This window comes from Ferrimonas futtsuensis DSM 18154 (assembly GCF_000422645.1).
GTDB classification, from domain to species: domain Bacteria; phylum Pseudomonadota; class Gammaproteobacteria; order Enterobacterales; family Shewanellaceae; genus Ferrimonas; species Ferrimonas futtsuensis.
Genome location: NZ_AUGL01000027.1, coordinates 1 through 49,633 on the forward strand (window position 1 = coordinate 1; position 49,633 = coordinate 49,633).

General features: G+C 59.1%; 50 protein-coding genes, 7 tRNA genes and 2 rRNA genes. 36 read left to right on the forward strand and 23 right to left on the reverse strand.

Translation table 11 applies throughout. From position 1 onward, the window contains the following. A partial coding sequence (locus tag G505_RS22825) for an integrase core domain-containing protein (RefSeq protein ID WP_157509247.1) occupies positions 1 to 297 on the forward strand: 297 nt, incomplete at its 5' end. Here the strand turns inward: G505_RS22825 and G505_RS0115830 are convergent. Together G505_RS0115830 and G505_RS23505 are read right to left on the reverse strand one after the other, a co-directional pair. After that, on the reverse strand, positions 290 to 598 hold the full coding sequence (locus G505_RS0115830) for a hypothetical protein (protein ID WP_028110444.1): 309 nt from the start codon (positions 596 to 598) through the stop codon (positions 290 to 292). The two genes, G505_RS22825 and G505_RS0115830, sit on opposite strands and share 8 nt — an antisense overlap. A 101-nt stretch (positions 599 to 699) precedes the next feature. Next, positions 700 to 852, reverse strand: coding sequence for a helix-turn-helix domain-containing protein (locus G505_RS23505; protein ID WP_425402191.1), 153 nt, complete (start codon positions 850 to 852; stop codon positions 700 to 702). Between the two features lie 242 nt (positions 853 to 1,094). Here G505_RS23505 and G505_RS0115835 point away from each other — a divergent pair, with 242 nt between their 5' ends. Further along, complete coding sequence (locus G505_RS0115835) at positions 1,095 to 1,532, forward strand: DUF3192 domain-containing protein (RefSeq protein ID WP_035385489.1); 438 nt, start codon at positions 1,095 to 1,097, stop codon at positions 1,530 to 1,532. Positions 1,533 to 1,599: 67 nt separating this feature from the next. Here the strand turns inward: G505_RS0115835 and G505_RS0115840 are convergent, their stop codons facing one another. Beyond that, positions 1,600 to 4,335 carry a S9 family peptidase gene (locus G505_RS0115840; RefSeq protein WP_028110446.1) on the reverse strand — a complete coding sequence of 912 codons (2,736 nt, stop codon included), beginning with the start codon at positions 4,333 to 4,335 and terminating at the stop codon, positions 1,600 to 1,602. 162 nt (positions 4,336 to 4,497) lie between these two features. Between G505_RS0115840 and G505_RS0115845 the strand changes: the two genes are divergently transcribed. Next, a complete protein-coding gene (locus G505_RS0115845; RefSeq protein WP_028110447.1) occupies positions 4,498 to 5,505 on the forward strand; it encodes an isocitrate dehydrogenase in 1,008 nt (335 codons plus the stop codon). A 66-nt stretch (positions 5,506 to 5,571) separates the two neighbouring features. Here the strand turns inward: G505_RS0115845 and rlmM are convergent, their stop codons facing one another. From rlmM to G505_RS0115865, 4 genes are read right to left on the reverse strand one after another with little or no spacing between them, the layout of a single operon-like run. Then, positions 5,572 to 6,636 (reverse strand): 23S rRNA (cytidine(2498)-2'-O)-methyltransferase RlmM, encoded by a 1,065-nt coding sequence (gene rlmM / locus G505_RS0115850; RefSeq protein WP_028110448.1) that lies wholly within the window; start codon positions 6,634 to 6,636, stop codon positions 5,572 to 5,574. Then, positions 6,633 to 7,016 (reverse strand): DUF423 domain-containing protein, encoded by a 384-nt coding sequence (locus G505_RS0115855; RefSeq protein WP_245568392.1) that lies wholly within the window; start codon positions 7,014 to 7,016, stop codon positions 6,633 to 6,635. Before G505_RS0115855 ends, rlmM begins: the two co-directional genes overlap by 4 nt. Then, entirely contained in the window at positions 7,013 to 7,633 is a 621-nt protein-coding gene (locus G505_RS0115860) for an alpha/beta family hydrolase (protein WP_035385490.1), read from the reverse strand. The genes G505_RS0115855 and G505_RS0115860 overlap by 4 nt, the downstream gene beginning before the upstream one ends. Positions 7,634 to 7,642: 9 nt before the next feature. Continuing rightward, the gene (locus tag G505_RS0115865) at positions 7,643 to 8,569 is read right to left on the reverse strand and encodes a transcriptional regulator GcvA (RefSeq protein ID WP_028110451.1); all 927 of its coding nucleotides are present in this window, start codon (positions 8,567 to 8,569) and stop codon (positions 7,643 to 7,645) included. A gap of 143 nt (positions 8,570 to 8,712) precedes the next feature. Here G505_RS0115865 and G505_RS0115870 point away from each other — a divergent pair, with 143 nt between their 5' ends. Continuing rightward, a complete protein-coding gene (locus G505_RS0115870; protein WP_028110452.1) occupies positions 8,713 to 8,940 on the forward strand; it encodes a hypothetical protein in 228 nt (75 codons plus the stop codon). Between the two features lie 74 nt (positions 8,941 to 9,014). Here the strand turns inward: G505_RS0115870 and kdsA are convergent, their stop codons facing one another. The 6 genes from kdsA to hemA form a co-directional block, all read right to left on the reverse strand. After that, complete coding sequence (gene kdsA / locus G505_RS0115875) at positions 9,015 to 9,866, reverse strand: 3-deoxy-8-phosphooctulonate synthase (RefSeq protein WP_028110453.1); 852 nt, start codon at positions 9,864 to 9,866, stop codon at positions 9,015 to 9,017. Positions 9,867 to 9,893: 27 nt separating this feature from the next. Then, positions 9,894 to 11,141 (reverse strand): DUF819 family protein, encoded by a 1,248-nt coding sequence (locus G505_RS0115880; RefSeq protein ID WP_028110454.1) that lies wholly within the window; start codon positions 11,139 to 11,141, stop codon positions 9,894 to 9,896. 101 nt (positions 11,142 to 11,242) lie between these two features. Further along, positions 11,243 to 11,626, reverse strand: coding sequence for a SirB2 family protein (locus G505_RS0115885; protein ID WP_028110455.1), 384 nt, complete (start codon positions 11,624 to 11,626; stop codon positions 11,243 to 11,245). Continuing rightward, positions 11,626 to 12,471 (reverse strand): peptide chain release factor N(5)-glutamine methyltransferase, encoded by an 846-nt coding sequence (gene prmC, locus G505_RS0115890; protein WP_028110456.1) that lies wholly within the window; start codon positions 12,469 to 12,471, stop codon positions 11,626 to 11,628. The genes G505_RS0115885 and prmC overlap by 1 nt, the downstream gene beginning before the upstream one ends. Before the next feature lie 2 nt (positions 12,472 to 12,473). Then, positions 12,474 to 13,553: a peptide chain release factor 1 gene (prfA, locus tag G505_RS0115895; protein ID WP_028110457.1), complete on the reverse strand. Its 1,080-nt coding sequence runs from the start codon at positions 13,551 to 13,553 to the stop codon at positions 12,474 to 12,476. A gap of 29 nt (positions 13,554 to 13,582) precedes the next feature. After that, positions 13,583 to 14,833, reverse strand: coding sequence for a glutamyl-tRNA reductase (gene hemA, locus G505_RS0115900; protein WP_028110458.1), 1,251 nt, complete (start codon positions 14,831 to 14,833; stop codon positions 13,583 to 13,585). Positions 14,834 to 14,978: 145 nt separating this feature from the next. Between hemA and lolB the strand changes: the two genes are divergently transcribed. The 12 genes from lolB to G505_RS0115960 all read left to right on the forward strand — a co-directional run bounded on the left by lolB (position 14,979) and on the right by G505_RS0115960 (position 22,362). Then, positions 14,979 to 15,578, forward strand: a complete 600-nt coding sequence (lolB, locus tag G505_RS0115905; RefSeq protein WP_028110459.1) for a lipoprotein insertase outer membrane protein LolB — start codon at positions 14,979 to 14,981, stop codon at positions 15,576 to 15,578. Further along, positions 15,578 to 16,429: a 4-(cytidine 5'-diphospho)-2-C-methyl-D-erythritol kinase gene (gene ispE, locus G505_RS0115910; protein ID WP_028110460.1), complete on the forward strand. Its 852-nt coding sequence runs from the start codon at positions 15,578 to 15,580 to the stop codon at positions 16,427 to 16,429. The genes lolB and ispE overlap by 1 nt, the downstream gene beginning before the upstream one ends. Positions 16,430 to 16,488: 59 nt before the next feature. Further along, positions 16,489 to 17,436: a ribose-phosphate pyrophosphokinase gene (locus tag G505_RS0115915; protein WP_028110461.1), complete on the forward strand. Its 948-nt coding sequence runs from the start codon at positions 16,489 to 16,491 to the stop codon at positions 17,434 to 17,436. 298 nt (positions 17,437 to 17,734) lie between these two features. After that, positions 17,735 to 19,474: a bifunctional UDP-sugar hydrolase/5'-nucleotidase UshA gene (ushA, locus tag G505_RS21785; RefSeq protein WP_051216336.1), complete on the forward strand. Its 1,740-nt coding sequence runs from the start codon at positions 17,735 to 17,737 to the stop codon at positions 19,472 to 19,474. A 217-nt stretch (positions 19,475 to 19,691) separates the two neighbouring features. Then, positions 19,692 to 20,288: an aminoacyl-tRNA hydrolase gene (gene pth / locus G505_RS0115925; protein ID WP_028110462.1), complete on the forward strand. Its 597-nt coding sequence runs from the start codon at positions 19,692 to 19,694 to the stop codon at positions 20,286 to 20,288. Positions 20,289 to 20,312: 24 nt separating this feature from the next. Further along, complete coding sequence (ychF, locus tag G505_RS0115930; RefSeq protein ID WP_028110463.1) at positions 20,313 to 21,404, forward strand: redox-regulated ATPase YchF; 1,092 nt, start codon at positions 20,313 to 20,315, stop codon at positions 21,402 to 21,404. Between the two features lie 269 nt (positions 21,405 to 21,673). Then, positions 21,674 to 21,750 (forward strand) — tRNA-Met (locus G505_RS0115935). Positions 21,751 to 21,801: 51 nt separating this feature from the next. Next, positions 21,802 to 21,876: transfer RNA gene (locus tag G505_RS0115940), tRNA-Gln, on the forward strand. Between the two features lie 8 nt (positions 21,877 to 21,884). Beyond that, positions 21,885 to 21,961: transfer RNA gene (locus tag G505_RS0115945), tRNA-Met, on the forward strand. Between the two features lie 33 nt (positions 21,962 to 21,994). Continuing rightward, a tRNA-Leu gene (locus G505_RS0115950) sits at positions 21,995 to 22,079 on the forward strand. Between the two features lie 11 nt (positions 22,080 to 22,090). Continuing rightward, positions 22,091 to 22,165: transfer RNA gene (locus G505_RS0115955), tRNA-Gln, on the forward strand. Positions 22,166 to 22,287: 122 nt separating this feature from the next. Beyond that, positions 22,288 to 22,362: transfer RNA gene (locus G505_RS0115960), tRNA-Gln, on the forward strand. Positions 22,363 to 22,686: 324 nt separating this feature from the next. Here the strand turns inward: G505_RS0115960 and G505_RS0115965 are convergent. Together G505_RS0115965 and G505_RS0115970 are read right to left on the reverse strand one after the other, a co-directional pair. Beyond that, complete coding sequence (locus G505_RS0115965) at positions 22,687 to 24,747, reverse strand: FUSC family protein (protein WP_028110464.1); 2,061 nt, start codon at positions 24,745 to 24,747, stop codon at positions 22,687 to 22,689. 2 nt (positions 24,748 to 24,749) lie between these two features. Further along, complete coding sequence (locus G505_RS0115970) at positions 24,750 to 25,916, reverse strand: FAD-dependent oxidoreductase (RefSeq protein WP_028110465.1); 1,167 nt, start codon at positions 25,914 to 25,916, stop codon at positions 24,750 to 24,752. 180 nt (positions 25,917 to 26,096) lie between these two features. Here G505_RS0115970 and G505_RS0115975 point away from each other — a divergent pair, with 180 nt between their 5' ends. The 6 genes from G505_RS0115975 (at position 26,097) to lnt (ending at position 31,905) form a co-directional block, all read left to right on the forward strand. After that, on the forward strand, positions 26,097 to 26,387 hold the full coding sequence (locus tag G505_RS0115975) for a hypothetical protein (RefSeq protein WP_157509249.1): 291 nt from the start codon (positions 26,097 to 26,099) through the stop codon (positions 26,385 to 26,387). A 93-nt stretch (positions 26,388 to 26,480) separates the two neighbouring features. Beyond that, on the forward strand, positions 26,481 to 27,911 hold the full coding sequence (gene miaB / locus G505_RS0115980; protein WP_028110467.1) for a tRNA (N6-isopentenyl adenosine(37)-C2)-methylthiotransferase MiaB: 1,431 nt from the start codon (positions 26,481 to 26,483) through the stop codon (positions 27,909 to 27,911). 12 nt (positions 27,912 to 27,923) lie between these two features. Beyond that, positions 27,924 to 28,979 carry a PhoH family protein gene (locus tag G505_RS0115985; protein ID WP_028110468.1) on the forward strand — a complete coding sequence of 352 codons (1,056 nt, stop codon included), beginning with the start codon at positions 27,924 to 27,926 and terminating at the stop codon, positions 28,977 to 28,979. Then, on the forward strand, positions 28,963 to 29,418 hold the full coding sequence (ybeY, locus tag G505_RS0115990; RefSeq protein WP_028110469.1) for an rRNA maturation RNase YbeY: 456 nt from the start codon (positions 28,963 to 28,965) through the stop codon (positions 29,416 to 29,418). The genes G505_RS0115985 and ybeY overlap by 17 nt, the downstream gene beginning before the upstream one ends. A gap of 31 nt (positions 29,419 to 29,449) precedes the next feature. Beyond that, positions 29,450 to 30,340 (forward strand): CNNM family magnesium/cobalt transport protein CorC, encoded by an 891-nt coding sequence (gene corC / locus G505_RS0115995; protein WP_028110470.1) that lies wholly within the window; start codon positions 29,450 to 29,452, stop codon positions 30,338 to 30,340. After that, positions 30,340 to 31,905, forward strand: coding sequence for an apolipoprotein N-acyltransferase (lnt, locus tag G505_RS21790; RefSeq protein WP_084644033.1), 1,566 nt, complete (start codon positions 30,340 to 30,342; stop codon positions 31,903 to 31,905). Before corC ends, lnt begins: the two co-directional genes overlap by 1 nt. On the opposite strand, the gene G505_RS0116005 is transcribed toward lnt, so the two are convergent. Further along, complete coding sequence (locus G505_RS0116005) at positions 31,829 to 32,332, reverse strand: zinc ribbon-containing protein (protein ID WP_028110471.1); 504 nt, start codon at positions 32,330 to 32,332, stop codon at positions 31,829 to 31,831. The genes lnt and G505_RS0116005 overlap by 77 nt on opposite strands. A 301-nt stretch (positions 32,333 to 32,633) precedes the next feature. Between G505_RS0116005 and leuS the strand changes: the two genes are divergently transcribed. The 14 genes from leuS to lipA all read left to right on the forward strand — a co-directional run bounded on the left by leuS (position 32,634) and on the right by lipA (position 46,291). Next, a complete protein-coding gene (gene leuS / locus G505_RS0116010) occupies positions 32,634 to 35,213 on the forward strand; it encodes a leucine--tRNA ligase (protein WP_028110472.1) in 2,580 nt (859 codons plus the stop codon). Positions 35,214 to 35,223: 10 nt separating this feature from the next. Further along, entirely contained in the window at positions 35,224 to 35,712 is a 489-nt protein-coding gene (locus tag G505_RS0116015) for an LPS-assembly lipoprotein LptE (RefSeq protein ID WP_035385491.1), read from the forward strand. Further along, positions 35,713 to 36,732 carry a DNA polymerase III subunit delta gene (gene holA, locus G505_RS21795; protein ID WP_051216330.1) on the forward strand — a complete coding sequence of 340 codons (1,020 nt, stop codon included), beginning with the start codon at positions 35,713 to 35,715 and terminating at the stop codon, positions 36,730 to 36,732. It abuts the gene before it with no gap. After that, positions 36,723 to 37,376, forward strand: a complete 654-nt coding sequence (gene nadD / locus G505_RS0116025) for a nicotinate-nucleotide adenylyltransferase (protein WP_028110474.1) — start codon at positions 36,723 to 36,725, stop codon at positions 37,374 to 37,376. Before holA ends, nadD begins: the two co-directional genes overlap by 10 nt. Before the next feature lie 35 nt (positions 37,377 to 37,411). After that, positions 37,412 to 37,747 carry a ribosome silencing factor gene (gene rsfS, locus G505_RS0116030; protein WP_028110475.1) on the forward strand — a complete coding sequence of 112 codons (336 nt, stop codon included), beginning with the start codon at positions 37,412 to 37,414 and terminating at the stop codon, positions 37,745 to 37,747. A gap of 3 nt (positions 37,748 to 37,750) precedes the next feature. Beyond that, positions 37,751 to 38,218 carry a 23S rRNA (pseudouridine(1915)-N(3))-methyltransferase RlmH gene (rlmH, locus tag G505_RS0116035; RefSeq protein ID WP_028110476.1) on the forward strand — a complete coding sequence of 156 codons (468 nt, stop codon included), beginning with the start codon at positions 37,751 to 37,753 and terminating at the stop codon, positions 38,216 to 38,218. Beyond that, positions 38,219 to 40,096, forward strand: coding sequence for a penicillin-binding protein 2 (mrdA, locus tag G505_RS21800; RefSeq protein WP_051216332.1), 1,878 nt, complete (start codon positions 38,219 to 38,221; stop codon positions 40,094 to 40,096). Continuing rightward, positions 40,086 to 41,195, forward strand: coding sequence for a rod shape-determining protein RodA (gene rodA, locus G505_RS0116045; RefSeq protein WP_028110477.1), 1,110 nt, complete (start codon positions 40,086 to 40,088; stop codon positions 41,193 to 41,195). The genes mrdA and rodA overlap by 11 nt, the downstream gene beginning before the upstream one ends. Before the next feature lie 14 nt (positions 41,196 to 41,209). Continuing rightward, a complete protein-coding gene (mltB, locus tag G505_RS0116050) occupies positions 41,210 to 42,166 on the forward strand; it encodes a lytic murein transglycosylase B (RefSeq protein ID WP_035385492.1) in 957 nt (318 codons plus the stop codon). After that, positions 42,153 to 42,956 carry a septal ring lytic transglycosylase RlpA family protein gene (locus tag G505_RS0116055; RefSeq protein WP_245568393.1) on the forward strand — a complete coding sequence of 268 codons (804 nt, stop codon included), beginning with the start codon at positions 42,153 to 42,155 and terminating at the stop codon, positions 42,954 to 42,956. The genes mltB and G505_RS0116055 overlap by 14 nt, the downstream gene beginning before the upstream one ends. A gap of 82 nt (positions 42,957 to 43,038) precedes the next feature. Further along, a complete protein-coding gene (locus G505_RS0116060) occupies positions 43,039 to 44,205 on the forward strand; it encodes a serine hydrolase (protein ID WP_028110480.1) in 1,167 nt (388 codons plus the stop codon). A 130-nt stretch (positions 44,206 to 44,335) separates the two neighbouring features. After that, positions 44,336 to 44,602 (forward strand): DUF493 family protein YbeD, encoded by a 267-nt coding sequence (gene ybeD, locus G505_RS0116065; RefSeq protein ID WP_028110481.1) that lies wholly within the window; start codon positions 44,336 to 44,338, stop codon positions 44,600 to 44,602. A 74-nt stretch (positions 44,603 to 44,676) separates the two neighbouring features. Further along, positions 44,677 to 45,330, forward strand: coding sequence for a lipoyl(octanoyl) transferase LipB (gene lipB, locus G505_RS0116070; protein WP_028110482.1), 654 nt, complete (start codon positions 44,677 to 44,679; stop codon positions 45,328 to 45,330). After that, a complete protein-coding gene (gene lipA / locus G505_RS0116075; RefSeq protein ID WP_028110483.1) occupies positions 45,323 to 46,291 on the forward strand; it encodes a lipoyl synthase in 969 nt (322 codons plus the stop codon). Before lipB ends, lipA begins: the two co-directional genes overlap by 8 nt. 41 nt (positions 46,292 to 46,332) lie before the next feature. Here the strand turns inward: lipA and rimI are convergent, their stop codons facing one another. From rimI to G505_RS0116110, 7 genes are all read right to left on the reverse strand, one after another. Beyond that, complete coding sequence (gene rimI, locus G505_RS0116080) at positions 46,333 to 46,782, reverse strand: ribosomal protein S18-alanine N-acetyltransferase (RefSeq protein ID WP_157509252.1); 450 nt, start codon at positions 46,780 to 46,782, stop codon at positions 46,333 to 46,335. Beyond that, complete coding sequence (locus G505_RS0116085) at positions 46,779 to 47,132, reverse strand: hypothetical protein (protein WP_028110485.1); 354 nt, start codon at positions 47,130 to 47,132, stop codon at positions 46,779 to 46,781. The genes rimI and G505_RS0116085 overlap by 4 nt, the downstream gene beginning before the upstream one ends. Continuing rightward, positions 47,132 to 47,635, reverse strand: a complete 504-nt coding sequence (locus G505_RS0116090; protein WP_028110486.1) for a GNAT family N-acetyltransferase — start codon at positions 47,633 to 47,635, stop codon at positions 47,132 to 47,134. Before G505_RS0116090 ends, G505_RS0116085 begins: the two co-directional genes overlap by 1 nt. Positions 47,636 to 47,743: 108 nt before the next feature. Further along, positions 47,744 to 47,820: transfer RNA gene (locus tag G505_RS0116095), tRNA-Trp, on the reverse strand. A gap of 109 nt (positions 47,821 to 47,929) precedes the next feature. Beyond that, positions 47,930 to 48,103 (reverse strand): hypothetical protein, encoded by a 174-nt coding sequence (locus tag G505_RS23095; protein WP_157509253.1) that lies wholly within the window; start codon positions 48,101 to 48,103, stop codon positions 47,930 to 47,932. A gap of 1,214 nt (positions 48,104 to 49,317) precedes the next feature. Beyond that, a 5S ribosomal RNA gene (gene rrf, locus G505_RS0116105) occupies positions 49,318 to 49,432 on the reverse strand. A gap of 91 nt (positions 49,433 to 49,523) precedes the next feature. Further along, a 23S ribosomal RNA gene (locus G505_RS0116110) occupies positions 49,524 to 49,633 on the reverse strand; the annotation flags it as partial.

Genomic DNA, 49,633 nt, shown 5'->3' on the forward strand with positions numbered 1-49,633 from the left:
CAGGGATGCCAATACAGCAGCCGGGCCTTCCGACAACGACTGTGGCGCTATCGCATCACTCAGAGCATGAGCCGCCGGGGAAACTGTTGGGACAATGCGCCGATGGAGAGGTTGTTCCGCAGCCTGAAATCAGAATGGGTACCCGCGACGGGCTACCCATCAGTGGCCGAGGCCAGAAAAGACATCAGTGAATACCTGATGCACTACTACAACCGACAGCGGCCCCATCAACACAATGATGGCGTTACTCCTGTTCAAGCCGAGAATCGGTCTAACTTACTGTCCGGAATTAGTTGACCACTACAAACGTAAAAGCAGCCACCAAGCCATTGACTGCTATTAGGAGGGTTACAATCGTCTGATAGAAGCTACTTTCGAAACCCCACAGATCCCTAAGGCTTATCAGGGTTCCCTCTTGTACCATCTCCCCTATGACCCTGGCTTGATCTGATGAATCTAAGGTCTTGCCTTCGGTCAAAACAAAGGCATTTGCGATATCCATATATTCTGTAAAAGTCGAGGTAGTCGCGCTTGAGAAAAGGAAGAGTACCAAAAGGGCTACAACTGATGCAGCAAGACCACCTATCAGTAGACTCATGAGCCACAGCTGTCGTGAAGTCAGTTCAATTGACTGCTTTCCAGAAACCATATATCAATTAGACTAAAAATTTGGGTAACAGAAAAACTAAGATAACTGAATTAGCTAGCTTTTTGTACTTCTAAATAACCCGAACAACTGTAAGAATTCGACTTCTTTACTCGTTGAACAGTTGATACGCTCACTCCCGTAATTGCAGCCGTCCTGCGGATGCTAACCCCCTTTAGTAGCTCCTCAACCACCCTTGGGTGCATAGCTAAGTCCTTCTTGCGGTCTTGGTATTTCTCCTTCAACTGAACTTTAGAGAGTGCCTTGCGGCCTGCCTCAGCACTAGCCAATCGAGCCTGTCTGTACTTAGTGGACAGCGGCACCTTCTACAACTACGACGGCATCGAACTGCCCTGGTAAGACTCATTGTTAACAGAGTGTGTCCAAAGCTGGAAATCCTCCGGTCCCGGCATTAGAGTAATTGAGTCGTGTCAGTTAGGAAGAGAGAATGGAACCCCGTCGTCCCAAATCCAGCAACATCCCCAAGATTATCGGGCTGATCCTCGGTGGCTATGCCCTGTTTGCCGCCCTGGTGATCGCCTTCTACGACCCCGCCCCCGCCACAATCGCGGATATGGACTGGGATGATCGCCAGGTGTTCAACCAGAACACCATTGCCACCCTCTCTCTGGGAGACGGTAAAAAGCAGGTAATGGAAGCCCTGGGCGCCCCCAACTTCAATGACGCCCAGATCATCGACGGTGTGGAGATGCAACTGGTGCGCTACCGTACCCATCACGTCAAGAGCGACGGTGAAACCACCCCGGATGAGTGCACCCCATTGCTGTTTGTCTCCGGCAAGCTGGTGGGCATAGGTGACCATGCGGTGGACACCTACATGAGCAACGGCCTGCCCAAGCTTCAGCAGGTCAGCGCCTCCAACTGATTGCATCAACACAAATAAAAAAGCGCACCCTGGGGTGCGCTTTTTTGTGGTGGTTCACTCCAGCCGGTTACTCTTCGGCCTTGCTCTTGAGGTAGGGCACGCCCTCACTCCACCACTTGGGCGCCTCAGCCCCCTTGAGGTAGTGGTCGAAGAACTGCTTCATCTTGATGCTGTAATCCAGTTTGTTGGGGTACTTCTTCAGGTGATGGGGCTCCCCCTCATACTGCAGCATCACCACCGGCTTGGCGGCCCGGCGCATCGCCATGTACAGCTCAATACCCTGAGGATAGGGCACGGCGTCATCCTCGTCACCGAACATGATCACCAGCGGGGTATCGATGCGATCCACGTGGAAGATGGGGCTGTTCTCGATGTAGAGGTGGGGCGCCTCCATCAGGGTCTTGCCGATGCGGGACTGGCCGGACTCATACTGGAACTGACGGGTCAGGCCGGTGCCCAGACGGATGCCGCCGTAAGCACTGGTCATGTTGCTCACCGGCGCGCCGGAGACCGCCGCCGCAAACAGGTCGGTCTGGGTGATCAGGTAGGCGTCCTGATAACCGGCCCAGGAGTGGCCCTGGATGCCGATGGCATCCTGTTTGGCGATGCCCATGTCGATCACCTGCTGCACTCCGGGCAACATGGAGGCCAGGGAAGACTGGCCGGGATGGCCCACTTCGAAGCGGATGTCCGGCAGGAACACCGCGTAGCCGTCATTCACATACTGGGCGAAATTGGGCCTGTGGTTCAGGGCCATCTGCGGGAAGTTGTGCAGACGCTGACTCATGAAACGGTAGAAGTAGACCAGGGTCGGCAGGGGGTTGTCCCCCTTGTAGCCTGGCGGGGTGATCACCACCCCCGATAGGGGCTTGCCGTCGTTGGAGCGCCAGTGCACCAGCTGCGCCTGCCCCCACTCCAGCTCCTTGAGCTGGTCGCCGAGACGACTGACCGGCTTGAGGCTCTTCACCTGACTGCCGGTCACCAGCAGATCCGGATAGAGGTCATAACGCTGCTTCTTGAACAGCAGGGTATCGGCATCCTCCGCCTTGGCCACGAAGCTCAGCTTGTACTCCCCTTGCTGGGCGGGCTTAAGGCTGGCACCGGTCAGGTGATACACCCCTTCCCGCTTGTCGAAGTCATTGTAACCGTGCACCAGCAGAGGCGTGGCGGCGTCCACCAGATCGCTGCGCTCGTCGGTATCGATCACCCGGTACTGCCAGTTGTCCGCCCGCCCCTGAGTCAGGGCATTCAGCTTACCACTGCCGTCCAGGCGCCAGATATCAAACTTGTCGTACACCAGCACGCCGGAACCATCGCTCAGCCAGGGACCAAAGCCGTAGCCCGGCGCCGGCGAGGGGTAATCATGATCCTCGTTGGCAAACCCCGCCTTGGGACCGCCGGCCACCTGGGTGGTGCTGCCACTGGCGATGTCGTATTGATGGAGCTGGCCACGCACATACCAGGCCACCGCATCATCCAGTGGCGACAGGCTGGGCTGATCATTGCTGCCGGATTGAGTCACCAGCAGGCGCCGCTCGCCGCTGTCCATGTCCACCAGGTACCAATCCTTGTAGAAACCGGCCCAGGAGATCATCTTCAGATAGGGCTTGTCGCTGCTGGCCAGCAGATAACGGGCGTTGTCGCCCACTTCGACGTCCGGCACCCTGGCGTCCGCCAGCTGCACGAAACGCTTGTCCTCGAGGTGCCACACCCCGACGTAGTTGTGTTTACGGGCCTTGGAATACTGGTTGATCTCGTTGGTCTTGATCCGCGGGTCATCCCCATGCCAGACATTGAGCTCCACCCGGGACAGCAGCACCTCCATATCCTGGAGGTCGCCGTCGGTCTTGAGATCGCGGATCACCCCCTCTTTGGGCAGGGGCAGCTGCCGTCCGACAAACAGACGCTGGCCGTCACGACTGAAGTGCAGCTTGCTGTGTTCGGTAACCAGCATGCCATCCTCCGGCAGAGGCAGGGCATCGGCGGGCCTGGGTCCCTGGCTCAGCCACAGCTCATGAATCAGCTGATGCGCCTCACCGGGCTTCAGGTAGGCGGTGGTGAAGGCCACAGCGCCGCCGGATTCACTGATGGCCAGCGTGGCGGCCCCCCAATCCTGGCGCTGCCACAGCACGGTGTCCTGCCCCGTGTCCAGATACCTCAGGGTCACGCCATTGGCCACCCCATCCTGATGGCTGGTGGCATAGACCAGGACATTGGCATCCCGGGCCAGGGCAAACTGAGTCACAGACTCCAATGCCAGCTCGGTGCCACTGTTCAGATCCAGCAACAGGGCCCGGCTGCCCAACTTGTCGGCATCGATCGCCGCCTCATCCGCCTCCTCTCCCTTCTCCTTGTCGACCTCCTCGGCCTTGAAGCTCAGCATCAGGAAGCGGCCATCGGCAGAGAAGTCTGCCTTGGTCACCGCCTCAAATACCCGCTGTTCGCCGGTGGCGGTGTTCACCAGGATGCGATCCACATCCATCTTGGCCGCCTTCTTCTTGCCGGCGTTCTCCTGCTTCCACAGAGGCGCTTTGCGCTCGAACAGGGCATAGGCGCCGTTGGCACTGAGCTGAGGCTCTACGCCGCGTTCCACCTGCCACAGACCGCCGTCCAGTCCCCGGACCAGCCCCCGGGGTTCACCCCGATCCGGCTGAGCCACATAGGCCACCCACTGGCCATTGTCGGCAATGACCGGATCTTTAAGGGTTTCAAAATTCATGATCTGCTGCAGGGATAGGGGCGCCGCCGTAGCGGAGGCGCAGGCCAGCCCGACCAGGGCGGCAAGGGGATGCCAAATCCTCAAGAGTGACTCCTTAATAGTAATTATTCGCGCTTTCGACCTTTCTCTATCTGTAACCACAGCGTTAAAAAAGGTAAGATGGCGCCCGACTATGCTAACAAAGCCCCCGATAAGAGTCACAAAATAGAGGGGCAGGATCATTAAGACCTATGGAAGGATGTATCCATGTCTAAACGCAATATTACGGTAATTCCCGGCGACGGGATCGGTCCAGATATCGTCGAAGCCACCCTGAAGGTCCTGGACAAGGCCGGGTGTGATTTCAACTATGAATTCGCCGATGCGGGGCTGATGGCTCTGGAAAAGCATGGCGAGTTGCTCCCCCAGAAGACCCTCAACCTGATTGAAAAGAACCGGGTCACCCTGAAAGGTCCTCTCACCACCCCTATCGGTGAAGGCTTTACCTCCATCAACGTTACCCTGCGGAAGAAGTTCAACCTCTACGCCAACGTACGCCCCGTGTTGTCCCTCAAGGGCACCCAGGCGCGCTACGACAACGTTGATATCATCACCATCCGCGAGAACACCGAAGGGATGTACTCGGGGGCCGGCCAGCGGGTCAGCAACGACGGTGAAACCGCCGAGGCGATGAGCATCATCACCCGCGAAGGTGCCGAACGCATCTGTACCTTCGCCTATGAGCTGGCTCGTAAAGAGGGCCGCAAGAAGGTGACCGCGGTCCACAAGGCCAACATCATGAAATCCACCTCAGGCCTGTTCCTGAAAGTGGCCCGTGAAGTGGGCGAGCGCTACCCGGACATCCAGTCCGACGAGATGATCGTCGACGCCACTTGCATGAAGTTGGTGATGGATCCCAGCCAGTTCGACGTCATTGTCACCACCAACCTCTTCGGTGACATCCTGTCTGATCTGTGCGCCGGCCTGGTAGGCGGTCTGGGCATGGCCCCAGGCGCCAACATCGGTAAAGATGCCGCCATTTTCGAAGCGGTTCACGGCAGTGCCCCCGACATCGCCGGCCAGAACCTGGCCAACCCCACCGCCCTGTTGCTGGGTGCGGTGCAGATGCTGGAATACCTGGGCATGGCCGACAAGGCATCTCGCATCCGCGATGCGGTCCGTGACACCATCGCCGCCGGCGAGCATGTTACCCGTGACCTGGGCGGTGAAGCGGGCACCACCGAGTTCACCGACGCCATCCTGGCTCGCCTGTAATTCACAGCAGTTCCAGGCTAATGCCATAAAAAAGGGGCCAATAGGCCCCTTTTTATTGTCTGTCCCTCAGATGCGGTACAGATGGACGGTGATCTCTTCCCTGTCATGGTAGAGATGCTTGGCCTGCAGCCCATAGCGAACCCCCGCCTTGCGCAGCATGGCGGTCATCTCACCGAAGCACTCCGCCACCGCCTGATAGCGCTGTTTCATTGGCAGCTTCAGGTTGAAGATGGTCTCCTTGCACCAACCCTCGATGATCCAGGTGGCCATCCGCGCCGCCACCTTGTGGGGCTGATCCGCCATGTCGCACACCATCCAGTGGATGCGGGGATCCTCAGGCACGAACTTAAAGCCATCCTCGGCGAAATGGGTCACCTGACCGGTCTCCATCAGGCTCTCGGCCATGGAACCGTTATCCACCGAGGAGACAAACATGCCGCGGCGCACCAGCTGATAGGTCCAGCCTCCCGGACAGGCCCCCAGGTCCACCGCATACAGGCCGCCATGCAGCCGCGCCTCGGTTTCCTCTTCGTTGAGGAACACCAGGAAGGCTTCATCCAGCTTCAGGGTGGAGCGGCTTGGCGCGTCGCTGGGGAACTTGAGCCTGGGGATCCCCATAAAGAAGGGGGAGCCGTTATCGGAGCGGCTGTAACCCACGTAACCGTTCTGATTGTCGGTGAGAAACAGGTGGATGCGGGGCATCTTATCCCGCTCCTGGACAGTCAGGAGTCCCTGCTTACGCAGCCCCTGACGCAGTGGCACGGTCAGTTTCTTACAAAACGGCAGCACCTGACGGTAGGCATCGCCATCGGCGGACTCTACCCACAGCTTACCCGCCTTGGGCAGCGCCTTGGCATGAGCCAGCACCGCGCCGACACGATCCCCCAGGGGCATGTCGGTGAGCTGTCCCACCACACAGAACCAGCTACGGGCGAAGATAAGCCGGTGAAAGTCCAGCTCATGCATCAGCTTGTCGGCGTCACCGTTCTGGTAACACTCGAACAGTACAAAGCCCGAATCCTTCTCCAGACGTGGAAAGCCGAACACCTCCAGGGTGGCGGCACTGTCCTGGATCTCTGCGGCACACTCCTTCTCGAAACCGGGACGACAATGCAGCAACAGGGTATTCATGACACTCTCTCCCAGCGCCATACGGCGGCAAACATCAACATCCAACCCACCATCAGCAGAATGCCGCCCATGGGGGTAATCATCCCTATGCCCTTGGTGCCGAGCAGCACCAGCGCATAGATGCTGCCGGAAAAGCCCAATATCCCAAGCACCACCAGGCTACCGGCCCAGGCCAGCAGTCTGGAGCTGTTGGAGCGCATCCACAGGGCCACCGCCATCAGCAGCAAGCAGTGGAAAAACTGATACATCACCGCGGTATTAAAGCTCTCCACCAGGTGAGGCGGTGCCACCTTGGTGAGGCCGTGGGCACCGTAGGCTCCCAGGGCAGTGGCCATGGCACCACCAAAGGTGGCCAGGGCCATAAAGGCGCGTTTCATCATGGTTCTAATCCTAAAATAAAGGCCCGGCAGGCTGCGGCGGCGTGTTGGAGGTTCTGTTCCTCGGTCACGCCACTGGCCTTCCTGGGCTTCAAACTGTGGTCACCATCGGTGACGTACTGCAGACGCACATGGCCCGGCAGGGCGATACCTTCAAGTTCGCCCCGATTGCCAAAACTGTCCCGTTCCCCCTGAAGGACCAGAGTGGGTACCCGCCCTTCGGTCAGAGGCTCCAGTCGCCATTGGTCCGGTTTGCCCACCGGGTGAAAGGGGTAACCCAGGGCGATGAGCCCCGCGACCGGATTGTCCAGGGCCCAGGTGGCACTGACCCGGCCGCCCAGGGATTTGCCACCGAGCACCAGAATGCGGTCATCACGGCGATACTCCTCAACCAGGTCGCCAAGGGCGTCCAGCAGGCGCGGCATTCTATCAGGGGGGCGGCGCTTGTTGGTAGCCCGAATGGTCTGCATATAGGGAAATTCGTAGCGCACCACGCAGAGATCCTTTCCGGCGATGGCCCCGGCCATGGTTTCCATGAAGGGGTGATCCATGCCGGCACCGCTGCCGTGGGCCAGCAGCAGCCAATGGTGGGCATCCCGGTTGCCGTCGATTCTGACCATCACAACTCCTTAAATATCGTAAGCCGGCGCCGGGATCGGGTCCGACTCATTCTCCAGACGGAAGGTGTCGACCATCCACTCGCGAAACGCCGAGATCTTGCCGAGGTCCGCCTGACTCTCCTGGCACACCAGGTAGTAGGCGTTCTTGCTGGGCAGCACCTTGTCGATGGGGCAGATCAACCGGCCCGCTTCGATGTCCGGTCTGGCCAGCACCGAGTAACCCAGGGCCACACCATGACCGTGGATCGCCGCCTGCAACACCAGGGAGGAGTGGCTGAAGATCGGCCCCTGGCTGACATTGGGCAACTCCACCTCCGCCATCTTGGCCCAGGTCTTCCAGTCGCGGCGGGACATGTCGTGCAACAGGGTGTGGAGTCTCAGGTCCTCGGCACTTTTGAGAGGTTTGGGACCGGCGAGCAGCTGAGGAGAGCACACTGGCACCAGGGATTCCGCCCTGAGCATGTCCGCCCTGAGCCCTGGCCATTTACCCCGACCGTAATAGATGGCCACATCCACATCGTCGGACAAGGATCCCTCATCCATATCCACCGCCTTAATCCGAACATCCACGTCGGGATGAAGCTCGGAAAACTTGGCCAGACGGGGCACCAGCCACTGAATGGCGAAGCTGGGTGCCATGCTGACCGTCAGTGAGCCGCTGGCACTCCTGGCCAGCAACCGTTCGGTGGCGTCACTCAGCTGAGTGAAGAGGTCCTTGATGTCCAGAAAATAGCTTTGGCCCTCTTCGGTGAGCAGTAAGGAGCGGTTTCTGCGCCTGAAAAGTTTTAATCCCAAAAACTCTTCCAGTGCCTTTATCTGGTGACTGATTGCGGCCTGGGTCACAAATAATTCTTCTGCTGCCCGCGTGAAGCTGAGGTTGCGGGCGGCCGCTTCAAAGGCCTTAACGGCGTTGAGCGGGGGCAGGCGGCGGGACATAGGGTTACCTCAAGGTTACCGGATAAGATTTTCTAATACCGAATATTATATTAAATCGTTTGTTATCACTATCCCGTCCGGCTATTTTTCACCCCGTAGACGCACTGTTTTTAACCTTCTTCCTGAGATCGATGAGGCCCGACATGACCACTTTAAGCCTGCTTATCCCCACCGTAGTTGCCGTTGCCATGCACAACCCCCTGGCCCAGCCGGAGGCGGTGGAGTTTAACCTCAACGAGATTCATCAACAGATCGAACTACAGCTGGAGCAGCAAGTTCAGCGGATGCAGGCCGAGCAGGCCACCATGGAAGTGAGCGAGCCTATGGATGTTGCGACTCAACCCGCTCCGAAAGCCACCCTGTCTGACTAAGATTCGCAAGGAAGAAGCCCTGTCGCCAAGGTCGGGCGACAGGGGCGAAGTGTCAGGGCGTATTCACCCTCATCTCAGGAGATGGCCAAGTCAGGCTGAGACTTGATCAGGTCATCCAGGGCTTTCATCTGAGCCAGGAAGGGCTCCAGCACCGCCAGAGGCAGGGCGCTGGGACCATCGCAGCGGGCCTTGTCGGGGTCCGGATGCGCTTCCAGGAACAGACCCGCCAAACCGGTCGCCATACCCGCCTTCGCCAGCTCCACCGTCTGATGACGACGTCCGCCTGAAGCCGCACCCAGAGGATCACGACACTGCAGGGCGTGGGTCACATCGAAGATCACTGGCAAACCACCGCTGCACTCCTTCATGGTACGGAACCCCAGCATGTCCACCACCAGGTTGTCATAACCAAAGTTGCTGCCACGCTCACACAGGATCACCTTGTCGTTGCCACACTCGTTGAACTTGTCAACGATGTTCTTCATCTGTCCCGGGCTGAGGAACTGAGGCTTCTTGACGTTGATCACCGCACCTGTTTCGGCCATCGCCTGCACCAGATCGGTCTGACGAGCCAGGAAGGCGGGCAACTGAATCACATCCGCCACCTCGGCCACCGGCACACACTGATGAATCTCATGGACATCGGTGATCACAGGAACCTGAAACTGCTCCTTGATCTCCTGGAAGATCTTCAGCCCCTCTTCCATACCCGGTCCACGATAGGAGTGGATGGAACTGCGGTTGGCCTTATCGAAGGAGGCTTTAAAAACGTAGGGAATGCCCAGCTTGCTGGTCACCTCGACGTAGTGCTCCGCCACCTGCATCGCCAAGTCACGGGACTCCAGCACATTCATGCCGCCAAACAGCACGAACGGCTTGTCGTTGGCAACCTCCAGGTTACTCACTTCAATAGTGCGATTTTGCATAACAACTCTCTTCATTAATGGGGTGGTTTACCCACCCGCCAATACTTGCAATATCTGTCCGCTGAACCAGGCCATGTAGGTGCCCACCGCGTAACCCAGCACCGCCAGCAGCACGCCCACCGGCGCCAGGCTGGGGTGGAAGGCACTGGCCACCACCGGAGCACTGGCCGCGCCCCCTACGTTGGCCTGACTGCCTACGGCCATATAGAACAGCGGCGCCTTGATCATCTTGGCCATCCCCAGCATCAGGGAGGCGTGCACCAGCATCCAGATGCCGCCCAGCAGGAAGTACACCGGGGAGTCCAGAATGGCCTTGATGTCCATGTGCATGCCGATGGTCGCCACCAGCACATAGATAAAGGCAGACCCCACCTTGGAGGCGCCCGCCTCCTCAAGCTTAGCCACTCGGGTCAATGACAGAGCAATACCCACGGCAGTCGCAATCACGATCAGCCAGAAAAACTTGGAGTGCAGGCTGTAGCGTTTCAGCTCCGGGAAGTTATCAGCAAACCAGGGGCTGAGGACGTCTGCGCCCAGATGAGCCAGGCCGGTGACACCGAAGCCGATGGCCACGATGAAGATCAGGTCATTGAGATGAGCCATACGCGCATTGTTGGCCTCCCAGTGGGACATCTTGTCTTTCAACGCCTCGATGGCGGAGGCATCGGCCCCGTTGGCGGCGTCGATCTCTTTCGCTTTGCCCGCCATAAACAGCAGTACGGCCATCCAGATGTTGGCCACTATCACATCCACGGCGATCATGGCCGAGAAGATGTTATCGCCCACGCCGTAGATCTCCTTCATCGCAGTCTGGTTGGCACCGCCGCCGATCCAGCTTCCCGCCACCGTGGTCATGCCGCGCCATACTGCCTCAGGGCCGTGGCCACCGAGCAGTTCGGGGAAGATGGCCGAGGTGACCAGCAGGGCGATGGGTGCGCCGATGACGATCCCCAGGGTGCCGGTGAAAAACATGATGATCGCCTTGGGCCCCAGGCGGGCGATGGCGCGCAGATCCAGCTTCAGAGTCAGGAGCACCAGGGCGGTGGGCAGCAGGAAACGAGAGGCGACGTAGTACAGCGTCTTGTCGTCGCCATCGATCACCCCGAAGCTGTTGAGCAACGACGGGATGAAATAACACAGCAGCAGAGCGGGAACGAATCGGTAGAACCCCTGCCAGAAGGGGTGGCGGCTCTGGTGGGTGTAGAACACCGCCCCCAGTACCAGCATTAAAATACCCAGCACAGTGGCCGGGTTGGTGAACATTGCCTGTTGCATAACTTCCTCGAATTATTATTGTCACCGGTCTTAGCCGGCGTACTTTTTTATTCTCTGGCCCCGGGGACCAAGTAAAGATGGCGCCTCCGGCGCCATCAAAATCAACCCATCAGGATGGGAGTCTTGGTCATGGCCACCTTGGCGATCATGCCCAGCCATCCCAGGGCGCCAAAGAAGGCCAGAACTCTCAACAGCTTGCCCTTGCTCTTCATGGCAAAGACGCCGAGCAGTATGTAGGCCACCAGGCTCAGCAGCTTCTCGGTCAGCCAGGGGCTGGAGCCTGGGTACTGCGCAATCAGGAAGCAGAGGGCGGCCCCTGAGAGCAGCAGCAGGGTATCCACCACATGGGGGAACACCTTAACCCAGCGGCGGTTCATGAAACGGGAGCCGCTCATGCTCCAGATGAATCTCAGGGTCAACAGGGTCACGCTCATGCCGATCATCAGCATGTGGAAATGTTTGACTCCAGGGTAGAGTGCGTCCATTAAATCTCCTTGGTTGCCGCAATCAGACGGCCAAAACTGAATCTTTCCCTTCCGGCCAGATCCTTGCCGGATCCAACCTCGGTGTAACCGAAATGTTCAAACAGGGCTCGCACCTGAGCAGCCTGATTGTAACCGTGCTCTAACACCATGGTGCCGCCATCATTGAGGAATTGGCGGCCATTTTCAACAATATGGGTAATATCCACCAACCCATCCTCTCCGGAGGTGAGGGCGGACAACGGCTCGAAACGCACGTCACCCTGGCTCAGGTGGGGATCGGCCTCCTCGATATAGGGAGGGTTGGAGATCACCAGATCGAAGCGTCGCCCTTCGAGAGAGTCGAACCAACTGCTCTGCATAACCTCCACATCCAGTCCCAGGGCATCCCGATTCTCCCGGGCCAGCACCACCGCCTCCTCCTTGAGATCGACGGCGGTGATGCGCCAATCGGGGCGTTCACTGGCCAGTGCCAGGGCGATGGCTCCGGTACCGGTCCCCAGATCCACTACGCGGCTGCCCGGTTTCAGATCCCTCGCCAGGGCAAACTCCACCAACGCCTCGGTATCGGGCCTGGGGATTAACGTGCTGGGATTGACTTTCAGCGGCAGCGACCAGAACTCCCTGACCCCGGTGATGTGGGCCACGGGCTCTCCGGCGCCCCGGCGGCTCAGCAGAGCATCAAACTGAGCCTGCTGCTCCGACGTCAGCTCCCGCTCAGGCCAGGTGTAGAGATAGGTTTTGGGGCGTTCCAGCACAAAGCAGAGCAGTAACTGGGCATCCAGCCTTGCCGACTCCCCCCCCTGCAGGCGACTGGCGCCATGGGCCAGAGCCTGATCCAGGCGCACCCTTACTCCTCCGCCAGAGCGGCCAGCATGTCCGCCTGGTACTCCTGGAGGATGGGCTGTGCCAGGGCATCCAGGTCCCCTTCGATCACCTCGTTGAGGCGATACAGGGTCAGGTTGATGCGATGGTCGGTCACTCTGCCCTGAGGATAGTTGTAGGTGCGGATACGCTCGCTGCGATCACCGGACGCCATCAGGTTGCGACGGGAGCTCTGCTCCGCGTTGCGACGCTTCTCATCTTCTGCAGCCTGCAGGCGGGCAGCAAGGATGGACATGGCCCGGGCACGGTTCTTGTGCTGGGAGCGCTCATCCTGGCACTCCACCACCACCCCGGAGGGAAGGTGGGTAATGCGGATGGCGGAATCGGTTTTGTTGACGTGCTGACCACCGGCACCGGAGGCGCGGAAGGTGTCTACCTTCAAGTCAGCAGGATTGATCTCAATCTGCTCCGCTTCCGGCAGCTCCGGCATCACGATCACGGTACAGGCGGAGGTGTGGATGCGTCCCTGAGATTCGGTGGCCGGTACCCGTTGAACCCGATGGCCACCGCTTTCAAACTTCATCACCCCATAGGCGCCGTCACCGGACAGCTTGGCGATCACCTTGGAGAACCCGCCATGCTCACCCTCGGCGGCGGACATCAGTTCAATGCGCCACCCCTTGGTTTCGGCATAACGGCTGTACATGCGGAAGAGATCACCGGCAAAGATGGAGGCTTCATCGCCGCCAGCGCCGGCGCGAATCTCGATAAAGGCATTGGAGTCGTCCTTGGGATCCCTGGGCAGCAGCAGGATCTGCAGCTCATCTTCCAGTCTCTCGCGAACGGACTGGGCCTCTTTGAGCTCCTCTTCCGCCATCTCTTTCATGTCGGGATCGTCGAGCATCTCCTCGGCAGTCTCGATATCTTCGCCGGCCTGACGGTAGGCACTGAACGCCTTCACCACCTCTTCCAGCTGGGAGAACTCCTTGGAAAGAGCACGGAATCGATCTTGATCGGAGATCACATCGGGCTCGCCCAACAGCGCCTGAACCTCTTCATAACGCTCGAGCAAGCCCTCTAGTTTTGCAATAACGGAAGGCTTCATCTTTTCAACTTTAACAAATAACGCTGGCGCTAATTGTCGTTGATGCCAAGGGCCTTACGCAAGAGGTCTAGGGAATTCAGGTCGCCGGAACGTGCGGCCTGGGACAGGGCCTGGGTTGGAGAGTGGATCAATCTGTTGGTCAGTTTGTTGGCCAACTCACTCAACACCTGCTCCGCAGAGGCCCCGGATTTCAGCTTGGCCAGGGAGCGCTCAAGCACCTCATCCTTGGTGGCCAGACTCTGATCCCGGAACTGTTTCAGGGTATCGATGGAATCCAGGCTGCGCAGCCAGTCCATAAACTCTTCGGACTGCTGATCGGCGATCACCTCGGCCTGCTCGGCGGCCTCGAGGCGGGATTCCATGTTCTTCTGAACGATTCCCTGCAGGTCATCCACAGTGTACAGGTAGGCATTTTCCAGCTCTCCCACCTCGGCCTCGATGTCGCGAGGCACCGCGATGTCCACCAGCAGCATCGGCTGCTGACGGCGCTGCTTCAGGGCGTTTTCCACCATCCCCTTGCCCAGGATCGGCAGTGGTGACGCGGTGGAGGAGATGACGATGTCCGCCTGGGGCAGGCACTCGGGGATCTGAGGCAGGGTAACGACCCTGGCGCCAAACTCCTCCGCCATCCCTTCAGCACGGCTGACGGTGCGGTTGGCCACCGTCATGGTGGTCACACCCGCCTCTTTGAGGTGACGGGCCACCAATTCGATGGTCTCACCGGCCCCGACCAGCAGTACGTTGGACTTGGACAGGTCATCGAAGATGTGCTTGGCCAGGTTCACCGCGGCGAAGGCTACGGAGACCGCCGACGAGCCGATCTCGGTTTCGGTGCGGATCTTCTTGGCCACCTTGAAGGTGTGCTGGAACATGCGGTCCAAGGTGTGGGACACGGTACCGTGTTGCTGGGCGTTGCCAAACGCCTGCTTGATCTGTCCCAGAATCTGAGGTTCTCCCAACACCAGGGAGTCCAGCCCGGCAGAAACACGCAACAGGTGTTTGACCGCCGCCTGGTTTTCGTGAAGATAGAGGCTGGCTCGCACCTCATCTTCGGGCAGGTTGTGGTACTCCACCAGCCAGTCCACCAGGGCTTGGCTGTCTGCACGGTTGATGTAGAGTTCGGTGCGGTTGCAGGTAGACAGGATCACCGCTTCGCCAGTCGGCGTCAGCCTGGACACGCTCTTGAGGGCATCGCCCAGGATGTCCGGTCCAAATGCCAGTTTCTCCCGCAGAGAGACACTGGCGGTCTTGTGGTTGATCCCAATTGCTACTAACGTCATGGTTCTCCAGCTTAAACCCGAAATTTGAACATGGGTCGAGATTTGCGCAATTCTATGCGCAAAAGCGCAACCTTGAAAGACGGTTGTCGACTCTAAACAATGGTTATGTTGCTGATTGTGGTACAGTGCACAAAACAGGTAATTTATGCTTAAACGCCGATCTCACCCTTATTTCATACTCTTATTTTTAATGTGGTTGTCCGGCTGTGCCACCGCTCCCCCTGCATCCAGGGACTCCGCCTCACCATCAGATTTAACCCGTTGGCAACTCAAGGGAAAGCTGGCCATTATCCAACCGGAAGAGCGACTTTCCGTCAATCTTCACTGGCAGCATAACGGCAACCGCGACGATCTTAGACTGACCAACCTGTTTGGCTCAACCCTGATCACCCTACAGGCTTCGGAAAATGGGGCCAAGATCCGTTACCAGGACAAAACCTATTCAGGCAACAACGCTTCTGAGCTGTTAGGACGCCTAACTGGCTGGGCAGTTCCCCTGACTGATCTTTCTCGTTGGATTCTTGGGCAGGGATCACAAGATGAGGGGCAAACCCTGCTGGATGACAATGGCTGGCCGTCTCAGGTCACGCTGATATTGGATCCCAATCAACCGCCCTGGCAGATGAAATATCAAGGTTGGCAACAAATTGAGGGTTATCGCATCCCCAGAATGGTCAGCTTGCGCCAGGGGGACAACAGGTTAAAATTGGCGCTTTCTGACTGGCAACCGGAGCTTCCAAGGTAATGCCAAGCACAAGCCGTAACTGGCCCGCCCCCGCCAAACTCAACCTCTTCCTTCACATCAACGGTCGTCGGGACGATGGCTACCATGAGTTGCAGACCCTGTTCCAGATTCTGGATTTCGGCGACACCCTGCATTTCACCATCACCGAGACCCCGGAGGTCACTCTGACTCCGGCCATCGAAGGGGTGGCCGATGAAGACAACCTGATTGTTCGGGCAGCCCGTCTGCTGCAGAAACACACCGGCTGTACCCTGGGCGCCCGGATAACGCTGGAGAAGCGCCTGCCCATGGGCGGCGGACTGGGAGGAGGCTCCTCAGACGCGGCCACCACCCTGGTGGCATTGAACGCTCTGTGGGGGCTGAATCTTGATGAAGATACCCTGGCAAATCTGGGACTGGGACTGGGTGCCGATGTCCCGGTGTTTGTCCGAGGCCGCGCCGCCATTGCCGACGGCGTCGGCGAGAAGTTGCGCCCGGTTGAGGTTGAAGAGCCCTGGTACCTGGTGATCGCCCCCGGCGTGGAGATCTCCACCGCCGAGATTTTCGGCCACCCCAGCCTGACCCGGGACACCCCGAAATTGGCCCAGCCGGAGTGCCGTCCCAGCCAATGGCACAATGACTGCACCCCCGTGGTGTTGCAAAGCCATGGTCAAGTTGCAAACGCCTTGGGCTGGTTGATACAATACGCGCCGTCTCAAATGACCGGCACCGGCAGCTGTGTTTTTGGCACCTTTTCCACCCAGGAGGAGGCGCTGAACGCCTATGCCGATCTGCCCAATGAGTGGCAAGGGTTCGTTGCTCGTGGCTGCAACCGCTCCCCCTTGATGGGACGGTGCCAACAGCCCCTGTAAGAGCAGCAACCGGCGACTCCACACCCAAAACAAAATAAGCCTAGCCTGAGGTTAATACTGTGCCCGACATCAAGCTCTTTGCCGGCAACGCGACTCCTGAACTGGCCCAGCGTATTGCCAACCGTCTCTACTGCTCCCTGGGCGAGGCCGACGTAGGTCGTTTCTCCGATGGCGAAATCAGCGTCCAGATCAACGAGAACGTTCGTGGTGCTGATGTCTTCATTATTCAGTCCACCTGCGCCCCTACCAACGACAACCTGATGGAGCTGGTGGTGATGGTGGATGCCCTGCGCCGCGCCTCAGCTGGCCGAATCACTGCTGTGATCCCCTACTTCGGCTACGCCCGTCAGGACCGTCGTGTTCGCTCTGCCCGTGTGCCAATCACCGCCAAGGTCGTCGCCGACTTCCTCTCCAGCGTGGGTGTTGACCGCGTGCTGACCTGTGACCTGCACGCTGAGCAGATTCAGGGTTTCTTCGACGTTCCTGTGGACAACGTATTCGGCAGCCCAGTGCTGCTGGAAGATATGCGCGCCAAGAACCTGGACAACCCCGTAGTGGTTTCCCCGGACATCGGTGGCGTAGTTCGCGCCCGCGCCGTTGCCAAGCTGCTGGACGACTCCGACCTGGCCATCATCGATAAGCGTCGCCCCCGCGCCAACGTGTCTCAGGTGATGCACATCATCGGTGACGTTCAGGATCGTGACTGCATCATCGTCGATGACATGATCGACACCGGCGGCACCCTGTGTAAGGCTGCCGAAGCCCTGAAAGAGCGTGGTGCCCGTCGCGTATTCGCTTACGCCACCCACCCAGTTTTCTCCGGCAACGCCCCGCAGAACATCACCAACTCCGTGATCGACGAAGTGATCGTCACCGACACCATTCCTCTGACCGAAGAGATGCGTGCCACCGGTAAGGTGACTCAGTTGACCATGTCCTCCGTGATGGCCGAAGCGATCCGTCGCGTCAGCAACGAAGAGTCCATCTCCGCGATGTTCGAGCATTAATCTGCTCACAAATTTCTAATCCGACAAAGGCGTTCTTCAGGAACGCCTTTTTTATTGTTTCTACAAAAATATTATTTAATTACCTTTCACCCTGCGATCTTATGCGCACATTTCGCCAAGTAATTCAGTTCAACAACAAGTGCGACTGATTGTCACATTACTGTAATGATACATTAGTGTTTCGGAATTCTTGCGAGTGTGATCTTGATCACCCAAGCGCGAATGCCATTAGTGATACCTTCCCACCAGCCAAGGTGGCGGAAAACTCATAAAATAAATCAATCGAGTATCCAGTATGATGAAATTGCAAAAATCCCTGATCGCGGTCTCCCTGCTGGCAGCCCTGTCTGCCTGTTCTGACTCCGACAACGACAAGCCGGCTCCCGAAGTCTGCGGCGCCGACAACTGCACCAAATTCACCATCCTTCACACCAACGACAACCACGGTCGTTTCTGGGAAAACGGCTACGGCGAGTACGGCATGGCTGCCCGTAAGACCCTGGTCGACCAGATCCGCGACGAAGTGGAAAAAGATGGCGGGTATTCGCTGCTGCTGTCCGGCGGCGACATCAACACCGGTGTACCAGAGTCCGATCTTCAAGACGCCAAACCCGATTTCATCGGCATGAACATGATCGGTTACGACGCCATGGCCGTGGGTAACCATGAATTCGATAACCCTCTGGATGTACTGGAAAATCAGCGTGACTGGGCTGACTTCCCCATGCTGGCTGCCAACATCTATGACGCCGATGGTGAGCGCTACTTCCAGCCCTACAAGATCTTTACCCTGGGTGAACTGCGCATCGCCGTGGTGGGCCTGACCACCGAAGATACCGTGAAGATCGGTAACCCCAACTACATCTCTGAGCTGACCTTCACCGATCCCAAAGAGGAACTGAAGAAGGTTATCGCCGAGATCGAAGAGAACAAGAGCGCCGACCTGGTGTTCGCCACCACCCACATGGGTCACTACGCCAATGGCGACCACGCCTCCAACGCCCCGGGTGACGTCGCCTTGGCTCGCGCCATGGAAGAGGGTCAACTGGCTGCGGTAATCGGTGGTCACTCTCAGAACCCGGTATGCATGAGCGCCGATGGCAACAGCTACGACGCTGATTTTGCTCCCGGCAGCGACTGCAAGCCAGATCAGCAGAATGGCACCTGGATCATGCAGGCCCACGAGTGGGGCAAGTACGTTGGTCGTGCCGACTTCGAATACTACGGCGGCGAACTGCACCTGACCAGCTACAAGCTGATGCCTGTTAACCTGGCCCAGTACGACGGCTGGCGCGTAGTCAAGGACGAGCAGGGCAACGTGGTTCGCGTGGCTGAAGAGATCAAGCCTGACTCCTTCGTAAAAGAGACCCTGCGCCCCTACCAGGAAGCCGGCCAGGCTCAGCTGGATGTGGTTATCGGCTCTACCGACCAGACCTTCGTCGGCGGTGACCGCGACGTGGTCCGTGCCCGTCAGGCGGCCATTGGTCAGCTGCTGATCTCTGCGCAGCGCACCCATCCTCAAATCAACGCTGACTTCGGCATCATGAACGGTGGCGGTATCCGCGCCGACATCGCCGCCGGTGACATCAGCTACCGTCACGTACTGACCGTCCAGCCCTTCGGCAACGTGGTATCCCGCGCCGCCATGAGCGGCAGCGAGCTGACTACCTACCTGGCCTCTCTGGCCACCATCGAGGGCGCCGGTAAGAATGGCGGTTACGCCCACTTCAGCAACATCGAAATGACCGTAGACTGCGGTGAGAAGACCGTAGAGATCGCCAAGATCAACGGTGAGAACTTCGATGCCGGCAAGGAGTACACCTTCTCCATCCCGGACTTCAGCGCCGCTGGCGGTGACGGCTACCCAGTGATCGACGTGATCAACACCGGCCTGGTGGACGCAGACATCCTGAGAAACTACGTTGAAACCAACTCCCCGCTGAGCTGGGCCGACTACGAGCCTCAGGGCGAAGTTGAGTACGTCAACAACGAAAGCGGTTACACCGGCGGTTGTGGCGCGGCTCCAGCAGCTGACTAACCTCAGCGTTTAACTCGCACCGATTAAGGCGGCTCCTCGAGCCGCCTTTTTTGTTGCCTGTGGCGATAAATTGAGAACACCGGGGTCAAAGTGGTACACTGCGCTGCCTTTGCCCCCAGGCCGGTCCCCGGCAGGGTCATCGACTGAAGGTGGAAGGGTTCATCTCCCTTTCTCAGGCAGCTCCCAAGGTTTATTAGTTAAAAGAGTCCAAAAGACAGTGAGTAACGACATTAAGTTGATCGTCGGCCTGGCCAACCCAGGGCCGGAATACAGCAATACCCGTCACAATGCCGGCGCCTGGCTGGTGGAGGAGCTGGCCCGCATGCACGGTGTCAACCTCAAGGCGGAGAGCAAGTTCTTTGGACTCACAGGTCGAATTCAACAGGGAAGTGCCGATCTGCGCCTGCTGATCCCCACCACCTTTATGAACCTCTCCGGCAAAGCTGTCGGTGCCATGGCCAACTTCTATGGCCTGACTCCGGAGCAGATCCTGGTGGTTCACGATGAGCTGGACCTTCCCCCCGGCGTTGCCCGTCTGAAAAAAGGCGGCGGCCACGGCGGTCACAATGGCCTGAAAGACACCATCAGCAAACTGGGCAACAACAAAGAGTTCTACCGCCTGCGTATCGGCATCGGCCACCCGGGCGATAGAAACAGAGTGAGTGGTTACGTATTGGGCAAAGCGCCCGCTGCCGAGCAGCGTGCCATTGATGAAGCCGTGGACGAAGCGTCCCGCTGCATCGACATCCTGCTCAAAGACGGCATCACCAAAGCAATGAATCGACTCCATACATTCAAGGCCGAGCCGGCCTGAACGTAAACAGAAAGGTTTTCCATCATGGGTTTTAAATGCGGAATCGTCGGCCTGCCTAACGTGGGCAAGTCCACCCTCTTCAATGCACTGACCAAAGCCGGTATCGAAGCGGCCAACTTCCCCTTCTGCACCATCGAGCCGAACACCGGCGTGGTGCCCGTGCCAGACAGCCGTCTGGATGCCCTGGCGCAGATCGTCAACCCCCAGCGGGTGCTGCCCACCACCATGGAGTTTGTGGACATCGCCGGCCTGGTAAAGGGGGCCTCCACCGGTGAAGGCCTGGGCAACAAATTCCTGGCCAACATTCGTGAAACCGATGCCATCGGTCACGTGGTACGCTGCTTCGAGAACGACAACATCGTTCACGTGGCCGGCGGCGTGGACCCGGGTGCCGACATCGAGGTGATCAACACCGAGCTGGCCCTGGCCGATCTGGACGCCGTAGAGCGCGCCCTGCTGCGTCTGGGCAAACGCGCCAAGGGCGGTGACAAGGACGCCAAGTTCGAAATCACCGTACTGGACAAGGTCAAGCCAATTCTGGAAGAGGGCGGCATGGCTCGCTCCGTAGAGCTGGACACCAATGAGAGAAAGGCGATCGACTACATGGGTCTGCTGACGCTCAAGCCCACCATGTACATCGCCAACGTCAATGATGACGGTTTCGAGAACAACCCCTACCTGGATCAGGTACGTGAAATCGCCGCCAAAGAGAATGCCGTGGTGGTTGCAGTATGCGCCGAAATCGAATCGGAGATCGCCGAGCTGGATGACGAAGAGCGTGACGAGTTCATGGCGGATCTGGGCATCGAAGAGCCCGGCCTGAACCGAGTCATTCGTTCCGGCTACGAACTGCTGGATCTGCAAACCTACTTCACCGCCGGTGTGAAAGAGGTGCGCGCCTGGACCATCCCCGTGGGTGCCACCGGCCCTCAGGCTGCCGGTAAAATTCACACCGATTTCGAGCGTGGTTACATCCGCGCCGAGGTGATCGCCTACGACGACTACGTCGAACTGGGGGGCGAAAACGCCGCCAAGGAAGCCGGTAAAAAACGCTCCGAAGGTAAAGACTACATTGTTAAAGATGGCGACGTTATCCACTTCCTGTTTAACGTCTAACCCCCCCGTCTGACAAGGACACTCTGAACGCCCCGCAGCAGCGGGGCGTTTCTTTTTTCCGGCCATCCTCGGCTACACTTTCCCTCTGATTCGGTGGCGCCCCTGGTTAAGGAGCATTCGCAACTCGACCAGGGGAAAACCGAATCGGTCATTTTGCAGTCGAACGATGCTTCTGGGCCCAAATCCGTGGAAAAAAGCGGTTGACCCAATCCACGGTTCTACGCATAATACGCCCCGCTTCCCACGATGGGGAGAGAAAACAAAACGATGGCTACGTAGCTCAGCTGGTTAGAGCACAGCACTCATAATGCTGGGGTCGCAGGTTCAAGTCCCGCCGTAGCTACCATCTCCTTTTCGAGATGGATAGAGACTTCTCTTAACGTTTGTTTTCATCTGTTGGGCTATCGCCAAGCGGTAAGGCAGCGGGTTTTGATCCCGCCATTCCCAGGTTCGAATCCTGGTAGCCCAGCCATTTTTCGTGGCTATGTAGCTCAGCTGGTTAGAGCACAGCACTCATAATGCTGGGGTCGCAGGTTCAAGTCCCGCCATAGCCACCATTATTTCGTTGCCCGCAACGACATAACTCCTGTGCGGGAGTGGCGGAATTGGTAGACGCGCCAGATTTAGGTTCTGGTATCGCAAGGTGTGAGAGTTCAAGTCTCTCCTCCCGCACCATTTAATTCAGTTGGGCTATCGCCAAGCGGTAAGGCAGCGGGTTTTGATCCCGCCATTCCCAGGTTCGAATCCTGGTAGCCCAGCCATTTTATGATGAGATGGTTAGAGACAACGGGTTTTACTCCCGGCGTCGGCGCCCAGGTTCGCAAATCCTGGTAGCCCAGCCATCTTTCAAGTGGCTGCATCTGGCACCCATTTAACAATTTGTTGGGCTATCGCCAAGCGGTAAGGCAGCGGGTTTTGATCCCGCCATTCCCAGGTTCGAATCCTGGTAGCCCAGCCATCTTTCAAAGAACCAGCCGAGTGCTGGTTTTTTTGATCCCGGCGTCTACCCCCAGGTCCGAACCGGGTAGCCCAGCCATAAAAAAGAAAAAGCCTGCTTTCGAGCGGGCTTTTTTGATCCCGGCGTCAGCCCCAGGTCCGAACCGGGTAGCCCAGCCATCTTTCAAAGAACCAGCCGAGTGCTGGTTTTTTTGATCCCGGCATCTACCCTCAGGTCCGAACCGGGTAGCCCAGCCATAAAAAGAAAAAGCCTGCTTTCGAGCAGGCTTTTCTTGTTCCGGCGTTTGCTCCCAACAACAAAGGTCCGCGTCTGTGCGGGCCGCCTCTACTGTTTATCCGGTGCTGGCCTGGCGGCAATGGCCAGCATCTGCTGGTAGCGTTCGGCAATCAGATTGAGCTGATAGAGCACAAAGCCGGTCCTGTCGACTCTGCCCTCCTCCACCAGTCGGTACAACCGCTGTCGCTCCTGCTCGACAGACTCGGGCCACTGGCCACTGCCCTGCCCCTCCAGCGCCTGATTCAGGGCAGCCACCGCCCCGGTAAGCACCCGGTGGGCAGTCTGAGACTGCTCCTCAGTCAGCTGGATACCACGCCGCGCCGCGGGAGCCAGGGCATTGAGATGGGACTGCGTCTCCTTATAGAGCCGAATCAGCTCTGCCGAATCACGGTGACGACTGTAACTGGGCTCCTGACGCATCTGTTCGAAGCTGCTGGTCAGGGCCACCCCCTGCTCATAGGTATAGCGGCGAGCCCGTGCCAGAGACAGAGAGGTGGCCTCCTTCCCCTCAAATACCGACAACACCAGCAACAGATAGTGATTCAACCGTCCAATTGCCTGTCGCCTCAGCTCAGCCTGGCGGCCACCCTGCCACTGCGGCCAGAGATATCGGTACCCCAGCAGCACCACAGCACAGCCAATAACGGTTTCCAGCAGGCGCAAAGGCATCACGCTCATCCCCTGTCCGGCGATGTACTCGAACACCATGATCAGAATGATGGTGCCCAGGGTGCAGGAGTAGCCGTGGTGCACAGGGATCAGCGAGAGGGTAGGCGGCACCAGTACCAACCCCAGAGCCAGGGCCCAGTTGCCGGTCAATCCCAGCGACAGCGCGCTGGCCGCCAGCCCCAGCCCCACCAGGGTACCCCAGATCCTCTGCCAGGCCCGCTGACGGGTATCGACGATGCCACCCCGGACCACCAGCAGGACGGAGAGCAGTGCCCAATACCCCTTGTCCAGATGAAAGTACTGGATGATCCCCATGGTCATCGCCAGCAGCAGTCCCTGGCGCACCGCGCCGCGGAAGATGGGCGAGGACCAGTTCAGGTGCTGCCGCCAGCGTTGCCAGTGATCCATGACCGGCTCCTGACCTATCATCGGCCGGCGGTAGAGCGGCGCCACCCTCTGGGCCAGACGGCTTATCCGCCTCGCGTTGGAGACAAAATAGGGCGCAATGCTAGCGAAACGGCCTCGCTGCAGCGGGGTCAGGGCGGTCAGCAACTGCTGCTCCACATCCGCCAGTCTCGGGTCCTCCCCCAGGGGGTGGACCGTCACCAGGTGGTCCGCCACCTGGCGCAGGCGCCGGCTGGTCACCGCCACCCACAGGCGATAGGCGGGCAATACCCCTGGCTGGGCAAACAGGGCACGACTGAGTTCGGGGTTGGGGATCGCCTGCAATCTCTCCTGCAGGTCCACCGCCGCCACAAACGCCTGATACAGCTCCGGCGTCAGCCGCTGTCGGGATTTGGCCACCGCCACATAGCGCCGAACCAGGGCCAGCTGCTCAGCCAGCGGCAGATCGAATCGGGCCCCCAGAGAGGGGTCCTCCAACCAACGTAGCCGGCTGGCCAGGATCACCGCCAGCCGTCGATAGCTCAGGGCCAACGCCTGGCGCAGCGGATACTCCCTCTGGGCACGAAACCACCAGTCGGAAAACAGCACCACCCACAGGGCCGCCAAAGTAGTGCCTAGGGCAAACTGCCAGGCCGGGATCACCCCGGCCGAGACCTGGGACATGGCCGCCATCACCAGCGCGGCAAGCCCGGTCCTGCCCGACAACTCACCAAAGGCGGACAGGGTAGTCAGCAGCACGCCGGCCAGCAGCAGGGCCGGTACCAGCGAAGGAGGCCACCAGGCGCCCAGGGCGCCAAACACCCAGGCCACGCCACCGAGCAGGGGGATGGACCAGGCCAGACGCTTGCCCCAGCCCGGAGAGGGTTGATCTATGCCGGAGATAAATACGCAGGGCAGGGCCAGCAGCGACAGCAGCCCCAGCAAAAACAGGTCCAGGGTCCAGGCCAGGGCCAGCCACAGCATGACCGCCGTGCTGAGACGCAGCGCCAGATTGATGTGACCGTTGAACCACCAGCGCCGAAAGGAGAGCAGCACTATTACAGACCCATGGCGTACTGCATCACCTTACGCTTGATGGGGCCAGAGTGTTCCGCCAGAGTCAGCCCAAGATTTCGCACCAGTTTCAGAGGCAGGTGGTCGTTGCTGAACATCAGGTAGAAGGCATCCATGGCCGATTGCATCGCCAGGTTGTCCGGGTGACGGCGACGCTGGTAGCGCTTGAGGACAGACTCGCCGTGAATGGGCTCATCCCGCTCCATCGCCTCACGCAGCACTTCAGCCAGCACCGCCACATCCTTGAAGCCCAGATTGACGCCCTGTCCTGCCAGGGGGTTGATGGTGTGGGCCGCGTCGCCCAGCAGCACCATGCGTCCCTTGAAGTAGGCCTTGGCATGCTGCCGGGTCAGGGGAAAGCTGGCCAGTTGCTCAATCTCAAACTCCCCCAGGCGATCGGGGAAGGCGGCAACGATGGCGCGTTTGAGCTCGGAAGGACTCAGACGCTTAAGCTCGGCAACCGTCTGCGGGGCGTCATACCACACCAGGGAAGCGTGATTGCCCGCCAGGGGCAACAGAGCCCTGGGGCCGGTCGGGGTAAACTCCTGCCAGGTGCCCTGTTGCTGAGGCTCCTGGGTGCGGATATTGATGGCCAGACAGTGCTGACGGTAGTTCCAGCCGCTGACCCCGATCCCCGCCTGGCGACGCACCTGGGACTGGGCACCGTCGCACCCCAGCAGCAACTGCCCCTGGTAGAAGGTGCCATCGGCCTCCAGCCAGGCGCCCTGATCATCCTGCCAGAAACGCTCTGGACGGACGCCGGTGATCAGGCGGATGCGGCTGTGACGACGCACCGCCTGCCACAAAGAGAGTTGCAGAATGCGATTTTCAACAATATGACCCAGATGGGACAGCCCAAGCTCATCGGCGTCGAAACAGATGCGGCCCCCTTGCCACTCCCAGGTTTCCAGGGTCCGATAGGGGGCACTGCGCATGCTCTCCACACCGGCCCAGCCTCCCAGGCTCTCAAGCAGTCGCTCCGATGCCTGACTGATGGCACTGACGCGAAGGTCCATGGGCTGCTCGGCGTTATAATCAGCCGGCTCCCGGGCTTCAAACAGAGTGACCTCCAGGCCCAGGTCCGCCAGGGCCAGGGCACTGGCCGCTCCCACCATGCCGCCACCGGCAATCAAAATATCGCTCTGCTCCATCCCATCCTTCCGGGCTCCAACGAAGATGGGGCCATCATATCATGACCAATTCTTACCGGCTGTAACTGAGTGTGTGTTTCCCGGCCATTCCACACACTCCTTTACAACCCTTCCCTGGCAGCTTCAGAGCAGCTCCTACACTTAGCTTGCGAAAGCCACTCTGGACCTGTGAGGTGAGTTATGAAGGCCCCAACGACAATGCTGATGTTTGCCCTGGCCCCCCTGCTGTTAACGGCCGCCCCGAGAGCCGATTACACCATGGAGGTGTATGCCCCCCTGCCGATCGTGGCCCAGGCCCAGTTTGAAATGGAGGAGCAACTCAAAGACGATATTCTGGCGCAGTCTCGCCAGGCCCTGATGGCCAGTGGACTGGAGCTAAGCGAACAGTTTGCCCAAGCAGAAGAAACAGATACCCAGCGCTCGGCGCCCATAAAAGCCACTGCCGGGCCTCAAACCCTAAGCCCCCAATGATGGTTAACACTGTGCAGCAACTAGCCAGATGGAGTTTTCGGGTTTAGAATAGCCCGCTATTTTTTCATTAGGTAATACGAGCGGCACAGTTTGATGAGCAAAAAACTGCACATTAAAACCTGGGGTTGCCAGATGAATGAGTATGACTCCGACAAGATGGCGGGTCTGCTCGAATCCTTTGGCAACTACTCCCTGACCGAGGACGCGGCACAAGCCGACGTGCTCCTTCTGAACACCTGTTCCATCCGTGAGAAGGCGCAGGAGAAGGTGTTCCATCAGCTGGGTCGCTGGAAGCCTCTCAAGGAAGCGAACCCCAACCTGGTGATTGGCGTTGGCGGCTGTGTGGCCTCCCAGGAGGGGGACGCCATTCGCGAGCGCGCCGCCTTCGTGGACATCGTCTTTGGCCCCCAGACTCTGCATCGCCTGCCGGAGATGATCACCCGCATCCAGCAGGGTGAACACGGTGTGGTGGATGTTTCCTTCCCTGAAATCGAGAAGTTTGACCGTCTGCCTGAGCCCCGCGCCGAGGGTGCCACCGCCTTCGTCTCCATCATGGAAGGGTGCAACAAGTACTGCAGCTTCTGTGTGGTGCCCTACACCCGGGGTGAAGAGGTGAGCCGTCCCCTGGACGACGTCCTCTACGAGATTGCCCAACTGGCGGAGCAGGGAGTGCGTGAGATCAACCTGCTGGGCCAGAACGTCAATGCTTACCGCGGTGCCACCCATGACGGTGAGATCTGCAGTTTTGCGGATCTGCTGCGCTATGTGGCCGCCATCGACGGCATCGACCGCCTGCGCTATACCACCAGCCATCCGGTGGAGTTCACCCAGGACATCATCGACGCCTACGCCGATGTACCGGAGCTGGTGGACTTTCTGCACCTGCCGGTCCAGAGCGGCTCCGACCGCATCCTGACCCAGATGAAACGCAACCACACCGCGCTGGAGTTCAAATCGATCATCCGTCGTCTGCGCAAGGTGCGCCCGGAGATCCACATCAGTTCCGATTTCATCGTAGGTTTCCCCAACGAGACCGACGACGACTTCGAGCAGACCATGAAACTGATCCAGGAGATCGACTTCGACCAGAGCTTCTCCTTCATCTACAGCCCCCGCCCCGGCACGCCGGCGGCGGATCTGCCCGATGACGTGACCGAAGAGACCAAGAAGCAACGTCTCTACATCCTGCAGGAGCGGGTCAATCAGCAGGCGATGCAGTACAGCCGTCGCATGCTGGGCACCGTTCAGCGCATCCTGGTGGAGGGCACCTCCAAGAAGAATGTGATGGAGCTTCGCGGCAAGACCGAGAACAACCGCACCGTAAACTTCGAAGGCGCCCCCGAGATGATCGGCAGCTTCGTCGATGTGGAGATCACCGAGGTTATGCCCAACTCATTACGTGGTATAGTGGTAAGGACCGAGGATCAGATGGATCTGCGCCGTCAGTTGCGCCCTTCTGAGATTCTCGCCAAGCGCCCCGCCGGCGAACCAGACGAGCTGGGCGTTGCCACTTTTCAGCCGTAATCGGAGACCGGCTTGACCAACAAATTAGTGACACACGATGTGTACCTCGAGCCGGCTGAAAGCAGCCGGCTTGCCGCCCTGTGCGGCCCCTTCGACGATAACCTGAAACAACTGGAGCGCCGACTCGGCGTAGAGATCAGCTACCGCAACAACCACTTTCAGGTGGTGGGTCAGCTTCAGTTTGTTCATGGCGCCATCGGCATCCTCAAGGACCTCTATGTGCAGACCGCCCCGGTACGCGGCGCCATGCCGGATCTGGAGCCCGATCAGGTGCACCTGGCGATTCAGGAGTTCGTTGCCCTCGAAGCGGAACAGGATGAGAGCGCCTTGGGCAAAGAGGTGTTCTTCAAGACCAAGCGTGGCATCCTCAAACCCCGCAACCCCAACCAGGCGCAGTACATCCGTAACATCATCAGCCACGACATCACCTTCGGTGTCGGTCCGGCCGGTACGGGTAAGACCTACCTGGCGGTGGCGGCTGCGGTGGATGCCCTGGAGCGCCAGGAGGTGCGTCGCATCCTGCTGACCCGCCCCGCGGTGGAAGCGGGTGAGAAGCTGGGCTTTTTGCCCGGCGACCTCTCCCAGAAGGTGGATCCCTACCTGCGTCCCCTGTACGACGCCCTGTTTGAGATGTTGGGTTTCGAGCGGGTGGAGCGGCTGATTGAGCGCAACGTCATCGAAGTGGCCCCGCTGGCCTACATGCGTGGCCGCACCCTCAATGATGCCTTCGTCATCCTGGATGAGAGTCAGAACACCACCACAGAGCAGATGAAGATGTTCCTGACCCGTATCGGCTTCAACAGCCGGGCGGTGATCACCGGCGACATCACCCAGGTGGATCTGCCGCGCAATGTCCGTTCCGGCCTGCGCCACGCCATCGAAGTGCTGCGCGATGTGGAATCCATCAGCTTCAACTTCTTCCAGAGCGGCGACGTGGTCCGTCACCCCGTGGTGGCGCGCATCGTTGACGCCTATGAGAAACATGACCAGGAGCAACACAAGCTCAAGGTCGAGCGGGAGAAAACCCGCCAGCAGGAGGAGGCCAAAGAGGATGGAACTGATTCTTGATCTTCAGCCTGTAGCCGAAGGCTTTGATCTGCCAAGCGAAGCCCAGTTCCAAAGCTGGGCCGAGGCCGCCCTGGCCCAGGAGCGCGACATTGCGGAGCTGAGCATCCGTATCGTCAGCGCCGAAGAGAGCCAGGAACTCAACCGCGACTACCGGGGCAAGGACAAACCCACCAATGTGCTCTCCTTCCCTTTTGAAGCACCGCCGATGATCCCCACCGACCTGATCGGTGACCTGGTGATTTGTGCAGAAGTTGTTGAAAAAGAGGCAAAAGAGCAACAAAAAACTGCCAGGGACCACTGGGCCCACATGGTTGTACACGGTTGCCTGCATCTGATAGGTTATGATCATCTGGAGGATGAGGAAGCGGAGCAGATGGAAACTCTGGAAACCCGCATTCTCCATGGACTGGGCATCAGCGATCCTTACACGGAACGCTGAGCCTTTTTTGCTGTTTTAACGACGAGAAGTTATGAACGAAGACAACCCTCCGTCGAGCCAGGGCTCTCCTAAAAAGAGCTGGCTTGAGCGCATTTCCCAGCTGTTTGGCGGTGAGCCGAAAAACCGCAAAGAGCTGGTCGACGTGATCCAGGACGCCGAAGAGCGGGATCTGATTGACCAGGACACCAAAGAGATGATCAAAGGGGTGCTGGAGGTTTCCGACCTGCGCGTCCGTGACGTGATGATTCCACGCTCCCAGATTATCGCCATCGAAAAGAATCAGGACCTGGGTGCCTACCTGTCCACCATCATCGAATCCGGCCACTCCCGCTTCCCCGTTGTGGACAAGGATAAGGACCACATCGAAGGGATCCTGCTGGCCAAGGACATGTTGCCCTACGGCTTCAGCGGCGACGCCAGTGAAGTGGAGCTGGAGTCTATCATGCGCCCCGCGGTGGTGGTCCCCGAAAGCAAGCGGGTGGACGTACTGCTCAAGGAGTTTCGTCAGAAACGCTACCATATGGCCATCGTCGTCGATGAGTATGGCGGCGTATCTGGCCTGGTCACCATCGAGGATATCCTCGAGGAGATCGTCGGCGACATCGGCGATGAGTTCGACACCGATGAGGATCAGTCCCAAAACATCCGCAAGGTGGGCAAACAGGTGTGGTCCGTGGCCGCCCTGACTCCGGTCGAAGAGTTCAATGAGCACTTTGGCTCCGAGTTTTCCGACGAGGAGTTCGATACCATCGGCGGCATCGTCAGCCACGCCTTCAACCACCTGCCCATGCGCGGTGAAAAGGTGGAACTGGCGGGCTTCGAGTTCAAGGTGGTCAACGCCGATACCCGGCGGCTGCTGCAGCTGCAGGTGCGCAACCTGGAGAAGCAGAACCCCCAGACCGAGGATGAGTCTGCCGCCTGATGTTGTCCCGGCCCTCCTCCAAACTCCGGTTGATGATGGCGCTGCTGTGCGGCGCCCTCTCCCCCTTTGCTTTTGCCCCCTATCACTTCAGTCCGGTGCTGCTGCCAGCGCTGATGGGTCTGTTATGGCTCAGTGAAGCACAGACAGCCAAACGCAGTGCCCTGCTGGGCTGGAGCTTCGGCTTTGGCCTGTTTGCCCACGGCATCGCCTGGGTGCATGTGAGCATCGACAATTTCGGCGGCCTGCCCCTGCCGGTGTCTCTGCTGCTGATGACCCTGCTGGCGAGTTATCTGGCGCTGTTCCCTGCCCTGACCCTAGGGCTGCTGGGTCGATTCTGGCCCGAAGCCAGCGGTCGCAGGGTGCTGGCCTTCTCGGCATTGTGGCTGCTAACTGAGTGGCTCAGGGGTAAGCTGCTGACCGGCTTCCCCTGGCTGTGGCTGGGCTACAGTCAGGTGGAGGGCCCCCTCGCTCCTTTGGCCAGCTCTCTGGGTGCCCTGGGCCTGGGCTGGCTTATCGCCCTGCTGGCCGGCGCGCTGCTGATGCTGCTGCGCCGCCGCTGGCTGTGGCTGCTGGCACCGGCCTCCACCGCCCTGGCCCTGACTCTGCTGCCCACTCTGAACACCATAGAGCGCAGTGGCGAAACCTTCTCAGTGGCCCTGGTTCAGGGCAACATCCCCCAGAGTCTCAAATGGGAGCCCGAGCAACTTTGGCCCACCCTGCTCAAGTACCAGGACCTCAGTCGCCCCCATATGGATGCGGATCTGGTGGTGTGGCCGGAGGCGGCGGTGCCCGCCCCGGAGATGATGGTGGACGACTTCCTCAACAGCTTCGATCATGCGGCCGCTTTCCGGGGCACCCATGTGATCACTGGCATCATCAGCGCCGACAGTGTCACCCGGGAGTTCTTCAACTCGCTGCTGGTGCTGGGAGACGATGATGGCCCCAGGCGCCACCAGCCCGGTGACGATAACCGCTACCACAAGAGCCATCTGCTGCCCATCGGCGAATTTGTGCCCCTGGAATCAGTGCTGCGCCCCCTGGCCCCCCTGTTCAACCTGCCCATGTCCTCCTTCACCCGGGGCGACAGGGTGCAGCAGAACTTGCGGGCTGGCGAGCTCAACCTGGCGCCGGCCATCTGTTACGAAATTGCCTTCCCCGAGCAGCTCAGGGCCAACATCACCGACGACACCGATCTGTTGCTGACCGTCTCCAATGACGCCTGGTTTGGTCACTCTACCGGCCCGCTGCAGCACATGGAGATCGCCCGGATGCGCTCCATGGAGCTGGGTAAGCCACTGCTCAGGGTCACCAACAATGGCGTCACCGCCATTGTGGATGAACTGGGAAGGATGCAGGCAAAGCTGCCTCAGTTTGAGGAGGGGGTACTCACCGGCGATGTGGCCCTGGTTCAGGGCAGCACGGTGTTTGGCCGTTATGGCCAGAACAGCGCCTGGTTACTGGCGCTGCTGGCTCTGGTGGGTGCCTGTATCAGGGTGCCAGCATCTTCCGCGAGAAGAAGCGATGATCGCACTCAGGACAGGCCGGCAGAAGATCAGGCCGATTGAAGGTCATCTCATGGCCGCACTTGTCGCACACCAGGATCCCCAGGCCGACCACCTCACCGGCTTCGTAGGTTCCCTGGTGGCGCAGGTCTTCGCCCAGTTCATGCCACTCCAGCTGGCTCTTATCGGTGATCTCCGCCAACCACTGCCACAAAGTGTTCTCCAGCCCCAGGGTAAACAGGCTTGAGGGCTGCTCCACCTGATCACCCGCGTGCAGGACAAACTCAGCCAGGTCCCGGCGCAGAAACTGCTCCACCATCTCCAGCTCGCCCTGAGACAGGCTCTCCTTAAGCTGAAGGTAGGCACTGCTGTCTGTCAGAACCTGACTGAGCTGGCTCAGAGTCAGGTCCGGATCCTCCTGATAACGGCGCTCCATCTCCCTCAGCAGCGCCTCGTAACGTTCAATCAACCGACTTTTTTCTTCCGCCATGGCCATCTCCATTGCAGCTGGGTCAGACAGTACCGGCGAAGCCGCCAGCACAATTCGTTGATATCTTTGGTATAACACATAATCCACTCCGCCGACATCCCTTGTACTTAAGGGGCCACACTCCGGGTGAGACTGGCGTTCGTCCGGCAGTGGCACCTGGGATGCAGCCAGCGGATAATCGGGAAAAATCGGCCCCTCCCATCATTGGTATTAGCCGCCCGCTGAGTTATTCTATGCAGATCTTTTTATGAGCCATAGTTGGCTCGAAATCAAAATATCAGTCGTGGATCCTATCGTGTCGATGCAAGAGCAATACAACCCCAGCGATATCGAACCCAATGTGCAGCGCCACTGGGAACAGCAACAAACCTTCACCGCCGTTGAGCAAGAGGGCAAAGAGAAGTTCTATTGCCTCTCCATGTTCCCCTACCCCAGCGGCCGTCTACACATGGGCCACGTGCGCAACTACACCATCGGTGACGTGATCTCCCGATACCAGCGTATGCAGGGCAAGAATGTGCTGCAGCCCATCGGTTGGGACGCTTTCGGCCTGCCTGCCGAGAATGCCGCCGTAAAAAATAAGGCGGCACCGGCCCCCTGGACCTACGAAAACATCGATTACATGAAGGGTCAGCTGAAGATGCTGGGCTTCGGTTACGACTGGAATCGTGAACTGGCCACCTGTAAGCCGGATTACTACCGCTGGGAGCAGTGGTTCTTCACCGAGCTCTACAACAAGGGGCTGATCTACAAGAAGACCAGCTCAGTAAACTGGTGTGATAACGATCAGACCGTGCTGGCCAACGAACAGGTTATCGACGGCTGCTGCTGGCGCTGCGACACCCCGGTGATCCAGAAGGAGATCCCCCAGTGGTTCGTGAAGATCACCGACTACGCCGATCAGCTGCTCAGCGACATGGATCAGCTGGACGGTTGGCCAGAGATGGTGAAAACCATGCAGCGCAACTGGATCGGTCGCTCCGAAGGGGTAGAGATGACCTTCGACGTGGATGGCATGGATGAAAGCTTCACCATCTACACCACCCGCCCCGATACCGTGATGGGTGTGACCTACGTCGGCATCGCCGCCGGCCACCCATTGGCTGCGGTCGCCGCCCAGAACAACCCTGAACTGGCGGCCTTTATCGACGAGTGCAAGAACACCAAGGTTGCCGAAGCGGAGCTGGCCACCATGGAGAAGAAGGGGATGGCCACCGGCCTGTACGCCATCCACCCCCTCAACGGCGCCAAGGTGCCGGTGTTCGTCGCCAACTTCGTCCTGATGGATTACGGCACGGGTGCGGTGATGGCCGTTCCTGCCCACGATCAGCGTGACTACGAGTTTGCCTCCAAGTACGGGCTGGAGATCAAACCGGTAATCAAACCCACCGACGGCGAGCTGGACATCAGCGAGCAGGCCTACACCGACAAGGGCGTCCTGTTCAACTCCGGCGAGTTCGACGGCCTGGACTTCGACGGTGCCCTGAACGCCATCGCCGCCAAGCTGGGTGAACTGAGCAAGGGCCACAAGACCACCAACTTCCGTCTGCGCGACTGGGGTGTGTCCCGTCAGCGTTACTGGGGCGCCCCGATCCCCATGGCCACCCTGGAGAACGGTGAAACCGTCCCGGTGCCCGCCGAAGATCTGCCGGTGATCCTGCCGGAAGATGTGGTGATGGATGGCGTGACCAGCCCCATCAAGGCGGACAAGGCCTGGTCCCAGACCACCATCAATGGTGAGAAGGCCACCCGCGAAACCGACACCTTCGACACCTTTATGGAGTCCTCCTGGTACTACGCCCGCTACACCAGCGTCGGTACCGACGACGCCATGCTGGACCCCAGCAAGGCCAACTACTGGCTGCCGGTAGACCAGTACATCGGCGGCATCGAGCACGCCAACATGCACCTGCTCTATTTCCGCTTCTTCCATAAGCTGCTGCGCGACGCCGGCCTGGTAAGCTCCGACGAGCCCGCCAAGCGCCTGCTGTGCCAGGGCATGGTGCTGTGTGACGCCTTCTACTACACCGGTGACAACGGTCAGCGAGTCTGGGTTGCCCCCACCGAGGTGACTCTGGAGCGTGATGCCAAGGGTGCCATCGTCAAGGCCACCGACGGCGAAGGCCGTGAGCTGGTGCACTCCGGCATGACCAAGATGTCCAAGTCCAAGAACAACGGCATCGATCCCCAGGAGATGGTGGACAAGTACGGCGCCGACACCGTGCGCCTGTTCATGATGTTTGCCGCCCCGCCAGAGATGACCCTGGAGTGGCAGGAGTCTGGTGTAGAAGGCGCCAACCGCTTCCTCAAGCGCCTGTGGAAGCTGGCTTACGAACACCTCAACCTGGGCACCGCCCCGGCCCTGGACCTGACTGCACTGAGCGGCGATCAGAAGGCCCTGCGCCGTGACCTGCACAAGACCATCGCCAAGGTGGGCGATGACCTGGGGCGCCGCCAGACCTTCAACACCGCCATCGCCGCGGTGATGGAACTGATGAACAAGCTGACCAAGGCACCCAGGGAGTCCGAACAGGATCGCGCCCTGATGCAGGAAGCCCTGGAAGCCGTGGTTAAGATGCTGGCCCCCATCACTCCCCATGTGTGTTTCCACCTGTGGAACGCCTTGGGCATGGACGGGGACATCGACACCCAAGCGTGGCCTGTGGCGGACAAGGACGCCATGGTCGAAGAGGAGAAGCTGATCGTGGTGCAGGTGAACGGCAAGGTTCGCTCCCGCATCACCGTGGCCGCCGACGCCACTCAGGAGCAGGTCCAGCAACTGGCCCTCTCTGAGGAGAACGTCAGCAAGTTCACCGACGGCAAGACCCTGCGCAAGGTGATCTACGTGCCCGGCAAGCTGCTCAACATCGTAGCCAACTAAGGAGATCGGAGTGCTGAGACACGCTCTGACCGCCCTGCTGGCACTGACCCTTCTGGTCAGTGCCGGTTGCGGCTTTCATCTCAAGGGGGATTATCTGATCCCCGAACCGCTTCAGACTCTGCAACTGGAGAGTTCTGATGAGTATGGTGAGCTGCACCGCCTGGTGGGCGAGCGTCTGCGCCTCTCCGACATCGATGTGGTGGAGAACGACTCCGCTCCCCGGCTCTGGCTGGGGGACGACAATCTGGAGCGCTCCACCCTCTCCCTGTTTCCCTCAGGCCAGGTGGCGGAGTATGAGCTGATCTACTCAGTGAAGTTTGCCGTGGGTTTCCAGGGCAAACCCTCCCAGAGCTTCGATCTGGAGATCCGCCGCGACTACCTGGACGATCCCCGCACCGCCCTGGCGAAAAACCGCGAGCTGGATCTGCTGCTCAAGGAGATGCGTGCCGAAGCGGCTGATCGCATCATCCGCACCCTCTCCAGCATCAAGGTTCAATAGATGCGGATCTTTGTCAGCCAGCTGGGGCAGCACCTGACCCAGCTGCCTGCCATCGTCATGGTGTTTGGCGACGACCTGCTGCTGCGGGATGAAGCCAGGGACCAGATCCGGGCTGCCGCCCGTGACCAGGGGTTCAGCGAACGCCTCTCCCTGGTTCAGGAGTCTCCCTTCAACTGGCAGGACCTGGCCCAGGAGTGCCAGTCCCTCTCCCTGTTTGCCAGTCGCCGCATCATCGAACTGGAGCTGCCCAACAGCAAACCCGGTGCCGATGGCAGCGCAGTACTGACCGAATTGGCCCCCCGGCTTCAGGACACCCTGCTGCTGCTCCATGGCCCCAAACTGGGCAAGGAGCAGACCAACAGCAAGTGGTTCAAAACCCTGGAAGCTGCTGGCCTCTATGTTCAGGCCCTGACCCCGGAAGGCCCCCATTACCAGCGTTGGCTGCAGGGGAGGCTTCGCCATCATGGGGTTAACCTACAGCCCGATGCCCTGGCTCAGTTTGGCGAGATGTTCGAAGGCAATCTGCTGGCCGCCGACCAGGCGATGGCCCAACTGGCGCTGCTGGCCGGCAACCGCAGCATCGGCAGCGATGCCCTCTCCAAGCTGCTCTCCAACCAGTCCAGATACACGGTTTACCAGCTGACGGACCTGTTGCTTCAGGGGCAGTGCGACAAGGCGCTGACCGTGCTGGGGCAGCTCAAACTGGAGGACACCGCACCTGTACTGATCAACTGGGCCCTGATCCGGGAGCTGCAGCTGTTGCTGGAGCTGCAACAAGGGGTGAGCCGGGGAGAGAATCAGGCTGCCCTGTTCAAGAAGCTGAAGATCTGGCCCAAGCGTCAGGCCCTCTATCGGGGCTGTCTGCACAGACTGCCCCTGGCCCGCATCGCCTCCCTGCTGGGGCGCTGTGGCGCCCTGGAACAGCGTATCAAGGGTGAAGCCGAGTCTCCCTGGACCGAACTGAGCGAAGTCTGCCTGGGCTTTGCCCAGCGCTATCAGGAGTTCACACCATGTCACTGAGGATGCTCGGCCTGCTGGGGGGCACCTTCGATCCCATCCACAACGGTCACCTGCAGATGGCACTGGAGCTGCACCGTCGCCTGGGGCTGGATGAGCTGAGGCTGCTGCCCAACCGTCTGCCGCCTCACAAGCCCGGCGCCCACGCCGACAGCGAGCAACGCCTGGCCATGGTGAGACTTGCCTGTGCGCCACACCCTCAGCTGTCCGTGGACGACCGTGAACTCAAGCGTCAGCAGCCCTCCTATACGGTGGACACCCTTGAGCAGCTCAGACAGGAGCACCCTGACGATGCCCTGTGCTTCATCATCGGCATGGACTCCCTGGTCAGCTTCAACCAGTGGTATCTGCCAGAGCGAATCCTGGAACTGGCCAATCTGGTGGTCTGCCGTCGTCACGGCATCGCAGCGCCGGAGCTGGGTGCGTTCAACGAGGCGATCACTACGGATCCACACACCTTAAGCGAGCACCCCTGCGGTCAGATCCTGCTGACGGACCTGGAACCTGTGGGTCTCTCCTCAACCGCCATTCGGGCCGCCCTGGCGTCAGGCCAGCTGCCCCGTGACCACATTCCCGCCGCCGTTGCCGACTATATCGACCACAATGGCCTCTATGACCATGGAGTCGCCCCCGGCGGCAGGGTATAATGGTCCGCTTTGCATATTAACCTTGGGAGCCGACAGTGACCCCCGTAGAACTGAAAGACTTTGTAGTAGAGAAAGCTGAAGAGCTGAAGTGTCGTGACCTGGTGGTCCTGGACATCAGCGACAAATCCACCGTGGCCGAATTCATGGTGGTGTGCAGCGGCACCTCCAAAACCCACGTTCGCGCCATCGCCGAGAACGTGGCCCTGGAAGCCAAGCGCATCGATCAGGCCCCTCTGGGCGTTGAAGGCAAAGAGTCCGGAGAATGGGTTCTGGTTGACCTGGGTGACGTGATTCTGCACTCCATGCAGGAGCAGACTCGTGACTTCTACCAGCTGGAGAAGCTGTGGTCCGCTCATCCGGAGCAGAAATAACCGATGAAGCTGAAGCTGATCGCCGTCGGCACCAAGATGCCCGACTGGGTTCAGAAGGGGTTCGCCGAGTATCAGCGGCGCTTCCCCCGGGATCTGCCTCTGGAGCTGATTGAGATCCCCGCGGGTAAGCGCGGCAAAAATGCGGACATCCCTCGCATCCTGGAGAAGGAGGGCGAGGCGATGTTGGCAGTCTGTCAGGGGTGTCGTATCGTCACCCTGGATATCCCCGGCAAGCCGTGGGACACCCCCCAGCTGGCCCAGCAACTGGAGCGCTGGCAGATGGACGGGCGGGATGTCGCCATCCTTATCGGGGGTCCTGAAGGGCTGGCACCCGCCTGTAAGGCCGCGGCGGAACAGAGCTGGTCCCTCTCCAATCTGACCTTGCCTCACCCCCTGGTTCGGGTAATCATGGCGGAGAGCCTGTACCGGGCCTGGAGCATCAACAACAACCACCCGTATCACAGAGAGTAAATGCGTTTTTATCAGCGTACCAAGATCCGCGACGATGCCGCCGAGGCCGCCCTGTTCCGCAGACGGGCCGTGGTCTCACTCTTTGGCGTTCTGGCGCTGATCGGCATACTGCTGAGCAATCTCTACGTCATTCAAGTGGTCGACCACAGCGAATACCAGACCCGCTCCAATGACAACCGTATTCGGGTGGTGCCCGTGGCCCCCAACCGCGGACTCATCTATGACCGCCATGGGGTACTTCTGGCAGAAAATCAGCCGGTCTACTCCCTGGAGGTGATCCCTGAACAGGCGAAGCACCTGGAGCAGAGCCTCACCGAACTGGCCCAGTTCTTCGCCATCCCAGAGAGTGACCAGCAGGAGTTCCTCGAGCGGGTGAAAGCCCGCCGCAGCTTCAAGTCCACCACTTTGCTCAGCAAGCTCAGTGAAGATCAGGTGGCCAAATTCAGCGTCAACCAACACCGCTTCCCCGGATTTCAGATCGTCGCCGGACTGAAGCGAAACTACCCCTTTAAAGACAGCCTGACCCACGCCCTGGGCTATGTGGCCCGCATCAACAGCAATGACGTGGCCAACCTGGAAGCGGAGGGCAAAGCCGCCCTCTATGCCGCCACCAAAGACATCGGCAAACTGGGGGTGGAGCGTTTCTACGAGCAGGAGCTCCATGGAGTGCCGGGCCTTCAGGAAGTGGAGGTCAACAGCCGGGGACGGGTGGTGCGCACCCTGGACACCACCGCACCCAGGGCGGGGGATGACCTCTACCTCAGCCTGGACCTGTCACTGCAACAGAAGGCTCAGGAGCTGCTGAAAGATCACCGGGGCGCCCTGGTGGCCATCGATCCCAGGGATGGCGGCATCCTGGCCATGGTCTCCAACCCCAGCTACGATCCCAACCTGTTTGTTCACGGCATCAGTGGCAAGGATTACCGCAGTCTGCTCAATGACCGCTCCCGACCGCTGATCAACCGGGCAACCCAGGGGCAGTACGCCCCCGCCTCCACCGTCAAGCCGATGCTGGCGCTGGTAGGGCTGGAGGAGGGCAAGATCACCGTGAAAACCCGCATCTGGGATCCAGGCTGGTGGCAGATCCCCGGCGTGGAGCGCAAGTACCGCAACTGGAAGCGCTGGGGTCACGGCTGGGTGGACGTCTACGACGCGCTGATCAAATCCAATGACACCTTCTTCTACCAGTTGGCCTACGACATGGGCATCGACACCATCAGCCGCTATATGCTGGATTTTGGCTTCGGCCAGTATTCTGGTGTCGACCTCAAGGAGGAGTCCGCCGGCATCATGCCTTCACGGGATTGGAAGCAGGTGCGCTACAAGGAACCCTGGTACATCGGTGACACCATCTCCGTAGGCATCGGTCAGGGTTACTGGACCACCACGCCCCTGCAACTGACCGAAGCACTGACGGTACTGATCAACAGAGGCCGGCATTTCACCCCCCACCTGCTGCGCGCCAAGGGACAGGAGGGGCAGATGGCACTGACCGAGCCCTCGGAACGCCGCCCCCTGGTCCTGAAGAACGACAACGCCTGGGAGATCGTCCACGACGCCATGGTGAAAACCGCCGAGGGGCGCTTCGCCGACGCCTCCTACACCGCCGCCATCAAGACCGGTACCGCCCAGGTGTTTGGCCTGGCAGAGGATGCCAAGTACGAGAAGGACAAGATCGCCGAACACTTGCGGGATAACGCCCTGATCGTCGGCTATGCCCCGGCTGACAACCCCACCATTGCCCTTACCGTGGTGCTGGAGAACGCCGGTTGGGGTGGCGCTAACGCCGGCCCCATCGCCCGGGCACTGCTGGATCACTACCTGGAACCCAAGCCTGACTCAACCAGCCAGGAGGTCGCCAAGACCAATGAACACTAGAGTACGCAAAGGCCCCAACCTCTGGGTGCGGCTGCATATCGACCTGCCTCTGCTTCTTGGCATCCTCACCCTGATGGGCTTTGGCCTGATGGTGCTTTACGCCGCCAGTGGCCAGAGTCCATTGATGCTGGAGAAGCAACTGGTGCGCATCGGCCTGTCCCTGACCGTGATGTTCGCCATTGCCCAGATCAATCCCGAGGTGTTTCGCCGCTGGGCCCTGCCCATCTTTCTGGTGGGGATCGCCCTGCTGGTGGCGGTGGAGCTCTTTGGTGAGGTCAACAAAGGCGCGCAGCGCTGGCTCAACCTGGGCTTTATGGAGTTTCAGCCATCGGAACTGATGAAGCTGGCCTTCCCCATCACCATGGCCTGGTACATCAGCCGCTACCCCCTGCCACCGAAAAAGCGCTACCTGGCAGGCGGTGCCGCCATCTTGCTGGTGCCGACCCTGCTGATTGCCTCCCAGCCTGATCTGGGCACCTCCATTCTGGTGGCCGCCTCCGGCGTGTTCGTGCTGTTCCTGGCCGGCATGAGCTGGGCCGTAGTGGCAGGCTGCGTCTTGAGTGTGCTGGCCTTCCTGCCGGTGCTGTGGTTCTACCTGATGAAGGACTATCAACGCACCCGGGTTCTGACCCTGCTGGATCCGGAGAAAGATCCCCTGGGTGCGGGCTACCACATCATCCAATCCAAGATCGCCATCGGCTCCGGTGGACTCTCCGGCAAGGGCTGGCTGGGGGGCACACAATCCCAGTTACAATTTCTTCCCGAGCGCCACACCGACTTCATCTTCGCGGTGTTGGGGGAGGAGTTTGGCCTGATCGGCGCCCTGGTGCTGCTGGCCATCTACCTGTTTATCGTCGGTCGCGGCCTGGTGATCGCCTCCAGAGCCCAGACCCCCTTTGCCCGCCTGCTTGGCGGCAGCATCATCCTGACCTTCTTTGTCTATGTGTTTGTCAACATCGGCATGGTCTCCGGCATCCTGCCTGTGGTCGGCGTTCCCCTGCCCCTGGTCTCCTATGGCGGCACATCCATGCTGACATTGATGGCGGGATTTGGCATGCTCATGGCTATTCATACCCACAGACGCTTTAACAGCAGATAGCCGGGAAGCTAATAATGACCAAATGGTTACTCCTTTCGGCACTGGGTCTCTCCAGTGCCGCCTTCGCCATGACGCCTCAGCAGCAGTTTGTCCAGGAGTGGACCGCCAAAGGCCTGGAGCGCAGCTACATCGAACAGGCCCTGGAGCAGGCCAGCAAGAATCAGAAGGTGCTGGATGCCATCTCCACCCCCTGGGAAGCCAAACCCTGGTATCAGTACCGTCAGCTGTTCCTGACTCAAGAGCGGGTCGAGGATGGCATCGCCTTCTGGCAGGAGCATAAAGAGACCCTTGAGCGGGCCGAAGCCCAGTTTGGCGTGGATGCCTCGATGATCGTCGCCATCATCGGCATCGAAACCCGCTATGGCCGCCACACCGGTACTTATCCGGTATTGGATGCCCTCTATACCCTGGGGTTCTACTATCCCAAGCGCGCCAAGTTCTTCGCTTCCGAGCTGGGCCACTACCTGACCCTGGCCCAGCAGGAGGGCTGGACTCTGGGTGACACCAAGGGCTCCTACGCCGGTGCCATGGGCTGGGGCCAGTTTATCCCTTCCAGTTACCTGGCCTACTCGGTAGATTTCGACGGCGACGGCAAACGGGATCTGTTGAACAACCCGGTGGACGCCATCGGCAGCGTGGCCAACTACTTTGCCGAGCACAAGTGGTCCCACCAAGCTCCGGCCGCCGCCGCCATCGATGCCCCCACCAATGAGCCTGCCAAGGCGCTGATGTGGAACGGCAAGCCCCTGACCGCCACCGTGGGTCAGCTCAAAGCCAGTGGCGCCCGGGTTCAGGGGGCGAATGCGGACAAGGCGGCGCTGCTGGCACTCCAGAGCAATGAAACCGACACTCAGTACTATCAGGTGTTCCCGAACTTCTACACCATCACCCGGTACAACCGCAGCCCGCTCTATGCCATGGCGGCGGTCGAGTTTGCCAAGAGGCTTCAGGATGCCTATGACCAACCTTAAGCTCGCCCTTGCCGGACTTTTGACCCTGGGGCTGCTGGCCGGGTGCAGCAACGGCCGCTACCACATGTCCCAGGACAGGGCCCCGAGCAACGCCCCGGATGTGAGCCAGCTGGAGCAGCCCAAACCCAGGTATGAGCCCCCCAGTAAGCAGGGCAACAAAGACTACATGGTGTTTGGCCGCAACTACCAGGTGAAGAAAAGTGCCTCAGGCTACGTTGAGGAGGGCACCGCCTCCTGGTACGGCGCCAAATTCCATGGCCACCTCACCTCCAATGGCGAAACCTACGACATGTACGGCTTCAGTGCCGCCCATAAGAGTTTGCCTCTGCCCACCTATTTGCGGGTTACCAATCTGGATAATGGACAGAGTGTGGTGGTGCGGGCCAACGACCGTGGCCCCTTCCACGGCAACCGGTTGATCGATCTTTCCTACGCCGCCGCCTTCCATCTCGGCATGCTGAAGCAGGGAACGGCCAAGGTGCGCATAGAGGCCCTGGCCACCGAACCCAACCCCGCGCCCCTGCTACCTCAAGCCCAAGTGAGCCAGTACCTGCAGTTGACCGCCTCCTCCAACGAACAGGCGCTGCAACAGTTGGCCGTTCAGTTGGAGCAGACTTATGGCGTCGGCAGCCGCCTGCTGAGGCAGGGTGGATTGTACAAGCTGCAGCTCGGGCCCATCGAGGATCCCTTCCGCAGCCGGGAGATGCTGGACACCATAAAGGCCGCTGGCTACCCGGGTGCCTTTACGGTTTATGAAAGTTCGGGTGCGCCGGAAACTTTTGTCCGGTAAAGGGAACCAAGTGATATACTCCCCTTTCGGTGTTAAGGACACACGACTAACATCAAACGCACAGGATTCCAGTCTAGTCATTATGAAAAATCTGAAGCACTCGCTTTTGGGCCTGTCAGGCCTGCTGTTTGCCGCCTCCGCCACCGCCATTCCAGCCGTGGTGCCCAATCCCCCGTCGGTAAACGCCACCTCCTATGTATTGATGGACTTTCAGACCGGGCAGATCCTGGCTGAAGAGAACGCTTACGACCGTCGGGCGCCTGCCAGCCTGACCAAGATGATGACCTCTTATGTACTGGGCCAGGAGTTGGCCCAGGGCAACGTCAAACTCACAGACAAGGTCAAGATCAGCAAGAACGCCTGGTCCAAGAACTTCCCCGATTCCTCCAAGATGTTCATCGAAGTGGGCAAAGAGGTCCTGCTGGAGGATCTGAACCGGGGCATGGTGATCCAGTCCGGTAACGACGCCTGTGTCGCCATCGCCGAGCACGTCGCCGGCAGCCAGGGCGCCTTCACCGACCTGATGAATGCCTGGAGCACCCAGCTGGGGATGATGGATACCCATTTCGCCAACGCCCACGGCCTGGATAACGACGAACACTACACCACCGCCTACGACATGGCGCTGCTGGGACAGTCGCTGATTCGGGATGTGCCGGAAGAGTATGCCCTGTACGCGGAGAAGGAGTTCACCTTCAACAAGATCCGTCAGCATAACCGTAACGGCCTGCTGTGGGATCGCAGCCTGGGTGTGGACGGCATCAAGACCGGCCACACCAGCAACGCCGGCTACAGCCTGGTGGCTTCTGCCAAGCGCGGCGACATGCGCCTGGTAAGCGTGGTAATGGGCGCCAAGAGTGCCTCCTCCCGCGAAGCCGAGAGTAAGAAGCTGCTGAACTACGGCTTCCGCTTCTTCGAAACCATTACCCCTTACAAGGCCGGTGACCAGTTTGTCAGCCACAAGATCTGGTACGGCAGCCAGCCCGAAGTAAGCTTGGGCGTGCTGGAAGACACCCCGGTGACCATCTACCGTGGTCAAGCGGAAAAGCTGGAAGCCAACTTCGAGCTGACCGAAGAGCTGAAGGCGCCCCTGTCCAAAGGCCAGGTTGTGGGCAAGCTCTACTTCCAGCTGGACGGCAAGGATATCGCCGAATACAAGCTGGTGGCGCTGCAGGATATCGAAGAGGGCTCCTGGTTCTCCAAGCTTGTCGACTACATCAAGCTGCTGGTGATGAGCTGGTTTAATTAAGGTTCCCCCCTTAGCCGGAGCAACCAACCCAGTGAAGGCCTGCAACAGCAGGCCTTTTTCGTTGGCGGCGATTGAAATTTGATACACTAACCCCCATAACGGCTGCAGCCGAACCAATCCTGTTGGAGTAATCATGGATACCAAATTTGACGAGCTTCTGGAGTTCCCCTGCCGTTTTCCGTTTAAGGTAATCGGTCACGCCGATGAGTCCCTGCCTGACAAGGTGGTGGCGGTGATTCAGACACACGCACCGGGAGACTACCAACCCGCTGTGCGCCCCAGCAGCAAAGGAAGCTACCACTCGGTGACCATCAACATCACCGCCACCAGTAAGGAGCAGCTGGAAACTCTGTATACCGAACTTGGCGCAATCGACGGCGTAATCCGGGTTCTATAATGTGATCCATCTGGCATTTATGCCTTGTGCAGGTATAATGCGGCCTATCTCTTCCCACAAGGCGTGATAAAGGATTGGTCGCAAAAACTCTTATCGTGCGTCGCCTGGGGCTACAGCCCTATGAGCCCGTCTGGCAGGCGATGCAGCACTTCACCGACACCCGAACTCAGGACGATGCCGACGAGCTTTGGCTGCTGGAACACGCCCCGGTTTTTACCCAGGGTCAGGCAGGCAAGGAGGAGCACCTGCTCAATACCGGCGACATTCCTGTGGTTCAGGTGGACAGAGGCGGTCAGGTGACCTATCACGGCCCGGGACAGCTGGTGGCCTACCCACTGCTGAACATCAAACGATTGGGCATTGGGGTTCGCCAGCTGGTGACTCACATCGAAGAGAGCCTGATTGAACTGCTGGCTCCCTACGACATCACCGCCTATGCCAAGGCAGACGCCCCCGGTGTCTATGTGGACGATCGCAAAGTGGCCTCCCTGGGCCTGAGAATTCGAAAGGGGTGCTCATTCCATGGGCTGGCCCTGAACGTCGACATGGACATCAGCCCCTTTATGAGAATCAACCCCTGCGGTTACGCAGGGATGGAGATGGTCCAGACCTCCCACCTGGGTGGCCCCAAGAACGTCTCCGCAGCCGCCGATGAGCTGGCACAGATATTCTATAACAAACTGGGATACACCCAGTTGACCCTGAGTGAAGGATTGCCCCATGAGTGAACGCCCACAGCGGCTGGTTCCCGGCGTCAAACTGCGTGATGCCGAGAAGGTCGCCCGCATCCCCGTGAAAGTGGTACCCACAGATCGGCAGGAGATGCTCCGCAAGCCCGACTGGCTGAGGGTCAAGCTGCCCGCTTCCAGTCAGAAGATCGACGAAGTTAAAAGCGCCATGCGCAAGCACGGCCTGCACTCGGTCTGTGAAGAGGCCTCCTGCCCCAACCTGTCCGAGTGTTTCAACCACGGTACTGCCACGTTTATGATTCTGGGGGCAATCTGCACCCGCCGCTGCCCCTTCTGCGACGTGGCCCATGGCCGTCCGCTCAAGCCGGATCCGGAAGAGCCACTCAAGCTGGCCAGAACCATTCGTGACATGAAGCTCAAGTATGTGGTGATCACCTCGGTGGATCGGGATGATCTGCGTGATGGCGGCGCTCAGCACTTTGCCGACTGCGTTCGCGAAATCCGCGCCCTGTCGCCTCACATCAAGATCGAGATCCTGGTACCCGATTTCCGCGGGCGCATCGACCGCGCTCTGGAGATCCTGGCCACCGAGCCACCGGATGTGTTCAACCACAACCTGGAAACTGCACCCCGCCTCTATCGTAAGGCTCGCCCGGGTGCCAGCTATCAGTGGTCGCTGGATCTGTTGAAGAAGTTCAAAGAGATCCACCCTGACGTGCCCACCAAGTCCGGACTGATGATGGGGCTGGGTGAGACCAACGAAGAGATTCAGGAAGTGTTGCGGGACCTGCGTGCTCACAATGTTGAGATGCTGACTCTGGGGCAATACCTGCAACCGAGCAGGCACCACCTGGCCGTAGAGCGCTACGTGCCGCCCGCGGAGTTTGACGCACTGAGAGACTACTCGCTCGAGCTGGGCTTCACCCAGTCCGCCTGCGGCCCGCTGGTCAGGTCCAGCTATCACGCCGACCTTCAGGCCCAGGGCAAAGAGGTGAAATAGAAAAAAGGAGCCGTCGGGCTCCTTTTTTTATTGGTGCGAGATTACTCGTCCAGGGTCAGTTTCATGATCACCGCGTCTTCTCGGCCGCTCTCCCCCTGGTAATAGCCTTTACGGACAGCCAGAGGCTCAAAGCCTATTTGCCGGTACAGGCCCAGGGCGGGCGTGTTGCCAGCCCTGACCTCAAGAAAGCAGCATTCCGCCCGCTCACTCCTGAGCTGCTGCAGACAGCGATGCAGCAGGTGCCTGCCCAGCCCCTGCCCCCTGAGCTCCGGCAGTATGCAGATATTCATCAGGGTCGCCTCGCCCACCACAGTCTGGGTAATGTAATAGCCCACAACTCGGCCTCCCCAGAGCAGTGCCTCGCCCCGATAGCCGCTGCCGATGCAGCTCTCCAGTGTAGCCCTGCTCCAGGGAAAGGAGTGACACAGCTGCTCGATGGCAAACAGTTCATCCAGCTCAACCGACGCCATAGCTACAAACCGATGACTCACGCCACCTTCCTCAGCACCGACCAGAGACGGCGCTTGCCCTCTGAAGACCCGAGTTCCTCTGCTGTCAGGGCAAGATGCACCTCTCCACCCTGGCGCACCTCAAGATTGCGTCCATCGCCGCACTGGACCCGGCACTCTCCCAAGTCCAGTTCCCGCAGCGCCAGTCTGATATCCTCATCCAGAGCCTCACAGAGCCCCGGAAGAGTGATGGTCAACTCAGGATGCTGCGGTACACCTTCAGAGCCAGCAGAATCGCTTTTTGAGCCCTCTGAGTACTCTTCCCGGAGCGTCCACTGAGAAAACCCCAGGGTTGCCAGATAGCGCGCCCTTTGCCCGGTATCGTCCTGCATCACTCCACTCCCTCATACCTTGCCATCAGGATCGCGTCCTCCACCTGACCATTGCGAAAAGCAAACCCCTTCATCCGTCCCTCCTCGCAAAAACCAAGATTGCGATACAGGGCAACCGCCCCCTCGTTGGACGCAAACACTTCAAGCTCGATGCGGCTGATCCCCAGCCAGTTGTCACAAGTATCGATTAACTCTCGAAGTAGGCCGGATGCCACCCCCTGCCTCCTGTGTTCCGAGTGAACCACCACGCCAAGGCTGGCAGCATGACGGCGCCTCGGTTCGGACCCGAAGGTAATCAGGCAAGCATGGCCCAACACCTTTTGCTGGCGAACCGCGACCAGACATTGAAGGTCATGCCCCATCTGCTGAAGCCTTGCCCGCCATTCATCTTCTGACATAAACGGCGTATGCAAAGAGTTCTCGACGCAACTGCGCTGGCGATAAATCTCCGCCACGGCAGCCAGGTCACTTGCCACCATAGGGCGTATGGAAACGGAAGACATCAACAAACTGTCCAATGGATTTGATGGCTCAGTGTATACCAGCCGGAAACAGCGTGGGAGGGTAAACGCAAAACGGCCCGCAGATTTCTCTGCGGGCCGTCTGGAATGTGGCAGGGGTGGCAGGACTCGAACCCGCAACCATCGGTTTTGGAGACCGCTGTTCTACCAATTGGAACTACACCCCTAGCGAACGAGGTGAATTATACGTCCCCAGGTTGAAAGGTAAAGACCTTTTTCATTGAAAAATAGCCGACTGACCAACTAACCAGCAATGACCGTCAATTTTAGACAGTTTTATCCTCTTGCCACTTCAGAGCAGTGCTTCTGCAGAGAATCACCATCAATTTCTGAACCATAGGAATCTTCGAGTACGGCGACCAGTTGCCGACCCAGGTTACCGGAACGCCAGTTCTCACGCTCATTAAAGCCTTCGGTACCATTCTCAGGAGTCTTATCAAATTCGTTCATACTCTACCTCATTCCGTTGTCTGTTCTGGGATACTGCGAGTCAGTGAGTGAAGGTATATCACTTCCTCTCAGCTTAGACTATTTGACCAAAGTCTAACTCCGCCCCTACCTCTGTTTGAACCCGGTCACTGAGCAAAGTTCAGCCTGTCAGAAATTGGCAAACACATAGCTCAGAAGCTATTGATAAAGCAAAATTTATTTTGATCATGTCGCCTGCGAGCAGTTCGTTAAAGTAGGTGTGATTGGAATAGCACAGATCGATAGGGAATAGGATTCGGGCAGGTGCAGCAAGATAACCATCGATTTCAATCATCCTCGATTAACACTCCATCGATTAACAGCCACAGGCTCCTGGGTTCTTCTGAACAACCACAGTGTACTTGGCTCAGTAAGTGATCCCTTCCTTGCTCAAACCATCATCATTCCCGCTGCCCAACCAAGACCAGGCGGTCCGTCATGCCGGCGAACGCCGGTATCCAGAGTCTGCGGTTTTGTAGGCTAACGTAGGAAAGCCACTGGACCCTGGCCTGCGCCAGGGAGACGATTGTGCATGTGGGTTGGGGAGTGCTTTGTTGCTGTATCAGGGGGTATTGGCTAGCGAAGTCCTTCTTCGCCTTGGCACCTAGAGTCTAAGTCCTCCTGTCAGAGCAGCTGGCACACGGGGTGCCAAATCCAACCTAATGCTGCTTCCCCTAGCACCGTCATGCCGGCGAAGGCCGGTATCCAGAGTCTTTGATTTTAAAGGGGCAAAGCAAAGCCACTGGACCCTGGCCTGCGCCAGGGAGACGATTGTGCGTGTGTTGAGGGGAGTGCTTCGTCGCCCTTATCGAGCAACCAGGAAGCACTAAACAGCAGAAACGAAAAAAGCCCGTAGCGTTAGCTACGGGCTTTCTCGTATTTGGTGCCTGACGATGACCTACTCTCACACGGACTCTCTCCAACACCGCCACACCACCATCGGCGCTACTGTGTTTCACTGCTGGGCGCCGGCGGCGGGAATGAGCGCATGGGATCAGGGGCCTGATCTCATGCGTGCTTTAGGACCTAAAACGAAAAAAGCCCAACCTTGCGGTTGGGCTTCTCTCTGAATAAGTGCCTGACGATGACCAAGTCTCACACGGACTCTCTCCAACACCGCCACACCACCATCGCGCCGATGGTAGCTGAAAATGAAAAAGCCCGTTGCGTGAGCAACGGGCTTTCTCGTATTTGGTGCCTGACGATGACCTACTCTCACATGGGAACTCCCACACTACCATCGGCGCTACTGTGTTTCACTTCTGAGTTCGGCATGGGATCAGGTGGGACCACAGCGCTATGGTCGTCAGACGAATTTGGAACAATTCGCACAAGCTGTTTTCTCGTTTGCATTTTCGCAAGCGCTTTTCTATCTGGGATTTCAAAACCCATTGGGTGTTGTATGGTTAAGCCTCACGGGTCATTAGTACAGGTTAGCTCAACGCCTCACAACGCTTACACACCCTGCCTATCAACGTCCTAGTCTTGGACGGCCCTTTAGAGACCTTAAAG

What these genes read in the sequence shown, in the direction of transcription:
- G505_RS0115830 (WP_028110444.1), bottom strand. Translation starts at nt 598, where the DNA reads ATGAGTCTACTGATAGGTGGTCTTGCTGCATCAGTTGTAGCCCTTTTG.
- G505_RS23505 (WP_425402191.1), bottom strand. Translation starts at nt 852, where the DNA reads ATGCACCCAAGGGTGGTTGAGGAGCTACTAAAGGGGGTTAGCATCCGC.
- G505_RS0115835 (WP_035385489.1), top strand. Translation starts at nt 1,095, where the DNA reads ATGGAACCCCGTCGTCCCAAATCCAGCAACATCCCCAAGATTATCGGG.
- G505_RS0115845 (WP_028110447.1), top strand. Translation starts at nt 4,498, where the DNA reads ATGTCTAAACGCAATATTACGGTAATTCCCGGCGACGGGATCGGTCCA.
- rlmM (WP_028110448.1), bottom strand. Translation starts at nt 6,636, where the DNA reads ATGAATACCCTGTTGCTGCATTGTCGTCCCGGTTTCGAGAAGGAGTGT.
- G505_RS0115855 (WP_245568392.1), bottom strand. Translation starts at nt 7,016, where the DNA reads ATGATGAAACGCGCCTTTATGGCCCTGGCCACCTTTGGTGGTGCCATG.
- G505_RS0115860 (WP_035385490.1), bottom strand. Translation starts at nt 7,633, where the DNA reads ATGGTCAGAATCGACGGCAACCGGGATGCCCACCATTGGCTGCTGCTG.
- G505_RS0115865 (WP_028110451.1), bottom strand. Translation starts at nt 8,569, where the DNA reads ATGTCCCGCCGCCTGCCCCCGCTCAACGCCGTTAAGGCCTTTGAAGCG.
- G505_RS0115870 (WP_028110452.1), top strand. Translation starts at nt 8,713, where the DNA reads ATGACCACTTTAAGCCTGCTTATCCCCACCGTAGTTGCCGTTGCCATG.
- kdsA (WP_028110453.1), bottom strand. Translation starts at nt 9,866, where the DNA reads ATGCAAAATCGCACTATTGAAGTGAGTAACCTGGAGGTTGCCAACGAC.
- G505_RS0115880 (WP_028110454.1), bottom strand. Translation starts at nt 11,141, where the DNA reads ATGCAACAGGCAATGTTCACCAACCCGGCCACTGTGCTGGGTATTTTA.
- G505_RS0115885 (WP_028110455.1), bottom strand. Translation starts at nt 11,626, where the DNA reads ATGGACGCACTCTACCCTGGAGTCAAACATTTCCACATGCTGATGATC.
- prfA (WP_028110457.1), bottom strand. Translation starts at nt 13,553, where the DNA reads ATGAAGCCTTCCGTTATTGCAAAACTAGAGGGCTTGCTCGAGCGTTAT.
- hemA (WP_028110458.1), bottom strand. Translation starts at nt 14,833, where the DNA reads ATGACGTTAGTAGCAATTGGGATCAACCACAAGACCGCCAGTGTCTCT.
- lolB (WP_028110459.1), top strand. Translation starts at nt 14,979, where the DNA reads ATGCTTAAACGCCGATCTCACCCTTATTTCATACTCTTATTTTTAATG.
- ispE (WP_028110460.1), top strand. Translation starts at nt 15,578, where the DNA reads ATGCCAAGCACAAGCCGTAACTGGCCCGCCCCCGCCAAACTCAACCTC.
- ushA (WP_051216336.1), top strand. Translation starts at nt 17,735, where the DNA reads ATGAAATTGCAAAAATCCCTGATCGCGGTCTCCCTGCTGGCAGCCCTG.
- ychF (WP_028110463.1), top strand. Translation starts at nt 20,313, where the DNA reads ATGGGTTTTAAATGCGGAATCGTCGGCCTGCCTAACGTGGGCAAGTCC.
- G505_RS0115970 (WP_028110465.1), bottom strand. Translation starts at nt 25,916, where the DNA reads ATGGAGCAGAGCGATATTTTGATTGCCGGTGGCGGCATGGTGGGAGCG.
- G505_RS0115975 (WP_157509249.1), top strand. Translation starts at nt 26,097, where the DNA reads ATGAAGGCCCCAACGACAATGCTGATGTTTGCCCTGGCCCCCCTGCTG.
- miaB (WP_028110467.1), top strand. Translation starts at nt 26,481, where the DNA reads ATGAGCAAAAAACTGCACATTAAAACCTGGGGTTGCCAGATGAATGAG.
- ybeY (WP_028110469.1), top strand. Translation starts at nt 28,963, where the DNA reads ATGGAACTGATTCTTGATCTTCAGCCTGTAGCCGAAGGCTTTGATCTG.
- corC (WP_028110470.1), top strand. Translation starts at nt 29,450, where the DNA reads ATGAACGAAGACAACCCTCCGTCGAGCCAGGGCTCTCCTAAAAAGAGC.
- lnt (WP_084644033.1), top strand. Translation starts at nt 30,340, where the DNA reads ATGTTGTCCCGGCCCTCCTCCAAACTCCGGTTGATGATGGCGCTGCTG.
- G505_RS0116005 (WP_028110471.1), bottom strand. Translation starts at nt 32,332, where the DNA reads ATGGCGGAAGAAAAAAGTCGGTTGATTGAACGTTACGAGGCGCTGCTG.
- leuS (WP_028110472.1), top strand. Translation starts at nt 32,634, where the DNA reads ATGCAAGAGCAATACAACCCCAGCGATATCGAACCCAATGTGCAGCGC.
- holA (WP_051216330.1), top strand. Translation starts at nt 35,713, where the DNA reads ATGCGGATCTTTGTCAGCCAGCTGGGGCAGCACCTGACCCAGCTGCCT.
- nadD (WP_028110474.1), top strand. Translation starts at nt 36,723, where the DNA reads ATGTCACTGAGGATGCTCGGCCTGCTGGGGGGCACCTTCGATCCCATC.
- rlmH (WP_028110476.1), top strand. Translation starts at nt 37,751, where the DNA reads ATGAAGCTGAAGCTGATCGCCGTCGGCACCAAGATGCCCGACTGGGTT.
- mrdA (WP_051216332.1), top strand. Translation starts at nt 38,219, where the DNA reads ATGCGTTTTTATCAGCGTACCAAGATCCGCGACGATGCCGCCGAGGCC.
- rodA (WP_028110477.1), top strand. Translation starts at nt 40,086, where the DNA reads ATGAACACTAGAGTACGCAAAGGCCCCAACCTCTGGGTGCGGCTGCAT.
- mltB (WP_035385492.1), top strand. Translation starts at nt 41,210, where the DNA reads ATGACCAAATGGTTACTCCTTTCGGCACTGGGTCTCTCCAGTGCCGCC.
- G505_RS0116055 (WP_245568393.1), top strand. Translation starts at nt 42,153, where the DNA reads ATGACCAACCTTAAGCTCGCCCTTGCCGGACTTTTGACCCTGGGGCTG.
- G505_RS0116060 (WP_028110480.1), top strand. Translation starts at nt 43,039, where the DNA reads ATGAAAAATCTGAAGCACTCGCTTTTGGGCCTGTCAGGCCTGCTGTTT.
- lipA (WP_028110483.1), top strand. Translation starts at nt 45,323, where the DNA reads ATGAGTGAACGCCCACAGCGGCTGGTTCCCGGCGTCAAACTGCGTGAT.
- G505_RS0116085 (WP_028110485.1), bottom strand. Translation starts at nt 47,132, where the DNA reads ATGCAGGACGATACCGGGCAAAGGGCGCGCTATCTGGCAACCCTGGGG.
- G505_RS0116090 (WP_028110486.1), bottom strand. Translation starts at nt 47,635, where the DNA reads ATGTCTTCCGTTTCCATACGCCCTATGGTGGCAAGTGACCTGGCTGCC.
- G505_RS23095 (WP_157509253.1), bottom strand. Translation starts at nt 48,103, where the DNA reads ATGAACGAATTTGATAAGACTCCTGAGAATGGTACCGAAGGCTTTAAT.